At 72.3% G+C, this 55,196-nt stretch carries 52 protein-coding genes (2 of these 52 cut by a window edge); 26 read left to right on the top strand and 26 right to left on the bottom strand.

Going from position 1 to position 55,196, the window contains the following annotated elements:
• The 3 genes from ACIG3E_RS22320 to ACIG3E_RS22310 form a co-directional block, all read right to left on the bottom strand.
• Positions 1-368 carry the 5' portion of a hypothetical protein gene (locus ACIG3E_RS22320; RefSeq protein ID WP_399619119.1) on the bottom strand. The gene continues 508 nt to the left of window position 1, outside the view, so only the first 368 of its 876 coding nucleotides appear in the window; its start codon is at positions 366-368; its stop codon lies off the left edge, out of view.
• Positions 365-703 (bottom strand): PadR family transcriptional regulator, encoded by a 339-nt coding sequence (locus ACIG3E_RS22315; RefSeq protein ID WP_399619116.1) that lies wholly within the window; start codon positions 701-703, stop codon positions 365-367. The genes ACIG3E_RS22320 and ACIG3E_RS22315 overlap by 4 nt, the downstream gene beginning before the upstream one ends.
• Positions 704-820: 117 nt before the next feature.
• Entirely contained in the window at positions 821-1,126 is a 306-nt protein-coding gene (locus ACIG3E_RS22310; RefSeq protein WP_399619113.1) for a metalloregulator ArsR/SmtB family transcription factor, read from the bottom strand.
• A gap of 283 nt (positions 1,127-1,409) precedes the next feature.
• On the opposite strand from ACIG3E_RS22310, the gene ACIG3E_RS22305 reads away from it, so the two are divergent.
• From ACIG3E_RS22305 to ACIG3E_RS22295, 3 genes are all read left to right on the top strand, one after another.
• Entirely contained in the window at positions 1,410-2,180 is a 771-nt protein-coding gene (locus tag ACIG3E_RS22305) for an alpha/beta fold hydrolase (protein ID WP_399619110.1), read from the top strand.
• Positions 2,181-2,330: 150 nt separating this feature from the next.
• Entirely contained in the window at positions 2,331-3,497 is a 1,167-nt protein-coding gene (locus tag ACIG3E_RS22300; RefSeq protein WP_399619836.1) for a 4-hydroxybenzoate 3-monooxygenase, read from the top strand.
• Between the two features lie 124 nt (positions 3,498-3,621).
• Entirely contained in the window at positions 3,622-5,292 is a 1,671-nt protein-coding gene (locus tag ACIG3E_RS22295; RefSeq protein WP_399619108.1) for a methyltransferase, read from the top strand.
• Positions 5,293-5,295: 3 nt separating this feature from the next.
• Here ACIG3E_RS22295 and ACIG3E_RS22290 read toward each other — a convergent pair whose 3' ends face one another.
• Entirely contained in the window at positions 5,296-6,312 is a 1,017-nt protein-coding gene (locus ACIG3E_RS22290) for an ArsR/SmtB family transcription factor (protein ID WP_399619105.1), read from the bottom strand.
• Positions 6,313-6,634: 322 nt separating this feature from the next.
• Between ACIG3E_RS22290 and ACIG3E_RS22285 the strand changes: the two genes are divergently transcribed.
• Together ACIG3E_RS22285 and ACIG3E_RS22280 are read left to right on the top strand one after the other, a co-directional pair.
• A complete protein-coding gene (locus tag ACIG3E_RS22285) occupies positions 6,635-6,994 on the top strand; it encodes a hypothetical protein (RefSeq protein WP_399619103.1) in 360 nt (119 codons plus the stop codon).
• A gap of 50 nt (positions 6,995-7,044) precedes the next feature.
• Positions 7,045-7,335, top strand: a complete 291-nt coding sequence (locus ACIG3E_RS22280) for a hypothetical protein (RefSeq protein WP_399619100.1) — start codon at positions 7,045-7,047, stop codon at positions 7,333-7,335.
• Between the two features lie 215 nt (positions 7,336-7,550).
• Here ACIG3E_RS22280 and ACIG3E_RS22275 read toward each other — a convergent pair whose 3' ends face one another.
• Positions 7,551-8,858 (bottom strand): MFS transporter, encoded by a 1,308-nt coding sequence (locus ACIG3E_RS22275; protein WP_399619098.1) that lies wholly within the window; start codon positions 8,856-8,858, stop codon positions 7,551-7,553.
• Positions 8,859-8,980: 122 nt separating this feature from the next.
• Here ACIG3E_RS22275 and ACIG3E_RS22270 point away from each other — a divergent pair, with 122 nt between their 5' ends.
• Entirely contained in the window at positions 8,981-9,436 is a 456-nt protein-coding gene (locus tag ACIG3E_RS22270; protein WP_399619096.1) for a winged helix-turn-helix transcriptional regulator, read from the top strand.
• A gap of 112 nt (positions 9,437-9,548) precedes the next feature.
• A complete protein-coding gene (locus ACIG3E_RS22265) occupies positions 9,549-10,775 on the top strand; it encodes a cytochrome P450 (protein WP_399619094.1) in 1,227 nt (408 codons plus the stop codon).
• Between the two features lie 94 nt (positions 10,776-10,869).
• Here ACIG3E_RS22265 and ACIG3E_RS22260 read toward each other — a convergent pair whose 3' ends face one another.
• Positions 10,870-11,778, bottom strand: coding sequence for a LysR family transcriptional regulator (locus ACIG3E_RS22260; RefSeq protein ID WP_399619091.1), 909 nt, complete (start codon positions 11,776-11,778; stop codon positions 10,870-10,872).
• 70 nt (positions 11,779-11,848) lie between these two features.
• On the opposite strand from ACIG3E_RS22260, the gene ACIG3E_RS22255 reads away from it, so the two are divergent.
• Together ACIG3E_RS22255 and ACIG3E_RS22250 are read left to right on the top strand one after the other, a co-directional pair.
• Positions 11,849-12,787: an NAD-dependent epimerase/dehydratase family protein gene (locus ACIG3E_RS22255; protein WP_399619088.1), complete on the top strand. Its 939-nt coding sequence runs from the start codon at positions 11,849-11,851 to the stop codon at positions 12,785-12,787.
• 16 nt (positions 12,788-12,803) lie between these two features.
• Positions 12,804-13,688 (top strand): aldo/keto reductase, encoded by an 885-nt coding sequence (locus ACIG3E_RS22250; RefSeq protein ID WP_399619085.1) that lies wholly within the window; start codon positions 12,804-12,806, stop codon positions 13,686-13,688.
• A gap of 40 nt (positions 13,689-13,728) precedes the next feature.
• Here the strand turns inward: ACIG3E_RS22250 and ACIG3E_RS22245 are convergent, their stop codons facing one another.
• The 12 genes from ACIG3E_RS22245 to ACIG3E_RS22190 all read right to left on the bottom strand — a co-directional run bounded on the left by ACIG3E_RS22245 (position 13,729) and on the right by ACIG3E_RS22190 (position 26,997).
• Positions 13,729-14,994, bottom strand: a complete 1,266-nt coding sequence (locus ACIG3E_RS22245) for a cytochrome P450 (protein ID WP_399619082.1) — start codon at positions 14,992-14,994, stop codon at positions 13,729-13,731.
• On the bottom strand, positions 14,991-15,611 hold the full coding sequence (locus ACIG3E_RS22240) for a GTP-binding protein (RefSeq protein ID WP_399619080.1): 621 nt from the start codon (positions 15,609-15,611) through the stop codon (positions 14,991-14,993). Before ACIG3E_RS22240 ends, ACIG3E_RS22245 begins: the two co-directional genes overlap by 4 nt.
• Positions 15,592-15,948 (bottom strand): DUF742 domain-containing protein, encoded by a 357-nt coding sequence (locus tag ACIG3E_RS22235; protein ID WP_242714144.1) that lies wholly within the window; start codon positions 15,946-15,948, stop codon positions 15,592-15,594. Before ACIG3E_RS22235 ends, ACIG3E_RS22240 begins: the two co-directional genes overlap by 20 nt.
• Positions 15,945-16,364, bottom strand: coding sequence for a roadblock/LC7 domain-containing protein (locus ACIG3E_RS22230; RefSeq protein ID WP_138957469.1), 420 nt, complete (start codon positions 16,362-16,364; stop codon positions 15,945-15,947). The genes ACIG3E_RS22235 and ACIG3E_RS22230 overlap by 4 nt, the downstream gene beginning before the upstream one ends.
• Positions 16,365-16,488: 124 nt before the next feature.
• Positions 16,489-18,348 (bottom strand): ATP-binding protein, encoded by a 1,860-nt coding sequence (locus ACIG3E_RS22225; protein ID WP_399619076.1) that lies wholly within the window; start codon positions 18,346-18,348, stop codon positions 16,489-16,491.
• Positions 18,349-18,753: 405 nt separating this feature from the next.
• Positions 18,754-20,598, bottom strand: coding sequence for an asparagine synthase (glutamine-hydrolyzing) (gene asnB, locus ACIG3E_RS22220; protein WP_399619074.1), 1,845 nt, complete (start codon positions 20,596-20,598; stop codon positions 18,754-18,756).
• 67 nt (positions 20,599-20,665) lie between these two features.
• On the bottom strand, positions 20,666-21,088 hold the full coding sequence (gene panD, locus ACIG3E_RS22215) for an aspartate 1-decarboxylase (protein ID WP_399619072.1): 423 nt from the start codon (positions 21,086-21,088) through the stop codon (positions 20,666-20,668).
• Between the two features lie 61 nt (positions 21,089-21,149).
• Positions 21,150-22,568, bottom strand: coding sequence for an aldehyde dehydrogenase family protein (locus tag ACIG3E_RS22210; protein WP_399619070.1), 1,419 nt, complete (start codon positions 22,566-22,568; stop codon positions 21,150-21,152).
• 10 nt (positions 22,569-22,578) lie between these two features.
• Entirely contained in the window at positions 22,579-23,544 is a 966-nt protein-coding gene (locus tag ACIG3E_RS22205; RefSeq protein ID WP_399619068.1) for an alpha/beta hydrolase, read from the bottom strand.
• Between the two features lie 8 nt (positions 23,545-23,552).
• Complete coding sequence (locus ACIG3E_RS22200; protein WP_399619066.1) at positions 23,553-25,064, bottom strand: flavin-containing monooxygenase; 1,512 nt, start codon at positions 25,062-25,064, stop codon at positions 23,553-23,555.
• Positions 25,061-26,461: an FAD-binding oxidoreductase gene (locus ACIG3E_RS22195; protein WP_399619064.1), complete on the bottom strand. Its 1,401-nt coding sequence runs from the start codon at positions 26,459-26,461 to the stop codon at positions 25,061-25,063. The genes ACIG3E_RS22200 and ACIG3E_RS22195 overlap by 4 nt, the downstream gene beginning before the upstream one ends.
• Positions 26,458-26,997, bottom strand: coding sequence for an acyl-CoA thioesterase (locus tag ACIG3E_RS22190; protein WP_399619062.1), 540 nt, complete (start codon positions 26,995-26,997; stop codon positions 26,458-26,460). The genes ACIG3E_RS22195 and ACIG3E_RS22190 overlap by 4 nt, the downstream gene beginning before the upstream one ends.
• Positions 26,998-27,384: 387 nt before the next feature.
• Between ACIG3E_RS22190 and ACIG3E_RS22185 the strand changes: the two genes are divergently transcribed.
• The 12 genes from ACIG3E_RS22185 (at position 27,385) to ACIG3E_RS22130 (ending at position 37,806) form a co-directional block, all read left to right on the top strand.
• Positions 27,385-27,780 (top strand): 4'-phosphopantetheinyl transferase superfamily protein, encoded by a 396-nt coding sequence (locus tag ACIG3E_RS22185; RefSeq protein ID WP_399619060.1) that lies wholly within the window; start codon positions 27,385-27,387, stop codon positions 27,778-27,780.
• Positions 27,777-28,754, top strand: coding sequence for an ACP S-malonyltransferase (locus ACIG3E_RS22180; protein ID WP_399619058.1), 978 nt, complete (start codon positions 27,777-27,779; stop codon positions 28,752-28,754). The genes ACIG3E_RS22185 and ACIG3E_RS22180 overlap by 4 nt, the downstream gene beginning before the upstream one ends.
• A gap of 1 nt (position 28,755) precedes the next feature.
• Positions 28,756-29,502, top strand: coding sequence for an SDR family NAD(P)-dependent oxidoreductase (locus tag ACIG3E_RS22175; RefSeq protein ID WP_399619056.1), 747 nt, complete (start codon positions 28,756-28,758; stop codon positions 29,500-29,502).
• Positions 29,503-29,583: 81 nt separating this feature from the next.
• The gene (locus ACIG3E_RS22170) at positions 29,584-29,871 is read left to right on the top strand and encodes an acyl carrier protein (RefSeq protein ID WP_242714156.1); all 288 of its coding nucleotides are present in this window, start codon (positions 29,584-29,586) and stop codon (positions 29,869-29,871) included.
• Positions 29,868-30,362, top strand: coding sequence for a 3-hydroxyacyl-ACP dehydratase FabZ (fabZ, locus tag ACIG3E_RS22165; RefSeq protein WP_399619052.1), 495 nt, complete (start codon positions 29,868-29,870; stop codon positions 30,360-30,362). Before ACIG3E_RS22170 ends, fabZ begins: the two co-directional genes overlap by 4 nt.
• A gap of 111 nt (positions 30,363-30,473) precedes the next feature.
• Positions 30,474-31,496, top strand: coding sequence for a glycine cleavage T C-terminal barrel domain-containing protein (locus ACIG3E_RS22160; protein WP_399619050.1), 1,023 nt, complete (start codon positions 30,474-30,476; stop codon positions 31,494-31,496).
• A 61-nt stretch (positions 31,497-31,557) separates the two neighbouring features.
• Positions 31,558-34,023 (top strand): beta-ketoacyl-[acyl-carrier-protein] synthase family protein, encoded by a 2,466-nt coding sequence (locus tag ACIG3E_RS22155; RefSeq protein ID WP_399619047.1) that lies wholly within the window; start codon positions 31,558-31,560, stop codon positions 34,021-34,023.
• A complete protein-coding gene (locus ACIG3E_RS22150; RefSeq protein ID WP_399619045.1) occupies positions 34,023-34,406 on the top strand; it encodes a hypothetical protein in 384 nt (127 codons plus the stop codon). Before ACIG3E_RS22155 ends, ACIG3E_RS22150 begins: the two co-directional genes overlap by 1 nt.
• Positions 34,403-35,152, top strand: coding sequence for an SDR family NAD(P)-dependent oxidoreductase (locus ACIG3E_RS22145; RefSeq protein ID WP_399619043.1), 750 nt, complete (start codon positions 34,403-34,405; stop codon positions 35,150-35,152). Before ACIG3E_RS22150 ends, ACIG3E_RS22145 begins: the two co-directional genes overlap by 4 nt.
• A 47-nt stretch (positions 35,153-35,199) precedes the next feature.
• Positions 35,200-36,807: an MFS transporter gene (locus tag ACIG3E_RS22140; protein WP_399619040.1), complete on the top strand. Its 1,608-nt coding sequence runs from the start codon at positions 35,200-35,202 to the stop codon at positions 36,805-36,807.
• 82 nt (positions 36,808-36,889) lie between these two features.
• Positions 36,890-37,225 carry a hypothetical protein gene (locus tag ACIG3E_RS22135; protein WP_399619037.1) on the top strand — a complete coding sequence of 112 codons (336 nt, stop codon included), beginning with the start codon at positions 36,890-36,892 and terminating at the stop codon, positions 37,223-37,225.
• Between the two features lie 230 nt (positions 37,226-37,455).
• Positions 37,456-37,806 carry a hypothetical protein gene (locus ACIG3E_RS22130; RefSeq protein WP_399619035.1) on the top strand — a complete coding sequence of 117 codons (351 nt, stop codon included), beginning with the start codon at positions 37,456-37,458 and terminating at the stop codon, positions 37,804-37,806.
• A gap of 87 nt (positions 37,807-37,893) precedes the next feature.
• Here the strand turns inward: ACIG3E_RS22130 and ACIG3E_RS22125 are convergent, their stop codons facing one another.
• Entirely contained in the window at positions 37,894-40,803 is a 2,910-nt protein-coding gene (locus ACIG3E_RS22125; RefSeq protein WP_399619033.1) for an ATP-binding protein, read from the bottom strand.
• Positions 40,804-41,167: 364 nt separating this feature from the next.
• Here ACIG3E_RS22125 and ACIG3E_RS22120 point away from each other — a divergent pair, with 364 nt between their 5' ends.
• From ACIG3E_RS22120 to ACIG3E_RS22110, 3 genes are all read left to right on the top strand, one after another.
• Positions 41,168-41,776, top strand: coding sequence for an ATP-binding protein (locus ACIG3E_RS22120; protein WP_399619030.1), 609 nt, complete (start codon positions 41,168-41,170; stop codon positions 41,774-41,776).
• Between the two features lie 134 nt (positions 41,777-41,910).
• Positions 41,911-42,528 carry a winged helix-turn-helix domain-containing protein gene (locus ACIG3E_RS22115; protein ID WP_399619028.1) on the top strand — a complete coding sequence of 206 codons (618 nt, stop codon included), beginning with the start codon at positions 41,911-41,913 and terminating at the stop codon, positions 42,526-42,528.
• The gene (locus tag ACIG3E_RS22110) at positions 42,525-44,414 is read left to right on the top strand and encodes an AMP-dependent synthetase/ligase (RefSeq protein ID WP_399619026.1); all 1,890 of its coding nucleotides are present in this window, start codon (positions 42,525-42,527) and stop codon (positions 44,412-44,414) included. The genes ACIG3E_RS22115 and ACIG3E_RS22110 overlap by 4 nt, the downstream gene beginning before the upstream one ends.
• Before the next feature lie 11 nt (positions 44,415-44,425).
• On the opposite strand, the gene ACIG3E_RS22105 is transcribed toward ACIG3E_RS22110, so the two are convergent.
• From ACIG3E_RS22105 to ACIG3E_RS22085, 5 genes are all read right to left on the bottom strand, one after another.
• Complete coding sequence (locus tag ACIG3E_RS22105) at positions 44,426-46,105, bottom strand: ABC transporter family substrate-binding protein (protein ID WP_399619024.1); 1,680 nt, start codon at positions 46,103-46,105, stop codon at positions 44,426-44,428.
• 90 nt (positions 46,106-46,195) lie between these two features.
• Positions 46,196-49,285 carry a dipeptide ABC transporter ATP-binding protein gene (locus tag ACIG3E_RS22100; protein ID WP_399619021.1) on the bottom strand — a complete coding sequence of 1,030 codons (3,090 nt, stop codon included), beginning with the start codon at positions 49,283-49,285 and terminating at the stop codon, positions 46,196-46,198.
• A complete protein-coding gene (locus tag ACIG3E_RS22095; protein WP_399619018.1) occupies positions 49,282-50,289 on the bottom strand; it encodes an ABC transporter permease in 1,008 nt (335 codons plus the stop codon). Before ACIG3E_RS22095 ends, ACIG3E_RS22100 begins: the two co-directional genes overlap by 4 nt.
• A 189-nt stretch (positions 50,290-50,478) precedes the next feature.
• The gene (locus tag ACIG3E_RS22090) at positions 50,479-51,822 is read right to left on the bottom strand and encodes a hypothetical protein (protein WP_399619016.1); all 1,344 of its coding nucleotides are present in this window, start codon (positions 51,820-51,822) and stop codon (positions 50,479-50,481) included.
• 314 nt (positions 51,823-52,136) lie between these two features.
• Positions 52,137-52,655 carry a lytic polysaccharide monooxygenase auxiliary activity family 9 protein gene (locus tag ACIG3E_RS22085; RefSeq protein ID WP_399619013.1) on the bottom strand — a complete coding sequence of 173 codons (519 nt, stop codon included), beginning with the start codon at positions 52,653-52,655 and terminating at the stop codon, positions 52,137-52,139.
• Between the two features lie 162 nt (positions 52,656-52,817).
• Here ACIG3E_RS22085 and ACIG3E_RS22080 point away from each other — a divergent pair, with 162 nt between their 5' ends.
• Together ACIG3E_RS22080 and ACIG3E_RS22075 are read left to right on the top strand one after the other, a co-directional pair.
• A complete protein-coding gene (locus ACIG3E_RS22080; RefSeq protein WP_399619010.1) occupies positions 52,818-53,390 on the top strand; it encodes a GNAT family N-acetyltransferase in 573 nt (190 codons plus the stop codon).
• 9 nt (positions 53,391-53,399) lie between these two features.
• Positions 53,400-53,846 (top strand): PPOX class F420-dependent oxidoreductase, encoded by a 447-nt coding sequence (locus tag ACIG3E_RS22075; protein ID WP_242714175.1) that lies wholly within the window; start codon positions 53,400-53,402, stop codon positions 53,844-53,846.
• 53 nt (positions 53,847-53,899) lie between these two features.
• Here the strand turns inward: ACIG3E_RS22075 and ACIG3E_RS22070 are convergent, their stop codons facing one another.
• Both ACIG3E_RS22070 and ACIG3E_RS22065 read right to left on the bottom strand, forming a co-directional pair.
• Complete coding sequence (locus tag ACIG3E_RS22070) at positions 53,900-54,649, bottom strand: LuxR C-terminal-related transcriptional regulator (protein ID WP_399619006.1); 750 nt, start codon at positions 54,647-54,649, stop codon at positions 53,900-53,902.
• 31 nt (positions 54,650-54,680) lie between these two features.
• Positions 54,681-55,196: the final stretch of an amidohydrolase gene (locus ACIG3E_RS22065; protein WP_399619004.1), read on the bottom strand. The gene runs 1,188 nt beyond the window's last position; only the last 516 of its 1,704 coding nucleotides appear in the window; the start codon falls outside the window, past its right edge; it ends in the stop codon at positions 54,681-54,683.

Below are 55,196 nucleotides of genomic sequence, written 5' to 3'. Positions count from 1 at the left end.
GCGCCGGCACACACCATCAGGGCGAACAGATAGTGCAGCCCCCAGGTGGCTTCCGTGTGGGTGAGCTGGGACCACGCCGGGGCGGGAGAGGTGACGAGACCCTTGTACCAGCGCGTGAGGACCAGTCCGTTGCCCGCCGCGGCGACAGCCAGCGCGAGCGGGGCGGCCAGCGCGAAGAAGCGCCCGCCGCGCGACGCCGAATCGAGGCCGAGGCGTACCCGCAGGGCGTGTGCGGCCAGGTCGGCGTCCGCGCGCAGCCGTCCGGCGCGCGGCAAGTCCGCGGTCAGCTCCCGATGGACGTCGACGATCTCCTGCCCGTACGCGGACCGGTAGTCAGGCGGATAGAGGCGAAGGAGCCGGTCAATCACGCCGTCACCGCCGCACCGCCCGCTTCAAGCCGCCGCATGGCCTCGCGGGCCGTAGCGGCAAGCCGCTCCGCCTCGGCCGCCAGCCGCTCGCGGCCGGAGGCGGTCAAGGCGAAGGTACGACGTGCCCGGCCGCCCACCACCTCCTCGGACTGCACCTCGATCAGCCCCTCCTCAAGGAGCCGGTCCAGCGCCCCGTACAGGGCCCCGGTCCGCGGCACCACCCGGCCGTCGGTGATGACCTTGACCTCTTGGGCGATGGCATATCCGTGCCGAGGTGCGTTCGCAAGGGCGGTCAGCAGCAGCAACGCCAGTTCCTGCATCCCTCTTTCACTCATGGAAGCAGAGTATTCCGCTCAGCGGACCAAAGTCATACGCCACCGCCAGCCGCTCCACAGCGACAGAGAGCCTTCGGGGCTCCGCCCGCGCGCCTCTGACCTGCGGCTATCAGGTTTTCACCACACCCCCGACAGGCGCACCGCCGAGACTCGGCGCGCCACCGCGAGCAGCTCCGCCACGTCCCCGCCCACGGCCTCGTACACCGCTGCCGCTCCCCTGCGATTGACCGCAACGACCCCGCAGCCGAGCAACACCGTCAGATGCCGCGACAGCTCCGCAAGCTCGATCTCCAGCTCGAGAGCGGCCAACAGCTCCCGCACCGGTATGGGTCCGCCCTGCAGCACCTCCAGCACCCGGATGCGCACCGGGTGCCCCAGCACCTGGAACAAATCCGCCTGCGCCTCGTACAGCGAATCCGGCACCCGATTCACTCCTGGACCGTGCCCTTCTCATCGTCGGTCGCTTCGCCCCACACGCACCCGCTCCCGCCCCTCTTGAGCAAGCACGCCCACGCCAAAGCCACCCCCTCCGTCACTTAACATCCAAGGAAACTAACGAATTGCAGAATTATGCAAGTCTAAGCAATCGTACCCCCGCAGTTGCTGCGGCGATGACCTGCAACCTTCCAACCAGGCGACACTTGGCCGAGGTTGGACAGACGGTACTCGGCCTCCGCTCACAGGCGTCGGCGCTAGCATTCGAGGCATGCGGGGGTACTTCACAGCAGGGAAGCAGCAGTTGTCCTTTCTGGACTCCGGTGGTTCAGGCCGTCCACTGCTGGCCCTTCACGGGCACTACAACGAGGCGTCGGCGTTCGCCCCGCTGGCCGAGGCGCTGGCGCCGCAGTGGCGCGTCATCGCCCTGGACCAGCGCGGGCACGGCGAGTCGGACCGCGCCGAGAGCTATCGAAGAGCCGACTACGTGGCTGACGTCGCGGCGTTCCACCGCCATCTGGAGCTCGGCCCGGTGCCGGTCCTCGGCCACTCCATGGGCGGCGTGAACGCCTATCAGTACGCCGCCCGGCACGCGGACCAGGTCACCGCCCTGATCGTCGAGGACGTCGGCGCGGTGGTGGACGCCGACTGGTCGATGGCCACACAGCTGCCTCTGAACCAACCGTCACGCGAGGCCCTGGCCACGGCTCTCGGTCCGATGGCGCCCTATCTCGCCTGCGCCTTCCGCTCCTCCGACGCCAGATGGGGCTATTCGTTCGACATCGAGCACACGGTGCTGTCCCATCAAGCCCTCACCGGCTCCTACTGGAGCGACTGGGATGCCGTGACCTGCCCGACCCTGCTGATCAGGGGAGCGGACAGCGTCGTGCTGCCGCAGGGCCATGCCCGTGACATGGTCGCCCACCGGGCCGGTCGGGCCGAGCTGATCGAGCTTCCGGCCGGGCACCTCGTGCACTGCGACGCCCCCGCGGCGTTCGCCACCGCCGTGCGTACGTTCCTCTCCCAACTCCTGTCGGCGTGAAGGCGCTTCCGCGCGCGCCCTCCTGGCCATGTCTCACCAGGCCAGTGCCACGACCGGGTGATAGTTCGGCCAGAGACAGAGATTTCCCTGCATAAGATCTGCCTTGTGACAGAAGATCAGCACATGCCCACCGTCGACGGCTCGGCTGACGTGGTGGTGCTCGGCGCAGGCCCAGCGGGGCTCGTCCTCGCCAATCTGCTGCTCGCGCGCGGCGTCGACTGCGTCGTGCTGGAGCGGGCCGGACTCGACCACCTCCACGCGCGGGCCCGGGCGGGATTCCTCGCGGCCAACACCGTACGCGTCCTGGAGCGGCACGGCTTGGCCGACGGGTTGCTCCAGCGCGGGCACACCCACAGCACGTGCGAGTTCCGTACCGAGGACGGCCGCTTCCAGTTGGACTACAGCACGCTCGGCCGCGGGGAAGTGCACTCCGTCTACCCCCAACAGGACCTGGTCGAGGACCTGTTGGCGCACTACCTGGCGGGCGGCGGCCGGATCAGCTTCGGCACGGAGGCGGTGGCCGTACGGGACGCGGACGGCGAGGAGCCGTCGGTGAGCGTGCGCACGGCGGACGGGCGGCCCGGGCGGTGGCGGGCGCGGTACGTCGCCGGATGCGACGGCCGCCACGGGGCGGCGCGGCGCTCGATCCCGGACCACTCGGTCCGCCGCTTCCACCGCGATCACGGCGTGACCTGGCTCGGCCTGCTCGCCGAGGCGCCCCCCAGCCTCGACGCCGTCGGCTACGCGGTCCACGAGCGGGGTTTCGCCGGACACATGGCACGCACCTCCGCCGTCACGCGCTACTACCTCCAGTGCGAGCGCGGCACCCCGGCCGACTCCTGGTCGGACGAGCGGATCTGGGACGAACTGGACCTGCGCATGGGGGCCAAGGAGTACGGCCCGCTGCACCGCGGCAGGATCGTCCAGCGCAGCGTCATCGGCCTGGAGTCGGACGTCCTCGAACCCCTCCGGTACGGCGCGCTCTTCCTGGCAGGCGACGCCGCGAGCCTGATCAGCCCGTCCGCCGCCAAGGGGGCGAACCTCGCGGTCCTGGAGGCCGAGCTTCTCGCCCGCGCCCTCATCGACGACCTCACCCGCAAGGACCCCACCGGCGTCGAGAGCTACTCGGCCCGCTGCCTCGCCCGCATCTGGAGCGCGCAGGAGTTCTCGCACTGGATGATCGAGCTGCTGCACGGCGCCCCCGGCAGGGACGACGCGTCCCGCTTCCTCAACCGCACGCGCCGCTCCCGCCTGGCCGCACTGCGCACCTCGCGCAGCCAGCAGGACTGGTTCGCCGAGCGTTACGTCGGCGTGTGAGGAACCCTCGCCTTCGACCACTCCCGCCTCACCCCACCTTCGCCTGAGACCGCTCTCCCCTCAGGCCGCTCACTCCCCCTCGGATCTCCCCCGCCTCAGCTCTCCCCGGAATGAGGACGCCCCGTTGATCACGGCGTTGTCGGACGACACCTCGCGCCTGCGCGCGACGGTCGACTTTGTCACCCAGCAGGACAGCGAGTCCCTCCTGCCGCTCCTGCTGCCCGGGCTCGACGGCCCGGAACTGCGCGCGCTCGTGGAGCGGTGCCGCTTCGCGCACGCCGCGCTGCTCGTCTTCCCCGTCCACGCGCTGGCCCTGGAGGCCACGCTGGCCGAGTGCGGCCTCATCGCCCCAGCACCGCCCCAGCCGAGCGTGGTCGTACGCGAACGCCTGGCGCTGCGGCACCGCCGCATGGCCGACGACCTGGACGTGCGCATCCTGCGCCCAGTGGTGGTCGGCCGCGACGGGCAGCGCCGGACGGTGGAGGTGTTCGCCCTGACCGTGCCGCCGGGCTCGGACCTGGAGGAGGTCGCGGCGCTCGAACTCGCCCGGCACGACGAGGCGCACGTCGCCTTCGAAGTGCGGGCCCCGGACCCGCTGGTGCTGCGTGGGCTGCGCGCGTCCTTCGCCTTCCACGGGGCGCTCCCGGACGGCGGCGGATACAACCCGCACGAGAACGGCACGGTCTTCTACTTCGCCGCGCCCACCGCGTCCCGGGCCGGATACCGCCGCATCGAGCTGTACGCCCCAGGGGACCACCGCCGCCAACTCGCCGCGCACCTGGCCGAGTTCCAGCGCCGGCAGCCGCCCGAGGAGCTGCTGCGGCTGCTCACCGGGGCCTGGACCACGCAGGCCCTGACCACCGCCGCCCAGCTGCGGGTGCCCGACGCGATGGAGACCGACCGCCCCGTCGACGCCGGGGCCCTGGCGAGCAAGGTGGCCGCGGACCCGGACAGCCTGACGGCGCTCCTGCGCTACCTCGCCACGCTCGGCGTCGTGGCCGAGGAGGCTCCCGGCAGCTTCCGGCTCACCGCCCTCGGCGCGCTGCTGCGCACGGAGGGCACCGGCTCCATGCGGCCCCTGGCCCTCTTGTACGGCGGGCCGTTCTACCAGTCCTTCGCCGCCCTCGCACACACCGTGCGCACCGGGCAGGTGGCCTTCGAGCACCTCTTCGGCGCCCACCACTTCGACCACTTCGCCGCCGACCCCCACCTCGCCGAGCTCTTCGACCAGTCCATGGCCGCGAACTGGCGCATGTTCGAGCCGCTTCCCACCCACCCGGTGCTCACCGCGGCGGCCCGCAAGCCGCGGGGAGCCACCGTGGTCGACATCGCGGGCGGCAACGGGGAGCTGCTCAGCCGCGTCCTCGCCGCCCATCCGGAGCTCGACGCCGTGCTGCTCGAACGCCCGCACGTCGTCGCGGCCGCCCGCCGTCGCCTCGGCGCCACCCGGTGCGCGTACGTGGCGGGGGACTTCGCGGACGTACCGGCGGGCGCGGACGTCTACCTCCTCTGTCGCGTGCTGCACGACTGGGACGACGAGCGGTGCCGCGACATCCTGCGGCACTGCGCCCGTGCCATGCCCGCCGACGCCGACCTGCTCATCGTCGAGCGCCTACTGCCCACCGACAACTCGCCCTCCCTCGCCACCGCCTGGGACCTCCACATGCGGTGCAACGTGGGGGGCCGCGAGCGCACCGCCGACCACTACGGCCGACTGCTGGCCGACGCGGGCCTCACCCTGGCCGGGCACCGGCCGCTGCCGCTGGACGGCCACGTGCTGCACGCCCGCAAGTGAGGGCTAGCCGGTCGGCGGCGGCCCCGCGTCCAGCAGGGCGCGGCCGAGCGGGGTCAGGGCGTGCCTGACCCCCGGGCCCTCCCGGCGGGTGGTGAGCAGCCCGGCGGCCCGCAGCACCGAGGCGTGGTGGCTGGCCGTCGCGGCGGAGGTGCCGATGCGCCGGGCCAGCTCGACGGTGCCGACCGGGCTCCGCACCTCCTGGAGAGTCCGGGCCCGGGTGGCACCGAGGAGGGCACTCAGGCCGCCCTCGGCCGCCTCGGTCTCACACGTCACCACGGAGGCGCAGTCGAGGAGGGAACGCGCGAGCGGGTAGCGCAGGACGAAGGGGCGCTCGGGCTCGGCGTTGTCGACGAGGACGAGCGGCCTCGGGCAGAAGAACGTCGGGACGAGCAGCAGCCCGCGGCCGCCCAGTTCGAGGTCGGTGTCCATGTCGCAGGGCACGGTCAGGACGCCCCGGACCCAGGAGATCTCGGGGTGCAGGGTGCCGAGCAGTCCCTCGACGCCCGTGTCGACGGCGGTCAGGGCGCGCTGGGCACGGTCGCTGTGGGCGCACGCGAGGAGTTGCGACCAGTAGGGCGCCACCGCCAGGGCGTGGTAGGAGCGCAGCTCACGGCGGACGAGCGCCGCCCAGGTGCGGTCCCCGTGGTGCAGTTCGTGGATCCAGCGCGGCGCGCGGGGCCGCAGCATCCGCGTGGCGCGCCAGTCGGCGGCCCACTGGCTGCCCGGCAGGGACCAGGTGTGGTCGAGGCTGTCCGTGAGGCTGCCGGTGACGGCGTGCGTGAACACCTCGGGGACGTACTCGCCGACGCCCGCGGGTGCCAGGTCGAACAGGAGCCCCATCTCGGGCCGCAGGGCGCGGCGGGTGCGCTCGCGCCAGCCGGACAGGGCCGCGGTCGCCGCCCGGTCGGGCCGCTCGACCTGGAGCAGCGGCAGGCTCAGGACGGTCTCGGCGAGGGGGTCGGGGCGGTCCGCGACGCGTATCCGGGACAGGTCGTCGGCGGTGAGGTGGAGGCGTAGCACCGTCGTGTCTCCAGGCGCTCGGCGGGTCGGGGCGCGCGCCCGGCGGCGGTCGGTCCGGCCGTCGTCGGCCGAGCCGCGCGATCACGCTAACCGGCGCGGCGCCGACCGGGACGGCCGCGTGCCCCATCTGGCCAAAGTGCTCTCCCCAGGTCTATGGAATGTCCGATTTCGATGTGCCTCGAAGGGCTTTGAGCGGCTGATGGGGCGGTGGCGAGACTGGCTCACGTACAGGGGGGAGGACCCGGTCGGCGCCGCCGCACGGTGTAGGCCGGGCCCCTGCCGACCGTCACGGACAAACCGACGCACCAGGGAGCGGCCCACCATGAAGCCCCACCGTCGAAACGGCCGCCGAGGAGTCGCCGAGGCCCGCCCGTCCGCGTGGCGTACGCGCTGCGCCGCCGTGGCCCTCGTCGCCTCGGCGTGCCTCATCGGAGGCATCGCCTCCGCCCAGGCGGCCCCGGACCTCGGCCAGCGGCTCACCGCGCCCGAGGTGAGGACGTTCACCGGCAACGGCACCGGCACCTCGCCGTCCCAGGCCGTGGACGGCGCGGTTCGGGTGGCGTACACCGTCGCCCAGTCCGCTGGCTGGCAGGCGAACCAGTGCCATGTCCGCGGCACCGACGTCAGGTCGGTCGGCGGCGGTGTGTACGCCGCCGTCGCCAGCCTGTACTGCCAGCGCTGAACCACACCGCTGCCCACCGACCAGTACCACTGACCGAAGGAGATACCGACATGACCTCGATGCTCGTCCGGGGCGGGGCCGCCATGCTTCTCGCGGGGCTCGCCGCGCTCACGCCGACCGTCGCGCACGCCGACGTCAGCGCGCAGGAGACGCAGTCGTTCACGGGCACCGCGTACGAGAACAGCCCCAAGGAAGCGAAGCGTGAGGCCGAGAAGCAGGCCCGCCACCAGGCGCTCATCACCGGCTACCTCAATGAGCAGTGCGTGCTGCTCTACGCCGACTCCTACCGGCTCGCCCCCGGGTACTACGGCGCCAACGCCGCGATCAGATGCACCCGCTGAGCGGCTGAACACCCCGCTGGGGCGCACCGGCACCGCGCCCCAGCGCGCGCTCGCGGGAGGAAGGCGTGGTCACCCGGGGATTCTCCCCTACGGGCCCCGCCCGGTGACAGCCGCTCGCGGTGCCGCCGTGCGCTACCAGGTCGTCGCTTCCCAGTCCCGCTCGACGGCGAAGAACCAGCCCACGCGGTCCCGCCCTTCGGGGCTGCGGAAGAACATCACGTGCGCGAGCCGCACCGCCCCGCGGTCGAGCTGGACGCCGATCCCGGCGTACCGTCCCGGGTGAAGGCCCACGCCACGAGGCCGAGGCCGCTGAACGTGGCGCCCAGGACGCAGACGGCGCCCCAGCCCGCCGCCTCGTAGAGGGACGTCGCGGCGATGGCGCCGGTGGCGCTGCCTATCGAGTAGAAGACCATGTATCCGCCGATGAGGCGGCTGCCCGCGTCCGGGTGCAGGGCGTAGATCAGGGTCTGGTTGGTGACGTGGACCGCCTGGACGGCGAGGTCGAGGAGGATCACTCCGGCGGCCAGGGCCCACAGGGAGCTGCGGGTGAAGGCCAGGGGCAGCCAGGAGGCGGCGAGCAGGGCCAGGGCGATGCCGGTGGTGTGCCGGGAGCGGCCGCGGTCGTTGAGGCGGCCCGCCACGGTCGCGGCCAGGGCGCCGACGACACCGATGAGGCCGAACGCCCCGATCTCGCTGTGCGACAGGGAGTACGGGGCCTCGCTGAGCGGGAGCGCGACGCTGCTCCACAGGGTGCTGAAGGAGGCGAAGATCAGCAGGCAGAACAGGGCGCGCAGGCGCAGCAGCGGTTCCCGTACGAACAGGGTGACCGTGGAGCGCAGGAGCTGTCCGTAGCGCAGGGCGCTCGGCGCGGCGGCGCCGTGGCGCGGCAGGACGCGGTACAGGACGAGGGCGAGCAGGGCGGTGAGCGTCGCCGACGCGAGGTAGACGGCGCGCCAGCCCGCCAGGTCGGCGATGAGGCCGGACGCGGTGCGGGCGAGCAGGATGCCGGTGACCACGCCGCTGGTGACCAGGCCGACGACCCGGCCGCGCCCGGCGGCGGGTGCCAGGGAGGCCGCGAAGGCCACGAGCGTCTGCGTGACGACGGCGAGGAGCCCGGTCGCGGCCATGCCCGCGAGCAGCAGCGCCGCCGTGGGGGCGACGGCGACCACGGTCAGCGCCGCCACGAGGAGCAGCAGTTGGGCCACGATGAGCTTTCTGCGGTCCACCATGTCGCCCAGCGGTACGAGGAAGAAGAGGCCCAGGCCGTATCCGACGTGCGTGAGGGTGACCACGCTGCCGACGAGGGCCGGGCTCATCGCGAGGTCCTCGCCGATGGTCACCAGGAGCGGCTGGGAGAAGTAGACGTTGGCCACCGCGGCCCCGCAGGCGATGGCGAAGAGGATGACGACGCCCCGGGTCAGGGCGAACACGGGCCCCTCCCCCGCGGGTCCGCCCCTCACGCGCCCTTCTTCGATGGCCTCCGCTCCGGTTCCGCGCGTCACGGCCTCACCGTTTCCGGGCATGGCTACCCCTCCGCAATCTGGTTTCATCTTGCTACCAATGACGACGGTGACGGTAGGCCTTTTTGGTAGCATGTTGCAACCAGCCTGCGAGGGCACGAGACCGGGTGAGAGCGAGGGACACCATGGTGACCAGGACGCGTTTCGACGACAGCGAATGTCCCGTCGCCCGGTCCGTGGACGCGATCGGCGACTGGTGGTCCCTGCTGATCGTGCGGGACGCCTTCGACGGGAGCAGGCGCTTCGGGGAGTTCCAGCGCAGCCTCGGCGTGGCGAAGAACATCCTCACCGCGCGGCTGCGCGCCCTGGTCGCCGGGGGCGTCCTCGCCTCCGTCCCCGCGTCGGACGGCAGCGCCTACCGCGAGTACGTCCTGACTCCGAAGGGCAAGGCCCTCTTCCCCGTCATCGTGGCGCTGCGGCAGTGGGGCGAGCAGAACTTCTTCGCCCCGGACGAGCCGCACTCACGGCTCGTCGACCGTCGGCAGGAGCGCCCTCTGCGCCCGCTCGAAGTGCTGGCCGCGGACGGGCGGCGCCTTGACCCCGACGACACCACGGTTCACAAGGTCTCCCCCACGCGGTGAGGCGCGGCTCGCGCGGGCGTCTCCCGGGAAATCCCGCCCCGCGCACCCTGTCGGTTCCTTTTCTTGATCAATAGGGTGGCCCCGCCACGCAGTTGTTCCCCTAAGGAGCCCCGTGTCCACTGCTCAGTCCATACCGGACATCCTCTCGGCCGAGTTCGCCGCCGACCCCTACCCCGTCTACCGCGCGCTGCGCGAGCACGCCCCGCTCCTGTGGCACGAGCCCACCAAGAGCTATGTGGTCTCGCGCTATGAGGACGTGGCACGCGTCTTCAAGGACAAGGAGTCGGTGTTCACCACCGACAACTACGACTGGCAGCTGGAGCCCGTGCACGGCCGGACGATCCTCCAGCTCAGCGGGCGCGAGCACGCGGTGCGCCGGGCCCTGGTCGCCCCGGCCTTCCGGGGCAGCGAGCTCCAGGACACCTTCCTGCCGGTCATCCGCCGCAACTCCCGCGAACTCGTGGACGCCTTCAGGGACCGCGGCTCGGCGGACCTCGTGGCGGAGTACGCGACCCGCTTCCCGGTCAACGTGATCGCGGACATGCTCGGCCTGGACAAGGCGGACCACGCGCGGTTCCACGGCTGGTACACGAACGTGATCGCCTTCCTCGGCAACCTCGCGGGCGACCCCGAGGTGCGGGCCGCAGGCGAGCGCACCCGCGTGGAGTTCGCCGCGTACATGCTGCCCGTCATCCAGCGGCGCCGCGAGGAGCCCGGGGACGATCTGCTGTCCCGGCTGTGCGCCGCGGAGGTCGACGGGGTGCGCATGAGCGACGAGGACATCAAGGCGTTCTGCAGTCTGCTGCTCGCGGCGGGCGGCGAGACCACGGACAAGGCGATCGCGAGCATCTTCGCCAACCTCCTCACGCACCCCGAGCAGCTCGCCGCGGTGCGCGCCGACCGGTCCCTGATCGACCGGGCGTTCGCCGAGACGCTCCGCCACACCCCGCCGGTCCACATGATCATGCGGCAGACCGCGGCGGAGGTGGAGCTCGCCGGGGGCACCGTCCCGGCCGGGGCGACGATCACCTGCCTGATCGGCTCGGCCAACCGCGACGAGGAGCGCTACGGCGACCCGGACCGCTTCGACCTCTTCCGGGACGACCTCACCACCACGACCGCCTTCTCCGCGGCGGCCGACCACCTCGCCTTCGCCCTCGGCCGGCACTTCTGCGTGGGCGCGCTGCTGGCCCGCGCGGAGGTCGAGACCGGCGTCAACGACCTGCTCGACGCCCTGCCCGACCTGCGCCTCCCGGACGGCTTCGCCCCCGAGGAGCACGGCGTCTTCACCCGGGGGCCGCGGACGCTGCCGGTGCTCTTCACCCCGGCGCCGCGCTGAGCGGCCCCGGGCCGCCGGGCGAGGCGTTTCACAGGCGAACACCTACGGAATGTGAAACGCCACCCCGTCGGCGTTCGGCGGGCCCCATGGCGGATCAACGCCCGCTGTGCTGCGTCGCCTGCTCGCGAAGGGCGTGCATGAGCGTCGTGACGTGGGGCCGGTCACGGCCGTTGATCGCGGCGACGCCGATGTGCCGGATCGGGGCCGGCGACTTGAGCGAGACGGTGCTCAGCCCTGGGATCTCGGGGGTGAGCGCGATCGAGGGAATCAGGGAGATTCCCATGCCTGCGGCGACGAGGGAGCGGGCGAAGAAGTAGTCGGTGGTGGTCCCGCGGATGTCCGGATCGAAGCCGGCCCGCTCTGCGTAGCGGCGCAGGTATGACTCGGTCTTCAGACAGCCGAGCACCCAGGGTTCCGCGGCCAGTTCGGCGAGGTCGAGCGAGTCGTGGCCGACGAGTCGGTGCCCCTGGGGCAGGACGACGTGCAGGGGGTCTTCCAGCAGGGGCGTCCAGTCCAGGCTGGTGCCGGGACGCGGACCGACGGGGAGTGGGCCGTCGAAGTGGTAGGCGAGGGCGAGGTCCACGGCGCCCTGCCGGACAAGGGGAAGGGTGTCTTCGGGTTCGCCCTCCCTGACGTGGAGGGCGGTGCGGGGATGGGCTGCCATGAGCTGGGCGAGCGCGGATGGCAGCAGGAGCCTGCCACCGCTGGTGAAGGTGGCGACGGTGAGCTGGGTGCGGCCGGTGCTGAGCTCGGCGATCTGCTGTTGTGCGTGTTCGAGCTCGGCGGCGACGGATTCGGCCGCGCCGACCATGATGTGGCCTGCCGGTGTGAGGGTGACGCCTCGGGTGCTGCGCGCGACGACCTGGGCACCGAGACCGCGTTCGAGCGCAGCCACCTGCTGGGAGACGGCCGAGGGGGTGAGGCGGAGCACCGCGGCCGCTTGGTTGAAGCTGCCGTGCTCCGCTACCGCCCGCAGGACGCGGAGCCGCTGCACATCGATCAACAGTTTTCCTTAATGCGTATCAAGTAAGTCGGGACTTCTACTGATGACGATAGGTATCCAGGATGGGGGCATGCAAAGGATCTGCGTCATCGGCGGAAGCCGGTACTTCGGAAAGCTCCTGGTGGAGCGCCTACAGGCCGCGGGCCACCAGGTCACCGTGGTCAACCGCGGCTCCACCCCGCCGCCCGTCGGCGTCGACCACCTCGTCGTCGACCGCAACGACGAGGCCGCCCTGACGGCCGCGCTCGACGGCCGCGTCTTCGACGCCGTGGTGGACCAGGTTTGCTACACCCCGGTACAGGCCGCCATCGCCACTCGTGCCCTTGCCGGCCGCACCCGGCGCTACGTCATGACCTCCACGATCGAGGTCTACGACCCCGACACCGCCGCCCTGCCGCCCGTGCCCTCGGGGACGCCCGTGCCCGAGGAGAGCGTGGACCCGACCACTTGGCAGGTGGCCATGGACCTGCCCTGGCACGACGACGCCTACCTGCAGGCTCACTACGCCGAGGGCAAGCGGCAGGCCGAGGCCGTCTTCGCCCATGCCGACGGCTTCGCCTTCGCCGCTGTGCGCAGCGCCCATGTGCTCGGCGGCGGCGCAAGGGAGTTCACCGGCCGACTGACGCACTATGCCGGGCGCATCGCCCGGGGCGAAGAGGTCACTGTGCACGCGCAGGCACTGCCCACGGTCTTCATCCACTACGAGGAGCTGGCGGACCTGCTGTTGTGGGCGGCCGCGGCCGACTTCACCGGCCCGGTCAACGCCTGCTCCGACGGCCCGCTCGACGTGCGCGATCTCGCCGAGATCGTCGCCACGCAGGCCGGCCGGGAGGCCGGCTACCGGACCGTCCCGGCGGGCGAGAAGGCTTCGCCGTTCTCCTTCGACCGCTACTACGCCATGAGCAACGCCCGCGCGAAGGCGCTGGGCTTCTCCTTCTCCCGCACCAGCGACTGGCTGCCCGGCGCCGCCGCCGAAGCCCTCGCCGCATCCGCCGCTCCCACCGCGTAAAAGGAACAAGGCCACCATGCAGTACCGCACCCTCGCCCACACCGCCGTCAGCGCCATCGGCCTGGGCGCCATGCCGCTGTCCATCGAGCACCGCCCGGACGAGACGCGGGCGATCGCCACCGTCCACGCCGCCCTCGACGCCGGTGTCACCTTGGTCGACACCGCCGACAGCTACCACTGGCACGCCGACGAGGCGGGCCACAACGAGCTGCTGATCGCCCGCGCCCTGGCCCGCTACGGCGGCGACACCTCCCGTGTCCTGGTGGCCACCAAGGGCGGGCGCGGCCGCCCCGGCGACGGCAGCTGGACCGTCACCGCCACCCCCGCCCACCTCAAGCGAGCCGCTGAAGCCTCCGCCAAGCGTCTGGGCGTCGACGCGATCGGCCTGTACCAGCTGCACAAGCCGGACCCGAACGTGCCCTGGGCGGAGTCCGTCGGCGCGCTGCGCGAGCTCCTCGACGTCGGCACCATCCGCGCCGCCGGCATCTCCAACGTCACCACCGCCCAGATCCGGCAGGCACATCAGATCCTCGGCGACGGACTCGTCTCCGTACAGAACCAGTACTCGCCCGCCGTCCGCGACAGCGAGCCCGAGCTGCGGCTCAGTGAACAGCTGGGGCTGGCCTTCCTGCCCTGGAGCCCCCTCGGCGGCATCTCCCGCAGCTCCCTCGACGGCCCCTCCGGCCACACCTCCGTTGGCACAGCCTTCCACCGCGTCGCCGCCGACCACGGCGTCAGCCCTCAACAGATCGCCCTCGCCTGGCTGCTCGCCCGCTCCCCGGCGATGATCCCGGTGCCCGGAGCGAGCCGCCCGGCCACCATCACCGACTCCGCCGGGGCCGTGGAACTCACGCTGGACACGCAGGAACTGGCGGAACTTGAGGACGTTCTGCCGAGCTGAGCCGCGTGGGCGTTCCGCCCCGGCGGGCGGAACGCCGACGCTACTGGGCCACCGGCGTGAACTGGACGGGCAGGGCCGTCAGTCCGCGCATCCACACCGAAGGCCGCCAGGTCAGCTCCGCCGGGTCGACGCCGAGGACCAGGTCGGGCAGCCGCTCCAGGAGCGTCTCCACGGCCGTACGGGCGATGACGTCGGCGAGCAGCGGAGCCGGATAGGGGCAGCGGTGCTCGCCGTTGCTGAAGGACAGGTGCGCGGAGTTCTCCGAGCCGACGTGGGCGCCGGGCCACAGCTGCGGGTCGGAGTTGGCCGCGGCGAGGCCGAGGACCAGGCAGTCGCCCGCGCGGATCTGGCGGCCGCCCAGCTGGGTGTCGCGCACCGCCCAGCGCCCGATGAAATTCTGCGTGGGGGTGTCGAGCCAGAGCACCTCGTTCAGGGCCTGGCCGACGCTGAGGCGCCCGCCGGAGACGTTCAGGGCGAACCGCTCGTCGGTCAGGAGCAGCCGCAGCGTGTTGCAGATCCAGTTGGCGGTGGGCTGCTGCGCGGCGGCGATCACCGAGATCAGGTCCTGGACGACCTCCTCGTCGGTGAGCCCGGCCGGGTGCTCCAGCATCCGCGAGGTGACGTCGGCCGCGGGCCGCTCACGCCGCTCCTTGACCAGCCGGTGCACGCGCTCGCCCACCCGCCCGTACGCGGCGACCGGGTCGTCGCCCTCGGCGGTGTCGAGGGACATGCGCAAGTCCTCGACGAGGCCCTCGGTGTCGGCGGTGCCCGGCGGCATGCCGACCATGTGCACGGCGGCCCGCATGGCCAGCGGGTGGGTGTAGGCGCTCATCAGCTCGGCGGCGCCGCGCCCGGAGAAGGAGGCGATCAGCTGGTCGGCGATGTGGACGCACTCCCGGCCGAGTTCGAACTGGTCGACGCCCTCAAGGGCCTCGGTGATCACACCGGCGCGCTGCCGGTGCTCGGCGCCCTCGGTGAACAGGACGGACGGCTGGTAGCCCACGAAGGGCAGCAGCGGCCAGTCGGCGGGGATCCGGTCCCACTGGTTCCAGCGCCGCGAGTCGCGGGCGAACAGCTCGTCGTGCGCGGTGACGTAGCTGACCTCGGAGTAGCCGAGGACCAGCCAGGCGGGCACGTCACCGTCGAGGAGGACCGGGGCCACGGAGCCGTACCGGCCGCGCAGCTCGCGGTAGAGCTCGAAGGGCGTCTGCTGGTACTCCAGGCCGCTGAGGGGCACCGCGTCACTGTGTGCGGGGCAGCCGGGCGGCGGGGTGCCGGGCGCCGCCGGTCCGGTGGCTTCGGTCATGCTGTCAGTTCCCGTTCCCGTGCCAGGTGGTGGAGGTGGTCGACGAGGGTGATGAGCACGTTCTTGCCGGACGAGCGGACCCGGGCGTCGCAGTCGACGAGGGGGACGTGCGCGGGCAGCGCCAGGGCGGTGCGGATCTCGTCCAGGGAGTGGTAGGCGTGCTCGCCGTCGAAGCGGTTCACGGCGACGACGAAGGGCGTGCCGTGGTGTTCGAGCCGGTCGATGGCGTACCAGGAGTCGTCCATCCTGCGGGTGTCGACGAGCACCACCGCTCCGAGCGTGCCGGAGAAGAGGCGGTCCCACAGGAACCAGAAGCGCTTCTGGCCGGGCGCGCCGAACAGATAGAGCACCAGGCGGTCGTTGAGGCTGATGCGGCCGAAGTCGAAGGCCACGGTGGTGGTGGTCTTGGCCGACTGGGTCGGCACCTGGTCGACGTCCTCGCCCGCCCGCGTCATCACCTCCTCGGTGTTGAGGGGGCGGATCTCGCTGACCGAGCGGACCAGGGTCGTCTTGCCGACCCCGAAGCCGCCCACCACGACGATCTTCAGACCGGACTCGGCCGTGTCGCGCAGCGGTGTCCGGGCCTCGGGCGGCAGCTCAGAGGTTGCGGAGCCCATGGAGCACCTCCGTGAGAAGAGCGGAATCGGGCAGCGCGGCGGACGCCGCCACGCGCGGGTGTCGGGCCGTGATGCGGCCGGTGTCCTGGAGGTCCTCCAGGAGGATGCGGACGACCGTGACGGGCAGCGACAGCTCGGCGGCGATCTCGACGACGGCCGTCGGGTGGCGGCACAGGTCCAGGATGCGCGCGTGCTCCGACTGCTGGCCGGGCGACGGCTCGCACTCGGCCACGATCAGCGTCACCAGGTCGAACGCGCCGCCGTCGGACCGGCTGCGCCCACCGGTGATGGTGTACAGCCGGTCCGGGTCGCCCACGTCGACGGGCCGCCGGGTCATGACGCGGGGTTGGTGAGGCCCTGGCCGCGCGGCTCGGCGCTCAGGTGGTCCCCGATCTGCGCCACGAGCTGGGACATCTGGTTGCCCACCACGCCGGGGTCGGCGTCCTCGTCGGCTATCACGGCGAGGTGCGCGCCCTGGCCCGCCTCCACGACGAACAGCAGGCCGCCGTGGAACTCCGTCATGGAGTGCCGTACGCCGCCCGTGCCGTCCCCGAACTCCATCGACGCGCCCTGGGCGAGCGCCTGCATGCCGGAGCAGATCGCGGAGAGCTGGTCCGCCTGGTCCAGCGTCAGGCCGGGACTCCAGCACAGCTTCAGGCCGTCCCGGGAGAGGACGAGGGCGTGCCGGGTGCCGGGGGTGCCGTCGAGCAGGCTCTCCAGGAGCCAGTTCAGGCTGTTGTCGGTGGTCGTCATCGTGTGTCGGGGCCGTCACCGGGGGGTGCGAACGCCCGTGCCTCCCTTTCGGTGTGCGGGGCGGGGGTAGAGAAGCGGTCCTTGCGGTCCCATGGGGCGGGCCGGTCAGCGCGGGGTCGGGCGGCTACTCGGCCCGCGGCGGCTGGGGGTTCTCAGCCGTGTCGTCGGCGGCGGCCCGGCGGGCGCGGTGGAACGCGCCGAACCGGTCCCCGATGCTCTGTCCGGAGCGATGCCGTTCGTCCTGCGAGGCGCTGCTCGCGCCGGTCCGCTCGGCGTCGGGGCCGGTCCGCCGGTCCTCGTGCGGATCGCCGGAGTGCCGATCGCCCATCTTGCGTTCGGCGGTGCGCCGTTCGGTCGCGGCGTGCGCGGCGGCCATCGTGCGGCCGGGGCGCCGCACGGGCAGGCCGCCGGGGGTGGCCTCCGTAGCAACGGGTGCTTCGGGGCCGTCCGCGGGGTCGTCCTCCGGAGGCGTCGGCCACACCGGGGCCGACGAGGAGGGCGTCGACGGCGGCGACGCGGGACGGCTCGCCTCGGTGGCCTGCGGCTCGGCGGTCTGCCCGGCTGCCGGAAGAGCCGGGGTCTCGGTGACGGGGGCCTCGGTCGAAGGGGCCGCCGCCGTGCGGGCGCTGTCCGGCTGGGGCTGCTGTGCCAGGAGCTGCGGGGGCAGCAGGATGACGACGCCGGTGCCGCCGCGCGAGGAGGGGCGGAAGTTCACGCTGACCCCGTACTTGACGGCCAGCCGGCCGACGACGGCGAGCCCGAGCCGGGTGCCCTGGAGCAGCGCGAGGTCGGCGGCCTGCCCGGACACGGACTCCTTGGCGCGGCGCAGTGCCGCCTCGGACATGCGCAGGCCGCTGTCCTCGATCGTGATGACGACGCCGGTGCGCGACTCCTCGACGTAGACGTGGACCTCGTCGATGGGCGGCGAGAAGTTCGCGGCGTTGTCCATCAGTTCGGCCAGCAGGTGCATGACGCCTTCGGCGGCGAAGCCGACCACGGCGGCCTTGGTGGAGCTGTGCAGCCGTACGCGCTGATAGGCGGCGATGCGGCCGACGGCGCCGCGCAGGATGCTCTCCATGACGATGGGCTTGTTCCAGGCGCGGCTGGAGCGGCCGCCCATCAGGAGCGCGAGCCGGTCGGTCATCAGGCCGAGCTGGGACGTGCTGTGGTCGAGCCTGAGCAGGTCGCCGAAGACGTCCTCGCCGTGGCGGTCCTGCATCTCGCGCAGGTCGGCGAGCATGCTCACGGACTTGGCCTGTACGCGGCTCAGCGCCTTCGCGCTCGCGGCCTGGGCCGCGGCCGCGCGCCGCTCGCTCAGGGCGAGTTCCCGCACGGCGGCCTCGGTCAGGTCGCGCAGCGCGGGGTCGGCGGGCCAGGTCACGCTCGCGAGGACGCGGTCCACCGAGGCGCCGCCGCGCAGCGCGCCGACGACCGCGGGGAGGGTCTCGGTGCCGAGCAGCCGTACGTCGTCGGTCACCCGGGCCAGGTCACCGGCCGTGTGGTGCTGGGCGGCGGCCGCGCCCGCGGCGCGCCCCTCGGCGTCGGCGAGGAGGGTGACGCAGACGTTCAGGAGCTCGCGGTACGCCGGTTCGGCCGGGGGCCGGGTCTGGTGCAGGGCGTCCTGCGGGCCCGCGCCGTCGCGCAGGGACCGCGCCACGGTCGGCAGGGTCACCTGGGACATGTGGATCACTTCGGCGCCCCGGGCGCCCAACTGCGTCTGGGCGCCGGTCAGCTGGCTCTCCAGCTGTGCGGCGTGCGCCCGCAGCCGGGCCGCGCCCGCGCGCCCCGTCCAGACGACGACGGCGAGGAGCAGCCAGCCGGCCACGGCAACGGCGGCCACCCAGCCGCGGGCTGCCGACGGCGCGAGCCCCGCCGCGACGGCTCCCGCCACGGCGGCCGCCCCGAGCAGGAGCAGCGGTAGCGAGGACGCCGTTCGCGGAGTGCCGGCTATGCCGGACGGACGCCCATCAGCGGACAAAGTCATTCCGTGACCCCTCGGTCTCGGCACGGGGATGCAGGCTGTCGGCCCGCCCTCACATCGGTGCCGTCGCGAAGGAGGCCCGCTTCGGGCCGCGGCCCTCCGACGGCTGCGCAGGGTCATGCTAATCGCAAGATCGTGTGGCTGTGGCAAGCACCCTGAACTGGAGCCTCCGCCTAGCGGCGTTCGTCGCGAAAGGAGCCTCGGGTGCCGGGCCTGTGTTATAGGACCCGCCGCTGGGTTTCGACATCTGGGCCGTCCCGCACCGTCGAGTCGAACGTTTCTGCACTCCGTCAGATGCCCCTCCCCCGTGCCACGTAGGAGAACGTCCCGCTCAAGTCCGGACAGCGAGCGATCATTTTCAGCCACGCAGGCTCGGCACCCTACGCGCCCACCCGCTGCCTCGCTCGGTCAGAGCAGCAGCCGCGGGCCGTAGAGGTCGATCCACGTGTGCAGGTCGAGGAACTTCTCTAGCGCGGCTCGGAGCGCCTGCGGGCGCGGATGGCCCGTGGGGCCGACATGCGCGGCACGGGTGGCCGCCGCCCTGTCGAACAGGGCGAAGACCTGGTGGTCCCGGTCCGCCAGGACCTCGCGCACCTGCCTCTGGAGCGCGGGGACGTAGTGCCGGTCCTGCGTCATCGGGTAGGGGCTCTTCCGCCGCATGAGGACGCCGTCGGGCACCACGTGGCGGGCCGCGGCGCGCAGCACGCTCTTCTCCCTGTTCTGCGCGGTGTGCAGGGACCAGGGGACGTTGAAGGCGTACTCCGCGACGCGGTGGTCGCAGAACGGCACCCGCACTTCCAGGCCCACGGCCATGCTGAGCCGGTCCTTGCGCTCCAGCATGCCGGTGAGGCTGCGGGTGAGGTGCAGATGGAGCAGTTCGCGTGACCGACGTTGAGCGGGGCTCTCGCCGTCGAGCACCGGGGTCGCGGAGAGGGCTTCGCGGTAGCGGTGGTCCGCGTACCCGGGCAGGTCGAGGACCGGCGCCAAGTCCTTGGGCAGGAAGGCGCGCTCCTGCCGCGTCTGGCCGAGCGCGGCCGTCAGCCAGGGAAACCCCGCGGCTTGCCGGAGGCCGGTGTCGTGGAACCACCAGTAGCCGCCGAACATCTCGTCGGCGCCTTCCCCGGACAGCGCGACCGTGGACTGCTCGCGTACCGCGGTGAAGAGCTGGATCAGGGAGTGGTCCATGTCGCCGCGCCCGATGGGCAGGTCCCTGGCGCGGACGGCGGCGCGGCGTACGTCGGGTCCGGCGAGGTCGCTGGCGTCCAGCACGATGTCGGTGTGGTCGGTGTCGAGGTGCTTGACGACCTCGCGGACGTGGGGTGCGTCGGGGCTGACGTTGTGGTGGTCGGGCGTGAAGTGGTCGGTGTGGCCCTGGAAGTCCACGGAGAAGGTGCGCAGCCGCTCTCCGTGCCCGCTCAGGGCGTCGGCCGCGAACCCGGCGATCGCGCTCGAATCGAGCCCTCCGGACAGGAGCAGGCAGCGCGGCACGTCCGCGACGAGCTGCTCGCGCACCGAGCCGCTGAGGAGTTCTTCGACGTGCGCGGTGGTCGCGTCCGCGTCCTCGGTATGAGGCCTGGCGGTCAGGCTCCAGTACGTGCGCTCGCGCGCGCCGCGGCGGTCGAGCGTCAGGAGGGAGGCGGGGCGCAGTTCCCGCATCCCGCGCCAGATCGCCGCGCCCGGCGTCTTCACGCCGAGGAAGATCTCGCGCAGCCCGTCGTGGTCGACGGCGGCCTCGACCGACGGGTGCGCGAGGAGGGCCTTGGGTTCGGAGCCGAACAGCAGGCCGTGGGGCGTGCGGTAGTAGTAGAGGGGCTTGATGCCCAGGCGGTCGCGGACCAGGAGGAGGCGGTCGGTGCGGCCGTCCCAGATCCCGAAGGCGTACATGCCCCTCAGGTGCTCGACGAGGCCGTCCCCCCACTCCAGGTAGGCCCGCAGGACCACCTCGGTGTCGCCGGTGGTACGGAAGTGGTGACCGCGGCCGCGCAGCTCCTGGCGTAGCGCGACGAAGTTGTAGACCTCTCCGCTGTAGGTCATGACCACGGGTCCGTCCGGCGTCGCCGCGGTCATCGGCTGTGCGCCGCCGTCGAGGTCGATGACCGCCAGGCGCTGGTGTCCGAGCGCGGCGTGCCGGTCGGTCCAGGTCCCCGAGGCGTCGGGGCCCCTGGCGCGCAGCGACCGGATCATGCCGATGACGGTCTCTTCCTGGCGGGTGAGGTCGGCGTCGAACGCGATCCATCCTGCGATGCCGCACATCAGGTCTCCCCGTTTCGTCGTTCGGTGCTGGATCCGGGACGCGTGCCGGGTGGTGGGGGCCCGGCCATCAGTCGACGAAGACGTGGTCGCCCCGCGTGGTGTCGCTGCCGGGGAGCGGCTCGGCCGGATCGGACCCCAGTGCGCGGATGTTGTTGTCCTGGTCGACGTGGACGACCTTGGGCGCGAAGCGGGCCGCTTGCTCGTCGGGGACATGGGCGTAGGCGATGATGATGACGAGGTCGCCGGGGCTGATCAGCCGGGCCGCCGCGCCGTTGATGCCGACGACTCCGGTGCCGCGCGGGCCTTCGATGAGGTAGGTGGACAGGCGGCTGCCGTTGTTGATGTCGACGATGTCGACCTTCTCCCCGGGCAGGAGGTCGGCCGCGTCCATCAGATCGCGGTCCAGGGTCAGCGAGCCGACGTAGTGCAGGTCGGCCTGGGTGACGGTCGCGCGATGGACCTTGGACTTGAACAGGGTGCGGTAGTACATGGCGTCTGCCTTTCTCGTACGTGTTCCGGCGCGGGGAGGTCGCCCGGGGGTGTGGGGTGGATCAGGTCTGTACGGCCTTGGTCTCCAGGAACTCCTCGAGGCCCGCGGTGCCGCCCTCGCGGCCGTTTCCCGACTGCTTGTAGCCGCCGAAGGGCGCGTTGGGGTCGAAGGGCGCTCCGTTGACCTGCACCTGTCCGGCGCGCAGCCTGCGGGCCATGGCGAAGGCGCGGTCCCCGTCGGCCGACCACACGGCTGCGGCCAGGCCGTACACCGTGTCGTCGGCGATCCGGAGGGCCTCTTCCTCAGTGTCGAACGCCTCGATGGCGAGGACGGGACCGAATACCTCCTCGTGGTGCACAGCCATGTCCGGGGAGACCCGCGACAGCACGGTGGGGCGCACGAAGAACCCCCGGGGCAGGTCGGCGGGCGGGTCCTCTCCCCCGGTGACGAGGACGGCTCCGGCGGCCCGGGCGTCGGTGATGTGGCGCCGTACCCGCTGGAGTTGCCCGGCGGACGCCAGTGGCCCCAGCCGCGTCCGCTCGTCCTTGGGGTCTCCCGGTGCCCAGCCGGAGGCCGTGTGGCGGGCCAGTTCCTCCACCTCGGCCAAGGCGGGGCGGGGCACGATCAGGCGGGTGAGGGCGGAGCAGGTCTGGCCGTTGTTGAGGAACGCCGACGCCATGACGGCGGGCACGACACGGGCCGGGTCGGCGTCGGCGAGCATGAGCGCGGGGCTCTTGCCGCCGAGTTCGAGCGTGACCTTCTTGAGGGTCTGCGCGGCCAGGGCGCTGACCCTGCGGCCGGTGCGCGTGGAGCCGGTCAGGGACACCACGTCGACTCCAGGGTGGACCGCCAGGGCTTCGCCCGCCTGCGGTCCGGTGCCGCTGACGAGGTTGAACACCCCGGGAGGCAGCCCGGCGGAGGCGATGACGTCGGTCAGCTCCCAGACGCTCAGGGGCGCGACCTCGCTGGGCTTGAGCACCACGGTGTTGCCCGCGGCCAGTGCGTAGGCGACCTTCGCCGCCGCCTGGTGCACCGGATAGTTCCACGGGGTGATGGCCGCGACCACTCCGTACGGCTCGCGGAGGAGCCGTGAGGGCCCCTGTCGCTGTTCGAAGGGGTACTCCAGGGCCGTACGGGCGGCGTGGTGGAAGCTGTTGACGGGCAACGTGACCTGTACGGCCCGGGAGAAGGACAGCGGGGTTCCGACGTCCTGGGTGATCAGCCGGGCCAGGGTCTCCGCGCGGCGGCCGAGCTCCGCGGCGATGGCGCGCAGCCACCCGGCCCGCTCCCGCACTGGTGTGGCCGCCCACCCGTCAGCGGCGGCGCGTGCCGCGCGCACTGCGGCGTCGACGTCCCGCGCGGTGGCGTCGGGCACGGCGGCGAGCGGTTCCTCCGTCGTGGGGTCGACGACGGTGAGCGAGCCGGTGTGAGGGCACGGCACCCAGGCCCCGTCGATGTACAGGCGGTCGTAGGCGGGCATGTGTATCTCCTCAGCTGGCACGGCTCGGGGCCACGCCCTCGGCGGGGAAGCGGTCGTGCAGCCACGCGGTGATGTCGGCCCGCGCCTGAGCCGCAGCGGACGACTCGCACATCAGGAAGAAGACGTGCAGCGCACCGTCGTAGCGTCGGACGGTGCCGGGTACGCCGCTGGTGCGCAGGTAGTGGCCGTAGGCCGTCGCCTCGTCGCGCAGCGGGTCGTACTCCGCGGCCAGGATGAGAGCGGGGGGAAGCCCCGTGTGCCGCTCGGCGAGCAGCGGTGCGGCGTACGGATGGGCCGCGTCCTGCGGGGAGGCGAGGTAGAGGTCCCAGAAGTGGGCCATGGCGGCACGGGTGTTGAGGTACCCCGTCGCGTATTGGCGGTAGGAGACGAAGGGAGAGTCCGCCGCCGGAGCGAGGCTCGGGCAGATCAGCAGCTGCGCGGCGATCGCTGGCCCGCCGCGGTCCCTGGACATCAGGCACGCCGCCGCTGCCAGGTTGCCTCCCGCGCTCTCCCCCGCGACCACGAGGCGCGCGGGATCGGCGCCGAGGTCCTCCGCCCGCTCGGCCAGGGCGGCGATCGCGGCGTACGCGTCCTCGGCGGGGCCGGGGAACTGGGTCTCCGGGGCGCGCCGGTACTCCACGCTGGCCACGACCGCGCCGCACGCGTTGGCCAGCTTCCGCAGGGGCTTGTCCACCAGCTCCACGTCTCCGGCGATCCAGCCGCCGCCGTGGAAGAACACCATCAGCGGGCGGGGGCCGGGGCGCGCGGAAGGGTGGTAGACACGCACCGGCAGCTCTCCGGCCGGACCCGGCACACGGGTCTCGGTGATCGCCCCGACCGGCTCGGCCTCGCCCTGGACCCGGCGCAGGCCGCCCATCAGCTCGCGGACCGCGGGCACGCCGACCGATTCCAGAGGGGGCACGCGCTGCTGGGAGAGGTGGTCCAGGAACGCCGCGGCTTGCGGGTGCAAGGGCATGGGGACTCCTACGGTGACGTGAGAGGGTGCGCGGGTGGCTTCAGGTCCGCGGGACCCGCGGGCCGGTAGTGGGCCAGGTTCACGCGGCGGGTGCGACGGCGGTACTCGGCCGTCTGGCCGGGCCAGTTGGTGGTGACGAAGGCGTTGTCGCCCCGGTACCAGTTGCGGCAGGTCGACCAGACGGTGGACCGCAGGCGGCGGCGCATCTCCGCCGTGAAGGTGTCCTCGGCGTCGGCGCGCACGTCGAGCAGCGGTCGGGTGCCTCGGCCGATGACGCGCAGCGCGTCGAGGACGTAGCGGATCTGGCTCTCGACCATGTGGACGACGCTCCCGGCGCCGACGTTGGTGTGCGGTCCGTACAGGACGAACATGTTGGGGAAGCCGGGCACCGTCATCCCCAAGTACGCCCTGGCGCCGTCGCGCCAGTGGTCGGCCAGTGCGCGCCCCTCGCGGCCGGTGACGTGCAGCGAGGCGAGGAAGTCCGTGGCCGAGAAGCCGGTGGCCTGGATGATGACGTCGACCGGATGCTCGCTGCCGGTCTCGGTGCGGATCGCGCCCTCGGTGAGGTCCGCGACAGGGTCGGTGACGAGCTCGACGTGGGGTTCGTTGAAGACGGGGTAGTAGTCGCTGGAGATCCCGATCCGTTTGCAGCCCACCTCGTCACGCGGGGTGAGGCGCTCGCGGATCGCGGGGTCGTGGACCTGCCTGCGCAGTTGGGCCGCGCAGCCGTAGGCGGTGAATCCCCGGGTCCGCCACCGCCGGGTCAGGCCGGGCACGGTCAGCTCGTTGAACAGCCACCACCCCAGCCGTGCCGTCTTGGCGCCGAGTCGGCCCAGAGGCCCGCCGACGGGGCGGTAGGTGCGCTGCCAGCGGGGCACCACGTAGGGGGCGGAGCGCTGGAACACCGTGAGGTGTGCCGCCTGCTTGGCCACCTGGGGCACGATCTGCAGGGCGCTGGCGCCGGTCCCGATCACCGCGACCCTGCGGTCGGTCAGGTCCAGGCCGTGCTCCCAGCGGGCCGAGTGGAAGATCTGTCCCGCGAAGCGCTCCGTGCCGGGCAGTCGCGGCGAGAAGGGGGTGCTCAGCTGGCCGCAGGCCGCTACCAGGACGTCCGCCTCGTAGGTGTCGCCGTCGTGCGTGCGCAGGTGCCAGCGTCGCGTGTGCTCGTCGAAGCGGGCCTCGCGGACCTTGGTGCCGAGGCGCAGATGGTCGTAGAGGTCGTGGTCGTCGACGCAGCCGTGCAGGTACCGCAGGATCTCCTGCTGCCCGGCGTACCGCTGTGACCAGGCGTGCGGCGCGAACGAGTAGGAGTACAGCGGGGCCGGTACGTCGCAGGCGGCGCCGGGGTAGGTGTTGTCGCGCCACACGCCGCCGATGTCGGCGGCCCGCTCCAGGATCGTGAAGTCGTGGTGGCCCGCCCGCTTGAGGGCCATGCCCAGGCCGAGGCCGCTGATGCCCGCTCCGATGATGACCACCTGGACCGGACGGCCGCGGCGCCGAGCGCGGCGAGCGCGGTTCACGGCGTGGTCCGTCGGGGGGCGGGCGCGATGTTGTGGTTGAACCGCAGCACGTTCTCCGGGTCGTACGCCGCCTTGACCCGGGCCAGGCGCGCGAGGCGGGGCTCGTCCCAGAAGGCACGGACGCGGTCCGTCTCGTCGTCCTCGGACGTGGTGTTGAGGTAGGTGTTGCCGTGGCCGAAGGTCTTGAGCAGCGAGCTCACCTTCTTGACCCAGGCGCGGCAGCGGTCCGAGTCAGCGGGGTCCTGCCACTGGCAGATCACATGGATCAGCCAGCTGTCCTCGCGGTGCGCGAACGCGGTGGCGTCCGCGGGGACATCGGTGGCGGCCGTGTCGAAGGGGTGGACGTTGAGGGTGGTCAGTGTCGAGGGCAGATCGTCGCCGATGGCCGCGATGGCCGCGATCTGCTCCGCCCCCAGGGCGGGCAGGAACTCGCTGGTCCAGTAGTGCAGATTGCCTGCGGGGGTGAAGGCGTCCAGCATCGACTGCACGGCCACCAACGGCATCGGGCCGATGCTGTCGTACAGCGGGCTGCCGAAGTCCCGCAGGGGCTGCACGGTCCGCCAGGCGTCCTCCATCGGGCCGAAGTAGCGCACGAACAGGGTCACCATCGGCAGGCCCTGGAACTCCTCGGGCACGAAGTCCGCCTCGGGGGCGTGGAGGAACAGCGCGTCCGCGCTCAGGTGCGCGGGGCTGGTCGCGCTGAAGTCCCGCAGGAACGTGAGGACTTCCTCGGCCCGTTCGACGGGGTGGGCGAGGAAGCCCGCCAGCATCATGGGCCCGACCGGGTGTGCCTGGAACTCGAAGGAGGTGACCACGCCGAAGTTGCCACCGCCGCCGCGCAACGCCCAGAAGAGCTCCTCGTGGCTGTCGGCGCGAGCGGTCACCAGCTCGCCGTCGACGGTGACCACGTCGGCGGACAGGAGGTTGTCGCAGGTCAGGCCGTACTTGTGGAGCATCATGCCCACGCCGCCGTTGAGGGTGAGCCCGGCGATGCCGGTCTCCGACATCTGCCCCGTCGGAATCGCCAGGCCGTACAGCTGTGTCTCCCGGTCCACGTCGCCCAGCAGCGCTCCGCCCTGGACGCGCGCGGTGCGGCGCTCGGGGTCGACGTGCACCCCGCGCATGAGGGACAGGTCGATGACGAGCCCGTCGTCGCACATCGCGTGCCCCGCGACGCTGTGTCCGCCGCCCCGCACGGCGATCAGCAGGCCCTCTTCCCGGGCGAAGCGCACCGCCGCGACGACGTCCGCAGTGCCCAGGCACCGGGCGATGGCCGCGGGGCGCTTGTCGATCATGGCGTTGTAGAGCCGACGTGCCGTGTCGTACCCGGCGTCCCCCGGCCCCACCACCTCGCCCAGCAGCTTGCCGCGCAGGCGGTCGAGCGCACCGTCCTTCATGACGACTCTCCAGACTTTCGAGGCGAAACCGCGGACATGTCCTGCGCACCTACGGAGCGCGCGTCCGCTCCTTCACCCGGATTCGGGTTCTTGCGCCGCTTCCGGTAGTTCTCCAGGAATTTCACGAAGGCGTGGTGCATGTCGTCGGGAATTTTGGTCAGGACTCCGCGCTCCGCATCGACGAACGCATGGACGGTGCGCGCCTCGGCGATGAACTGCCCGCCGTTCTTCCGGTAGATCTCGTAGTAATAGGTGAGGGTGCCGGGCGCGGCCGCCCACGTCCTGATCACCAACTCGTCGAGGTACTTGGCGGGCTGGTGGTAACGGACGTACAGATCGGTGGTGGCGATCTGGTACTTGCGGTAGTCGGCGCCCACGTCCAGGGCGAACTTCTCGCGCCCGAGGTCGAACCAGGGAATGTAGCTGGCGTAGTAGGCGTGCCCCTGAAGGTCGCACTCCCCCCAGCGGACGCGCGCCGCGGCCGCCACGCTGACGTCACGCATGATGTGGGTGGCCGACTGCACGAGACGTGGCATGGTCTCCTCGCTCCTCTCCTCAGGCGCTTTCGCACCTCGGGGCCGCAACGCAGCGGTCAGCGCTGCGCCGTCCGCCGCCAGACAAACGCAGGAAGAGGCCGCGGGCACCGAATCTTTCCGCTTCGTTTCTTCAATTGCGCGAATCTTTCGGCGGCCGCACGCGGCTCTCCGGAGCCTGACGGGAATATTGCACGTCCGTTGACAGGAGATCGGCGTCGACCTTAGCTTCAGGGCGTCTTGAGAAGCCGCCCCGAAGAATCCGGAGCCCTTTCCGCACGGGGCCCTCTTCCTTCTCCGAAATCGCCTCCCTTCCGAACGGGCGGACACCAAGCCATGAACATTCCTCACGCAGCCGGGCGGATCCCGGCGGCCCTTCATTCAGCGGGTGTGGATCTGGTGGACCTGCGCCGCTGGGAGCTCGCCCTCGCACGGTGCGGGGAGGGGCTGACGCGGCGGTACTTCGCACCTCAGGAACGGCGCGCCGCACGAGAACTCGCCACCGCCGAGCGGGGCTTCGTAGAGATCCTCGGCCACCTCTTCGGTGTGAAGGAAAGCGTCGTCAAAGCGGTGGGCGGCCTGCCGCCCACCGCGCGCCTCGCGGACATCCACGTCGAGATCGCCGCCGACGGCGACGACGAGGAACCCTGGACCGTGCGGCTCAGCGGCCCCCTGGGCGAGTGGGCCCGGGCCGAGCGGCTCGACGTGGTCGGGGCGTCGACGCCCCTGGGGTCCGGCATGGCTCTCGCCTGGGCGGCGACTCAGGACGCGGGGCCCCGCGCATGAGCCCGACCGTGGCCTTCGTCTTCCCCGGACAGGGAAGCCAGTTCCCCGGCATGGGCTACGAGATGGAGCGGTGGGGGCGCCGGGCCGACGCCCTGGGCAGCCAGGCGGAGGATGTCACCGGGCTGCCGGTGCGTGCCCTGATGAAGCGCGCCGACGCCGCGGCGCTCGCCGACCCCGAGGTGGCCCAAGTGCTGGTCCTCACCTGGTCCCTGGCCGCGCTGGAGCAGCTGCGCGAGCACGGCTGGAGGCCCGCCGTGGTCGCCGGCCACAGCCTGGGCGAGTACACGGCGCTGGTGGCGTGCGGCTGCGTCGACCAGGAGACCGCGCTGTCCCTGGTCGCCCGCCGCGGCAGGGCGATGGCGGCCGCGGCCGCCGCCCGCAGGGGCGCCATGGCCGCGATCGTCGGCCTCGCGCCGCAGCGGGTGCAAGGGCTGTGCCGTGCCGCCTCGGTCGACGGCGAGGTCGCGGTCGTGGCCAACTGGAACTCGCCGCGCCAGCTGGTGGTGGCCGGGAGCCGGGCCGCGATCGAGCACGTCGTCGCCGCCGCGCGGGCCGCCGGTGCCCTGCGGGCCCGGCCGCTGCCCGTCGGCGGCGCGTACCACTCGCCGCTGATGGACAGCGCCCATCAGCGGCTCACCGAGCACCTCGCCGATGTCCCGCTCGCCCCGCCCGCCATCCCGTTCGTCTCCAGCATCACCGGCCTGCGCGTCACCGACGTCGAGGCCTACCGCCAGGACCTCCAGGCGCAGATCGTCTCCCCGGTGCGCTGGCTGGGCGTCATGCGCACCCTGGCCGCGTGCGGCGCGGACACCTACGTCGAAGCGGGGCCGGGACGCGTCCTGCACGGCCTCGCCCGCGAGATGGCCCGCACGGCCCAGCACCTGACGACCGGGGACGCGCTGCGTCGCACGCCCGCGCCGCCCGAACCGGTGGCCCCCCGCCGCACCGCATCCCCCTCCAGCAAGGAACAGTGACGTGAGCGATCTCCAAGGGCGCGTCGCCCTGGTCACCGGAGCCACCCGGGGCATCGGACTTGCCGTGGCCGTCGAGCTGGCCCGCGTCGGCGCCACGGTCCTCATGAACCACCGCGGGAAGCCCGAGCAGGCCCGCGAGGCCCTCGCCCGGGTGCAGGCGATCCAGCCCCGGGCCCGGCTGCTCCAGGCCGACGTCGCCGACGGCGCCGCCATCGAGGACATGTTCCGTTCCATCAGGCACGATCACGGTCGCCTCGACGCCTTCGTCAACAACGCGGGCATCACCCAGGACGGCTACGCGCTCATGATGGGCGAGGCCAAGTGGCGCAAGGTCATCGACACCAACCTCACGGGCGCGTTCCTGTGCACGCGTGCCGCCGCCCGCCTCATGGCGCGGCGCCGCACCGGTTCCATCGTGACCGTGAGCTCGACGAGCGCCGTACGCCCCCCGGTGGGCCAGGCCAACTACGCGGCGGCCAAAGCCGGGAGCGTCGCCCTGACGCAGGCGCTCGCCAAGGAACTCGGCCCCTACGGCGTCCGGGTGAACTGCGTGGTGCCCGGCTTCATCGACACGTCGATGACGCGGCAGATCCCCTCGGACCGCCTCGCGGAGCACCTGCGGCACGTGCCGCTCGGCCGCATCGGCCAGCCCCAGGAGGTCGCGTCCGCCGTGCGGTTCCTGCTCAGTGACGCGGCCGCGTACATCACCGGGTCCTCCGTCGTCGTCGACGGCGGCCTCATCTGCTAGCGCCGCGCGAGGGCCGTGCCCCGCCGTCCATGCCCCGCGACCGACCCCACCCCTCACCCCAGCCACCCAAGGGAGAACACCATGGTGATGACACTCGCCGAGGCGACCCGCCGAGCGGCCGCCCGGCAGGACCTGTGCGCACAGGTCAAGACGCTGCTGGTCGAACGGCTCGCCCTGAACGTCGACCCGCGCTCCATCGGCGACGACCAGCCGCTGTTCGGCCGCGGCCTGGAACTCGACTCCATCGACACCCTCGAACTGGCCATGGCCGTGGAGGACACCTTCGGCGTGACCGTCACCGACGACGACACCCACAGCCTGCTGTCGCTCAACCGGCTGGTCGACCACATCGAAGGCGCCCGCGCATGACCGGCCCGCTCCCCCTGCCGCCCGGCGGCGCGGTGCTCGGCGCCGACGACATCGCCCGGCTGCTGCCGCACCGCTACCCCTTCTTCCTGCTGGACCGCGTCACGGCCCTCGAACCCGGCACGAGCGCGGAGGCGGTCAAGAACGTCACCGCCTCCGACGCCGTCCTTGCCGGTCACTTCCCGGGCCGCATGCTCTACCCGGGAGTCCTCCTGGTCGAGTGCGTGGCACAGCTCGCCGCGGTCATCTACGGCAGCGCCGCCGCCCGGTCGGCGACGGGAGACCTCGTGGCGGACGTGGCCGACCGGGTGGGCTATCTCGCCGAGATCCGTCAGGCCAAGTTCCTCAAACCCGTTCTTCCCGGCGACCAGGTGACCGTACGCGCACGCAGCGGTCCTCGCCTCGGTGGTCTGATCTCGGTCACCGGCCAGGCGGCGGTGGGCCGGGAGCTGGTGATGACCGCGCGTCTGGCCGTCACCGAACTCGCCCCGTGACACCGCCGTGGCGCCCTCCCGCCCCGCCGCACCTCATCCCTCCCTCGGTACCGGTTCCCGTACTGACTCCCGTACCGACCGCATCTGTCGACCCCCCTTGGAGACGCCACCATGACCACTGACCTCCCCACCACCACCGATGAGGAGTACACGGCCCTGCGTGAGGGGGTCGGTCTCGTCGACTACGAAGGCGCGGGCCTGCTGACCGTCACCGGGCCCGACGCCACGGCCTACCTGGGACGGGTCGGGACGCGCGGCGTCGACTTCCTCCTGGAGGGCCAGAGCACCTCCTCGCTGCTCCTGCGCGAGGACGGCACCATCGTCGCCGAGGCGCTCATCCACTGCCGCGGCACCGACTACCTCGTGGAGATCTGGCCGGACCAGGCCCCCGCCGCCACCGCGCGGCTGCTGGCGGCCGCCGCGGAGCACCCCGATGTCACCGTCGAGGACATCAGCACGCGCTGCACGGTCCTCGGCATCGAAGGGCCCTCCTCCTTCACGATCGCGCAGGCGTACCTCGACTTCCCCATCGCCTCGCTGTCGTACCGCAGTTGCGTCGGCGTCGAGTGGGCGGGGAACGCGGTGACGCTCTCGCGCACCGGTGTCACCGGGGAGTACGGCTACAAGTTCTTCGTCCCCTCCCCGCACGCGGCGACGCTGCGGGCGGAGCTCAGCGCGCGGGGCGCGGTGGAGTGCGGCAGGCAGGCGCTCGACATCTGCCGCATGGAGGTCCGCTTCGCCAGCCACGAGCACGAGCACACCGGCGGCCCGGTGACCCCCTTCGACGTGGGCCTGCAGTGGATGCTCGACCCCGACCAGGACCACGTGGGACGTGAGGCCCTCGACGAGCGGCGCCCGCACGAACACCGCTCCCCCGTGTGCTGGGCCGCGGAGCCCGAGCTGGACGCGGCGCCCGGCCGGGGCACCCCGGTCGCGGTCGAGGACGCCGAGGTGGGTGCCGTGACGCACTGCGTGTGGTCCCCGCGGCTCGGCCGCTTCATCGGCACCGCCGCCGTCGACCCCGAGGTGGCCGCCTCGGGCCAGGAGTTCCGCCTGGCGGGGACCGGTGCGGTGGTGCGGACCGTCTCCGCGCCCTTCCTGACGGCCACCAGCCTCGGCGTCGCGCTCGACTGAGCCCCTTTCCGTACGCGGCTCACCCCGGCCACGACCGTGGCCGCAGCGAACAGGAGAAACCATGAGCTCCAGCACACGGCGCGCGCAGAGCGTCGCCGTCACCGGGATCGGCATCAGCTGCGCGCTCGGCACCGGCGCGGAGCAGGTCTGGCGGGCCGTCCAGAGCGGCGCCCACGGCATCGGCAAGACCGAGCGCCTCGATGTCTCCGCCCTCAGCTGCCGCTACGCGGGCGAGGTGCGGTCGGTGCCCGCCGGGGTGCGGCGCGTCGGCATGCGCCCCGACCGCGCGACGCGCCTTGCCCTGGCCGCCGTGCAGGAGGCCGTCGAGGGCGCGCACCTGAGCCTGGCCGACCACGACTCCTACCGGGTGGGCGTGGCGGTCGGCACGTCCGTCGGCGGCCTGGAACACGGCGAGCGGTTCCACTGGGACATCCTCAAGGGCGGCCCCGGCGCGGCCGGGCGGCACCGGCTCACCAGCTATCCGCTGTACACCTCGGCGGACGCGATCAGCGTGGCGTTCCAGCTCAGGGGCCCCAAGGTGGTGCTCTCCAACGCCTGCGCGGCCGGGTCCAACGCGATCGGCTATGCGGTGGACGCCATCCGTGAAGGGCGCGCGGACATCATGATCGCCGGTGGTGTGGACGTGCTCGACCTCCTCTCCCTCGCCGGGTTCGACAGCCTCCACGCCCTCGACACCGAGCCCTGCGCCCCCTACTCGCGCAGCACGGGCACCAGCCTCGGCGAGGGATCCGCCTTCCTCGTCCTGGAGGCGGAGTCCCTCGCCCAAGGCCGCGGCGCCGCCGTCCTCGGTCACGTCCTCGGCTACGCGACCACCAGCGACGCCTACCACGCCACGGCTCCCGACCCGGCGGGCAACGGCGCCTACCGCGCCATGCGCCGCAGCCTCGCCCAGGCCTCGCTCACCCCCGAGGACGTCGACTACGTCAACGGCCACGGCACGGGCACTCCGACCAACGACAAGGCCGAGACCAAGGCGGTGGCCGACCTCTTCTCGCCCGCGCCCCCGGTGCCCATGAGCAGCACCAAGTCCCAGGTGGGCCACATGCTCGGGGCCGCCGGTGCCATGGAGGCGGCCACCTGTGTCCTGGCCCTGCGCGACGGGGTCCTGCCGCCCACCGTCAACGTCGCGGAGCCCAGCGGCCTCTCCCGCGACGTCGTCGCCAACCACGCCCGCCCGCAGGCCCTGGACGTCGTCGTCTCCAACTCCTTCGCCTTCGGCGGCAACAACTGCTCCCTCGTCCTCGGCCGCCGCCCGGCACCCCCCGCGGAGGTGCCCGACCACCGCGTGGTCATCACCGGCGCCGGTCCCGTCACCGCGCTGGGCAGCGGCCGTGAGGCCTTCCTCGACGCGCTGCGCGCGGGGACCAGCGCCATCGGGGCCGCCCGGCTGACCGATCTGTCCCTGTCCCGCACCCGCCGGGCCGCGGAGCTCGACAGCGCCGAGTGCCGACGCCATGTGGACCCGGCCTACGCGCGGCGCCTCGACCAGATCGGCCTGCTCACCCTCGCCGCGAGCCGTCTCGCCGTACGCGACGCCGGTCTGCGGATCACGAAGGCCGACGCGGAGCGCACCGGCATGGTCTTCGGCACCTTCAGCGGGCCCATGCAGACCGTCGCCCAGCTCAGCGAGACCATCGGCACCGCGGGCCCGCACCGGGTCAACCCCCGGCTCTTCCCCAACTCGGTCATGAACGCGGCGGCCGGTCACGCCTGTCTCGCCCTGCAGATCCGCGGCCCGCTGTCCACCCTGGCCACCGGCTGCGTCTCCGGCCTCAGCGGCCTGGCCTACGCCGCCGACCTGGTGCGGCGCGGCGAGGCCGACGTCATGCTCGCGGTCGGCGCGGACGAGCTGACGCCCCTGCTCCACTGCGGCTTCGACCGCCTGGGCCTGCTCTCCGACGACGCCCTTCGCCCCTACGCCGCCTCGGCCGGTGGCACCGTGCTGGGCGCGGGCGGCGCCGCGCTGGTCGTTGAGTCGCTTGAGCACGCCCTGCGGCGCGGGGCGACGATCCTCGCCGAGGTCAAGGGCCACGCGGTGACCTCGGACGCCTACCGCGTCGCCGGGAACGACCCCTCCGGCGCGGCCTGGGCCGAAAGCTTCACCCGCGCCCTCGACCACGCCGACATGGCTCCGGACGACATCGGCACGGTGTACGGCGACGCGCGCGGCACGGCCGCCATCGACACCGCCGAGGTCGCCGCCGTGAGCCGGGTGTGGCAGCCCGGGCGGGTGCGGCTGAGCAATCTCAGCCCGTACGTGGGGCACGTGCACAGCACCACCTCGCTGATGTCCGCGGTCTGCGCCACCGAGACCGTACGCACCGGCTGGAGTCCCGACGTCCCCCTTCCGTCCGCGCCCGGGAACGTGACCCCGTACCTCCGGGCCGGTGCCGAGGCGGGCCGGGCCTGCCTGGTCACGGCCGCCAACTGGGGCGGTACGTACGCCTCCCTCGTCCTCGCGCCGTACACCGGCCCGGCGGCGACGGCCCGGACGGCGGTGGGGTGATGGCCGCACCCGCACCCGCCCTCACCCTGCTCTCACCCGCGCAGATCCCCGATCCGGACGACGCCCGCTGGCACAACTGGCTCACCGCCGAAGAGATCTCCTTCAGCCACGGCTTCCACCGTGCGCACGAGCACCTGGCGGCACGCAGGGCCGCGAAGGCCGCCGTCGCGTCGCTCCTGGGCCTGCCGCCCGACCCCCGGCTCTGCCGGGCGCTCGAAGTGCTCCGGGCGCCCGGTGCCGGACCCGTCCTCCGGCTCGGCGCCGCCGCCACACACCAGCTGCGCAGTAAGGGCCTGCCCCACCCCCGCGTCTCCCTGACGCACGCCAGGGGCCACGCCGCGGCGCTCGCCTGGCTGCCGGTCCCGCAGGCGGCCGCGCGATGACCGCGGGAAGCCAGGTCGCCCTCGTCACGGGCGCGCTGGGCGGCATCGGCCGGGCCGTCACCGAGCACTTCCTCGCGCGCGGCATGGGCGTGCTGGTGACCGACCTGGACGGCGAGGCCTGCCGCCGGGCCGCACTCGACCTCAACGGCGCGGGCGGCCCCGGCCGCGCGCTGGGCTGTGGCCTCGACGTCACCGAGCCCGAGGCGTGGGACCGGGCGACCCGGCTGGCCCGGCGCCGCTTCGGCCGCCTCACCGTCCTGGTCAACAACGCCGGAGCCCTGGGGCACCAGCCGCTGGAGGGCACGAGCGAGCAGGAGTGGGCCCGCGTGGTCCGCGTCTGCCAGCGCGGCACGTTCCTCGGCATGAAGGCCGTGGCCCCGTGCCTGCGTTCCGCGGGTGGCGGCGCGATCGTCAACGTGGCCTCGGTGTACGCCCTCGTGGGCTCGGGCGCCTCGTTCGCGTACCACGCGGCCAAGGGCGCCGTCCGGTCCATGACGACCGCTGCGGCCGTCGAGCTCGCTCCCGGCGGGATCCGGGTGAACGCCGTCTATCCCGGCATGGTCGCCACCTCCATGACGAGCTCCGCCCCGGCACGGTTCGTGCAGCGGGCCGTCGACGCGACACCGCTGTGCCGTGCCGCCCGCCCGGAGGAGGTAGCGGCCGCGGTCGGCTTCCTGGCGTCGCCCGCGGCCTCCTACGTCACGGGCGCCGAACTCGTCGTCGACGGCGGCTACACCGCCCGCTAGGGCCTGTCCGACCGGCAGTACCGCACTCATGAAGGGCCGTAGCGCTCATGTCCCTTGCGTCTTGTCGCCGACCGTGGTCGGTCCTCGCGGTGCTGTGCACCGGCTTCTTCGCGATCGTCATGGATACGACGATGGTCAACGCCGCGATCCCCGTCATGATCGGCGAGTTCGAGGCTGGCCTCGGTGAGGCGCTGTGGGTGGTGAACGCCTACGTCCTGACCTACGCGGCGCTGCTGATCACCGGTGGACGGCTGGGCGACCGCTTCGGCCCCAAGCGGCTGTACCTGGCGGGCCTCGCGGTCTTCACGGCCGCGGCGGGCTGGTGCGCGACGGCCGACAGCATCCGCGAGTTGATCGCCCTGCGCGTGGTGCAGGGCCTGGGCGCGGCTCTTTTGACGCCGCAGACCAGCGCGTTCATCACCGTCCTCTTCCCGCCCCGGCTCCGGGGCACGGCGTTCGGCGTCTGGGGCGGTGTGATCGGCCTCTCGGCCGTGGCGGGGCCCCTCGCGGGCGGGGGCCTGATCGCGTGGGCGGGCTGGGAGTGGATCTTCCTGGCCCATGTGCCGCTCGGCTGCGTCGCCTTCGTCCTGGCGGCCGTGGTCGTGCCGGACCACCGCTCGCGCGTCCCGCACGGCTGGGACGTCACCGGCACGCTCCTGGTGACGGCCGGTCTCGCGGTGTTCTGTTGCGGGCTGTTGGAGTACGGCCGCCCCGGCGGCACGGCGTCGGTGCGCTCCGGAACCTGGGTGGGCGTCGGCGCGGCCCTGCTGGTCGGCCTCGTCGTGCAGCAACGGCGCACGCGGGGCGAGCCCTTGGTGCCGCGGGCCCTCTATCAGCGCCGCGTCTTCGTGAGGGTGGCGGTCGTCGGTGCCGGTGTCCACTTCGCCGTGGTCGGCACCGCGCTGCCGCTGCTGCTCTACCTCCAGAACATCCTGGGCAACGATCCGCTGGCCGCCGCGACGATCACCGCTCCCTCCGCCCTCGCCGTCGGTGTCGTCGCCGTCGTGGTGGGCAGGTGGAGCCAGGGCGCGCGCACGGCTCGACTGCTCGGCGTGGGCGTGCTGGTCTACGCGGCGGGACTGGCGCTCACCGTCCTGTGCGCCCCGCCCGGCATGAACGCGTGGCAGTTGCTCCCGCCGATGCTGCTCGCCGACGCGGGCATCGGCTGCACCCTCGCCCCGGTGACGGCCATCGCCTTTCAGAGCGTGCCTCCTTCCCTGGCATCCGGCGCGTCGGGGGTGCTCAACACCGCGCGGCAGATCGGTGGCGTCCTGGGCGGGGTCGCCGTCGGCTCCCTGCTGCGCCTGCGGCTCTCCGCCGACCTGCCGGGGCACGCCCGCGCCGCGGCGGAGGACCTGCCGTCCCGGCTGCGCGCGCCCTTCACCGACTCCCTGCTCCGCCTCTCGGGCGACAGCCTCACGCGGCCCGCGGCTCCGGCCGACCTGTCCCCGCGCGAGGCAGGCCTCTTCGGGGACTTCACCGACGCCGTCTTCCAACAGACGTTCATCAGTGCCTGGCGCACCACGATGGCACTTCCCGTCGGTGTCCTGCTGCTCTGCTACGTACTCAGCCGACGCCTGCCCCTTGAATCCCCTCTCCCCATACCACCGCAAGGAAAAGGAAAGAAAATCCCTCACCCTTCGAAGAGTCTCTAATCTGATCGGGGGCAGAAAGGAAAAAAGCCCCGCCGTGCAATTCCCGGAACATTTCACAGCACATCGAGAAGGAAGGGCTTCCATGTCGAACACCCCCAGCAAGATCGCCCGGATCCTCTGCTCCGCCGCCCTTGTGGGCGCGGCGGGCGTCGCCGTCGCGGGTCCCGCGCAGGCGGCCTCGCAGGCCCCCTCCTCGCAGACCAGTGCCGCCCCCCAGGGGCAGTACGTGCACTTCCAGGGCAAGCTCACGGCCGTGGCGGACGACCACGTCAAGGTTGCCACGGGCGGGACGGTCGTGACCGTGCTGCTCACCGGTGACGCCTACTGGATCGGCGACCTGAAGGTCGGCGCCCAGGCCGACGTCACGGCCGCCCTCGACGAGGGGGTCTACACCGCCAAGGTGATCGTCACCTGGTAACCCCCGCCGCTCCGCCCGCCCGGGGCCCGCGCCAGCGGACCCCGGGCGGTTCTTCTTGCCCGGGAGCGGGGCCCGCCCCGGAGAAGGAAATCCAAAACGCCGAAAGATCAACGAAATTAAACCAATCGCTGAAGCACAGGAAGAATATCGTTCGGAATGCCAGATCGCCTTTCCGGATACCTGCTCAATTTCCCGCAAGGGAATCCGGAACCAACATCGTGGAGTGCAGTATGAACAGATACCGGAACCTTTCGGTCAAGCTGGCGTCAGTCGTCGTCGGGCTGGTCGGCATCATGGGTGCGTTCGCTTCGACAGCTCAGGCGGCTTCGGCGGACCCGTCGCCCGTGAGGGCCGTCAGCACCCGGGCCGCCAACCCGGCCGAGGTCACGCAGTTCTTCGGCCGGATCACCGCCTTCAAGGACGACTACCTCGAACTCGCCACGCAGAAGGGGCAGATGCGCTTCAGCCTCCGGCACGGCGCCGACTACTGCGGCCCCATGCGCGTCGGCGTCTACGCGCTGGTGGAGGCCACCTTCGTGAACGGCGAGTGGTACGCGAAGCGGATCCAGGCCCGGGGATAGCGGATACCAGCTCGGATGCGGCCTCTGCCGGGGAAACCTCCGGCAGGGGCTCACGTGTGCCCGCGCCTCCCGTGGCGACCGGCCGCCTCACCGAAGTGGACCGTCGCCGAGGTGGGCGTCGAGGGCCCGGGACACGTCGGCGCGGTTGACGACCCGCAGTTTCTTCAGGGTCCTGGCGACGTGGTGCTCGACCGTGCGCACCGAGAGGCAGAGCGCCTGGGCGATGTCGCGGTTGCTGGCGCCTTCGGCGAGGAGCCGGGCCACCTCGACCTCCCGTGGCGAAAGGCCCTCCCCATAGCCACGCCTCCCGGGTGTGGCGGGGCGTTTGGCACCCGCCCGCCGCAGGGCGTGCCGACACCGGGCGAGGTCGGCGGTGGCCCCCAGCCTGCTGTAAGTGTCGAGCGGTTCGTCGAGCGAAGCGGGCTCCGCCTGCTCCTCCGGACCGCCGTGGCACAGCGCGAGCAGTTCGGCGGCCCGGGCGGCGAAGTAGGGCCTGCCGATGGTCCGCCACCTGTCGCGGGCCTGCTGGAACCACCGGGCCGCGCTCGCGGGGTCGGTGCTCTGCTCCAGTACGCCACGGGCGACGCAGAGTTCGGCGTCCGCGGCAGGCGCGACATAGCTTCCCCGCGCCGCCAGGGCTTCGGCCACCAGGTCCTGCGCCTTGGCACGGTGACCGGTCGCCAGGCCCGCGCGGACCGCCGCCTGGACCGTGCCCAGCGGCTTGTACCAGATCTCGGCGGACCGGAGCAGCCGCAGCGCGGGCCCGAGCGCCTCCCACGCCTTGTCCGGCTCGTCGCGGGCGAGATGGAGCTCGGCGGTCGCGGCGGCGGCGTGCAGGAAGCACACGGTCCCGCCGATGCGTTCGGCCGCGCGGCGGGCGAACTCCAAGTGTTCCATCGCCGTGCCCCACTGCCCCTTGCAGACCGCCAGGCTACCGCCGATGAGGGCCTGTTCCCGCTGGGCGATCGCCATGTCGGGGCAGGTCGTGTTCAGCTCGTCGAGGCGCTCTTCGAGGCCGGACCAGGCTCCGGCGAACCAGTCGCACCGCAACAGCTGGGTCCGGGCGTAGCACTCCAGGGAGGGGTTGACGCCGTCGGCCGTCAGCCGCGCGACCTCGTGGAGCACCGCGGCCGCGCGTGCGTCCTCTCCCCGGTTCAACGCGTTCGACCCGACGTTGTACAGGGTGATGAGTCGCTGTCTTCGCGCCTCGGGGTGCGGAGAGGACCGCGGCAGGGCGTCGACCAGTTCCCACAGGCGGGCGTCGCCCTTGCGGGACATCAAGAAGAGCTTCGCGCCTTCGAGTTCGGCCAGCCGGGCCTCGTCCTGGCAGCCCCGCAGGGCGTGCTCGGCCCGGACCACCCATTGATCGAGCTCGGCGGCCGTCTGCGTGCGCTCGTAGAAGATCGCGCCGAGCATTCCGGACGCAGCGTGCGAGGGCCACGGTCCGAGCTCCTCCACCGCCTTCATCAGCTCGCGGTACGAGGCCTTGTCGCCCGCGTGGTTCACGAGTACCGCGGCGAGCGTGAGCCGCACGCGGCCGCGGGTCTGGACGGGCAGGGTGGCGTCGTCCACGAGCCGCCGCATGATGGCCAGGTGGTGTGCGAAGCGCGTGAACTTGTGCGCGATGTCGCTCAGGGCGAGCGCGGCGCGTGAGCGCACCTCGGGCCGCACTCCGTCCTCGCCGAGGATGCCGTGCAGGAGTTGGGAGGCGATGCCGTCGTCCCCCATGCTGATGGCTTCGCGGGCCGCGGCCTCCGCCTCGCGCAGCCACGCCTGCTTGTCCCCCAGCGCTTTGGTGTGGTGGGCGATCTGGACGAGGGCGGGCCGCCGCTGTCCGCGCAGGACGCCGTGGGCCCGCTGGTGCAGGTGGATCCGCTGGGGGCCGGGAAGGTCTCCGTAGACGGCTTGCTGCGCGAGCACGTGCCGGAAGGCGTACTTGGCGGGTTCCGACTCGTGCAGGAGGGAGCGGTGCAGGGCTTGGGTGAGGGCGGCGGTGGCCTGCTCGGCCTCAAGGCCCGCCACCTCCGCAAGGACGTCCTGCGGCGCGGGGACCGCGAGGACGGCCGCGGCCTCCACGAGGCGGGCGGCGGACTCAGGCAGCTCGGCAAGGCGCTCGTGGACGGCTTCGCGCAGGGAGCGCGGCGCCGGTGACCGGCCCAGGAACTCCACTTCCTGTTCGAGCCCTTGGGCGGCGTCCTGCGCGGTGCTCCTCTTGCGCCGGTCCAGGAGGGTGAGCAGGTCCTCCTCCACCACCAGGGGGAGTCCGGCGCTGCGCCGGTGCAGGACCCGGCCCAGGGTGTGGCCCGCCACGCGTCCCACGACGCCCGAGGCCAGGGCCGTGACCTCGCGCGCGCTGAGCGGCTGGAGCCGGATCTCGCCGCCCGACACGCCGATCGGCCGCCGGTACGCGTTGCCGAGGACCGGCTCGGTGGGCGGCAGGTCCTCCGCGCGGTAGGTGAGGACGAGGCCGAGGCCTCCGGGGGGTTCCCGGGCGATGAGGAACAGCAGTTCACGCGTGGCCTCGTCCGCCCAGTGCATGTCCTCGATGACCAGCACGACCGGCTCGACCGCGCGCAGTACGGCGCGGATGCCCAGGACGAGCCGGAGGCGCTCGGGCATCGCCGACGTCGCCTGTCGGGAGTCGTCGAGGTGGGGGGCCAGGTCCGGCAGATAGGCGGCCAGCGTGCCGGTTTCGGGAGGCAGCAGGCAGTTCCGGGGCAAGTGCTCCGCCGCCTTGCCGACGGCTTGGAGGACGGGGCCGTACGGGAACGGCTCGCGCAGCGGGTAGCAGAGCCCCGTCGCGATCTGCGTACCGGAGGCCGTCAGGAGCAGTTCCGCCTCGCGGACGAGGCGTGACTTGCCGGAGCCCGCCTCGCCTTCGATCATCACCACCGAGGGCAGGCTGCGCAGGGAGGTGACGAGGTCTTCGAGCTCGCGCTCACGGCCGACCAGGGTGAAGCCGTCTCTCCGCATCCCCGAGATGTCCGCGGAAGTCACCGCCTGAGCCACCGGTTCTCGTCCTCTGCAGGGTGTGAACGGCCTACCCGAAACACCAGGCCAGACAGCCAGTTTAGCCAGCGCTGCCCCCTTCGTACGCCCGGCCGCCGGGGGCGCGCGAAGCGTGGAACGGGCGGGCCACAGCGCCCCTGGCGCCCAGCGAAACGGCACACGAGCGCACGAGCCCCCATCCATCCACGAGCACACGAGCACACCCCCCATCCAGCTCCACACCACGCAGTCCGTGCTCCCCGCCACGCAATAGGTGGTGCCCCGCATTGAACGCGCATCTATCCGCACGGTCCTCTGGGTGTCGACAGGCGCGATCCCGCCCAGCTCCGCTCAGCGGACCGAGGAGACAGAGATGACTCCGTTCGTCGACAACCGCAGCAACGTGGCACTGGAGACCAGGCCCGTGCTCAGCGCCCGCACCGACACCGGGCAGCCCCGGCGCCCGCACGGCGCGGAGCCTCCGGTGGCCGCCCCGCCGGATCCGGCGCCGCAGACCAAGGACGCCCGTACCGACCGGCGAGATCGCCGAACGCGACAGCCGGGGGGCTTCCGCGCCCTGCGGCTCCGGCTTCCGGCTGTCGCCGACGCGGTGCCCGGCGCCCGTCACCGGGTGCGCCGCTCCGTGATCGAGTGGGGCTGGGGCGACCAGGCAGACACCGTGGAACTCCTGTTCTGCGAGCTGCTGTCCAACGCCGTCAAGCACGCGGCGACGGGTTCCCGGACCGAGGAGACGGTCGAGGTCAGCGTCCGGCAAGGAGACGCCTCCCTGATCGTCACGGTCGACGACTCAGGGTCCAAGGGCACTCCCACGGTCGCCGACTCCCGCGTGGACGAGCTCGCGGAGAGCGGCCGGGGGCTGTTGCTGGTGGAGGCCATGGCCTCCGCGTGGGGCTGTAGCCGGACCCGGAAGGGGACCAGGACGTGGTTCCTGCTGGACCCGGCCGGTTCCGGGCTCCGCTGAGGCGGGCCCGGCCGCCGAGGGCGGCGACGCCCAGGCCTCCGCGATGCCCGGCTCCCCTCCCCCGGGGACGCTCGGCCGGGCGATGAGGCCTCACGAAGAGCACACGTCCCCCAGCGCCACAGGAAGACGCATACATGAGCCGCTTTCCCGCACCGCTTCCCCCGCACCCCGGCCGCTCGACGGGGTCGCCGAGGCACACGCCGCAGGCCGTGTCCCCCGCCGCGACAGGACGCCGGAGCATCCACCGCGCGACCGGGGGCATTCCGGCGCTGCGCTGGCCGGAGCAGGCCGCCGTGGTCCACGAGCTGCGCCTGCGCAAGGTGCCACGGCTCCTCCTGGTGCTCCCCGGAGAGCAGCCGCCGACGACCGTGGACCCGTTGGAGGACTGGGCGCGGCTTCCGGTCGACGAGCGGGAACTCCAGGTGCGCTGCGAGACCTTGCGGGCCAGGGCCTCGCTGCGCAAACCGGTGATCGACGCGCAGGACGTGCTGCGCTTCGCCGGGCGGCACCTGCCGCTGGCGGCGGGCGAGGCGGAGATCGTGCGCCACCTCGCCGAGTCCTACGGCTCCGTGGTCAGCCGTGAAGAGCTGGCCGCCCGGCTGTGGCCCGACGACGACAGCGGCCGTCGCAACGCGCTGGACGTCAGGATCCTGCGCACGCGCCGCCGGGTCGCCCCACTCGGCTTGATCATCAGCACGGTGCGGCAGCGGGGCTATCTGCTCCACGCCGAGCTCGACGAAGGAGCGGTATGAACGCCGAAGGCACCACCCCGATCGCGCGCTTCGGCCCGCTGGACCGGGGTGACGGCTGGGACAGCCCGACCGACCCCGGCGAGACGCTGGCGCACCTGGCCCGCCGGAACGCGGCACTGTGGCCCGAGGCGGCGGCGCTGCGCTGGCGCGACACCGTCGGCGACCGGCGTCACCTGACCTACGCCGAGGCCTGGAGCGACAGCGAGGGCACGGCGCGCGGTCTGCTGTCCCTGGGCCTCGTACCGGGCGATCGCGTGGCGGTGCTCAGCGGGCTGCGGCCCGAGTGGACGACGACGCTCATGGCCGCCGCGACGTCGGGCCTCGTCGTGGTGTCCCTGCTGCCCTCGACCGTCCCCGAGGAGATCGTCCACGTACTCGGTGACTGCGGCGCCCGCGTGGTGGTGTGCGAGAACGCGGCGCAGCTGGCGAAGGTCGAGGCCGCCTGGCACCGGCTGCCGCACCTGCGCCACGCCGTCCTGATGGACGCCCCGGCCGAGGTCTCGGACACCGGTCCCGTGGAGCACCCGGCGCGCACGGTGAGCCTCGGCGAACTCCGGGCCCGGGGGCGGGCCCACGTCAGCACGGCGGAGCTGCGACGGCTCTCGGACGCGGTCCGGGCCGAGGACCTGCTGGCCATCATCTACACCTCGGGCACCACGGGCCCCAAGAAGGGCTGTGCCCTCACCCACGGCAACTACGTCAGCGTCCTGCGGGCGCACCCCCGGCCACCGCACTGCCCCGGGGCCGGACGGGACCACAGCAACGGGACGATCTTCGTCGTCACGGGGCCGCACACGATCGCGATGCTCATGCAGGTCCTGGCCTGGTGGTCGCGGTACACGCTCGCCTTCCGCCGGGGCGGACCCGACGACAGCCTGGTGGACGAGATCCGTGCCGCACGCCCGCAGATCCTGCCGCTGGTCCCGCTGGCGCTGGAGCAGATCTACAGCGCGGTCCTCGCCACCTGGTCCGAGGCGGACGCGTCCCTGGCCCTGCAGGCGGCGCGGGCCGGTCTGGACGCACGTGAGCGCGTCCAGCGCGGGGAAGCCCTGCCGCCCCGCCTCCAGGAGTGGTTCGACGCGATGGAGGAGTCCCTGTTCGCCGAGGTGCGCGGGCACTTCGGGGGCGCGCTGCGACGGGCGACGGTATCGGGCGCGCCGGTGTCCCAGGAGATCCTCTCGTTCTTCCTGGGCTGCGGAGTTCCCCTCGTGGAGTGCTACGGGATGACGGAGACGGCGGCGGTGGCCACCACCAACACCCCCGACGCCTACCGCCTCGGGACCGTGGGCAGGCCCCTGCCCGGCGTCGAGGTCGCCACGGCGCCCGACGGGGAGGTCCTGATTCGGGGCGCCAACGTCTTCAGCGGCTACTGGGGCTCTCGCGAGGACGCGTTCGGCAGCGTGCGCGACGGCTGGCTGCACACCGGCGACCTCGGCAGCATCGACGCGCACGGATATCTGACGCTCACCGGACGCAAGAAGGAGCTGATCCAGCTCTCCCACGGTGTGGCCGTGACACCGCACCCCCTAGAGAGCGCGTTGCGTAGGCACCCGCTGATCTCCCATGCGGTCGCCTATGGGGAAGGCAAGCCGCATCTCGTGGTCCTCCTGACGCTCGACGAGCGGTACGCCCGGAAGTGGGCGGCCGAGCGGAGCCTGCCCACCGACATCCCGCGACTGACGCGGGAGCCGGTCCTGCGGGAGGAACTGGAGCGGACGCTCGCGGAGGCGAACGCCACCTTGCAGGAGTACTACCGAGCCCGGGCGATCACGGTTCTTGAGCGTGATCTGTCGTTGGAGGAGGGGGAGTTGACCATCTCGATGAAGGTCGCGCGGCACGTGGTGCACGCGCGGTTCCGTGCCATGCTCGAAGCGCTCTACGAGTGACGTCCCCTCTCTCACCTGGTGAAGCCGATGTCCTGGTAGACGATGGAGGCGAAGCCCTGGGCTCCCAGGTTGGCGAGCGAACGCTTCGACGCGACGATTCCCGGATCCTGGTAGAGAGGGATGTCCGCCGCTTCCTGCCAGATCAGGCGATCGGCCCGGTTGATGACGTCGACGGCCTTCCGCTTGTCCGTCTCGGTCGCCGCCTCGTCGAGCAGCGCGTCGATCCGCGACGTCCCGGTCCGCGAGAAGTTCAACTGCGTATCCTTCCCCTTGGGCTTCACGTAGAGGCTGCGGTTGACCGACACCGGGAAGGGCCTCGCGGTCCAACTCACCGTCGTCAGGTCGAAGTTGCCGGGGATGATGTAGCGCTCGAAGAGCACGTTGCCCGGCACGAGCGTGAGTTTCAGCCGGACACCAGCTGTGCGGAGCATGGCCTGGATGACCCGCCCCTCGTTCTGCGCCTCGGCGTCTCCGCTCATGGCCAGGTAGTCCAGTTCGAGCTTGTGGCCGTCCTTCTCGCGGACGGCGCCGTCGAGCCGCCACCCGGCGGAGGCGAGGGCCGCCCGGGCGGCCGCGGGGTCGTAGCTGCCGATCCGGCCGCCGTTGTCCTGGTAACCGGCCTGCTGGGGCAGGAGGAGGTGGTTGCCGAGCGGTTGTGCCTTCCAGTCGACCCCCTGGAGGGCGACCTCGGCGATCCGCCGACGGTCGATGGCCCGCGCCAGAGCCCGTCGCACGCGGGCGTCCCGCAGGATGGGGCTCTGCCCGTTCATCGTCAGCTGGTGGTGGCTCGCCGACCCGGCCCTCAGGAGCCGCGCGTGCGGTGTGTCCTGGGCGGAGCGGTACGCGGCGGCTCTCACCCCTACGTCGAAGAAGTCGACCTCACCATTGGCGAAGGCCCCCGCGTGAGCGGCCGGATCGAGCGCGCGGAACACGATCCTGTCGAGCATCGGAGTGTCGCCCCACCACTTCTCGTCGCGCACCACGGTCAGTGTCTTGGCGGTCTCGTCTCGCTGGGCGAACTTGAACGGCCCAGCCGTGACGGGTGCTGTGCCCTTGAATCCGTCGTTGAAGCCGCGGGCCGTACGGATGACGGACGCCGGGTACAGGGGCGTGAACAGCGAGCGCCACTCCCCGAAGGGCCTGGCGAAGTCGACGGTGACCTCCCGGTCTCCCCCGGGCCCCCTCGACACCTTCGCGATCAGGTCGTAGCCGGTGTGGGACACCGCGTGGAAGTCCGGATCCCTGCCGTTCTGCGCGCGCCAGCTCGCCTGGAAGTCCCGGTAGGTGATCGGGGTCCCGTCGGACCATCGCGCGTCGTCGTTGACGCGGTAGGTGACGCGCTGCCGCCCCGCCTTCGTGCGGGACACGGCGGAGACGAGGTAGTCGGGGTCCGGCGCCACCCGGCCGCGGTCGTCGCTCTTCATGAGGACGGGCATCATCGACTCCATGATGCGGCGTGTGTCGATGTTCCCGCCGTCGAGATGGCGGACGTTGAGGTTGTCCTGGATGACGCTCAGCGGCCAGTCGAGTACGCCTCCCTTCCTCAGGTCGGCGCGGTCGACGCGGTTGACCTGGCTCGCGGCCGGTCCCGCCGACGGGGGCTTGTCGTGGCGGGTCGCGCACGCGTTGACGAGCGAGGCGCAGACAGCGGCTGCGACCGCCGATGTGACTGCCGTGCGGGTAGGGCGCATGGGGCCGCCTTCCTGTGAACGTGACTACCGACTTCCGCCCCCGCGCGCCGGTCGGGCTCTTCGGCCGTGGGCGGCTGCTGCTGGTGGCCCTCAGCCCCAGTCCTCGCGAGGGCCGGGGAAGTGACAGGCCGCGGTGTGGTCCTCCCCCTGTGCCGAGGGCGTCGGGTCCTCGGCCTCGCAGCGTTTTCGCCGCTCGGGCGGTAGGTCGGCGTAGCGGGGGCAGCGACGGCGGAAGCGGCACCCGGCGTCGGCCTCGTCCGGCCCCTGGGCCTCGCCCGCCAGCGGGAGGCGCGCCCGGGCCCGCTCCCGTCTCGGCTCGGGCCGGGGCACGGCGGACAGCAGGACCTGGGTGTAGGGGTGGCTGGGCCGGGTGAGGACCGCGTGGGCGGCACCGGCCTCGACGACGCGTCCCCGGTGCATGACCGCGACGCGGTCGGCGAGGTAGGCGGCCACGGCGAGGTCGTGGGTGACCAGGAGGCAGCTGATGCCCAGCTCCGCCCGCAGCCGGTGCAGCAGGTTGAGCACGGTCGCCTGCGCGGAGACGTCCAGCGCCGCTACGGGTTCGTCGAGCAGCAGCAGCTTCGGCCGCAGGGCCAACGCCCTCGCGATGCCGACGCGTTGGGCCTGGCCTCCGGAGAGCTGTGCGGGGTAGCGGTCCTGGTGCTCCGCGCCGAGGCCCACCAGGTCGAGCAGGCCGCCGGCCCGGCGGGTGCTCGCCTCGCGGGTCCAGCCGTGCGCGAGCAGCGGCTCGCTGACGATGTCCTCGACGGTCATGCGCGGGTCCAGCGATGTCACGGGGTCCTGGAACACCATCTGCACCTCACGGCTCAGCCGCCGCCGCAGGCCGGGCGTCGCACGGCGGCTGTCCTGACCGGCCACCAGGACGGTGCCGGTCGCGTGCCGCTGCCGCTGCGGCGGCTCCACGACCTGTCTGAGGAGCGTGGTCTTGCCGCTGCCCGATTCACCGACGAGGGCGAGCGTCTCGCCCTCCCTGATGTCCAGGCTGACGCCGTCCACGGCCCGTACCGGGTCCGTCCTGGACCACCCCGACGTCGAGCGGCGGCCCGGGTAGTGCCGCACCACCCCGTCCATCCGCAGCACGACGGGCCGTTCCGCGCGGGGCGTGCGTTCCCCAGGCGCTCCCGGACCGGGCGTGACGGATTCCCGGGCGACCGCCGTGCGGGCCGGGCCCTGGTGCTGTGCGCTCGCGTGCCGGCGCCCGAGCTCTTCGCCGCGCAGGCACGCGGTGGGGTGGCCGACGCCGTCGCGGACCTTCAGGGCGGGTTCCTCCTCGTGGCAGACGTCGTCGGCCAGGGGGCAGCGCGGTGCGAAGGGGCACCCCTGAGGCAGGCGGAGGGCGCTCGGCGGACTGCCCTCGATCGGTGTCAGTGCGCGCCGAGGGGCCTCCAGACGGGGCACCGCGCCGAGCAGACCGGCCGTGTACGGCATCCGAGGCCGTTCGTAGACGTCGTCCACGGGGCCTTCCTCGACGAAGCGGCCCGCGTACATGACGTGGATCCGGTCGGCGAGGCCCGCGACCACCGCCAGGTCGTGCGTGATGATCACGACGGCTGCTCCCGTGGCCGTACGGGCCTTGCCGATCAGGTCCAGGATCTGGGCCTGGGTCGTCACGTCCAGGGCGGTCGTGGGTTCGTCGGCCACGAGCACCGACGGGTCGTTGGCGATGGCCATCGCGAGGGCGACGCGCTGCCGCGTCCCGCCGGAGAGTTCGTGCGGGTAGGCGTCGATCCGCCGCTCCGGGTCGGGCACGCCCACGGTGTCCAGGAGCTCGATCGCCCGCCGTCGCGCCGCCGTCCGGGACAGCCGCTGGTGGACGCGCAGGGCCTCCACGATCTGGTTCCCGACGGAGTACACGGGAGTCAGCGAGGAGAGCGAGTCCTGGAAGACGATGGACAGGTCCTTGCCGCGGACGCGGCACAAGCCCGCCTGGTCCAGGGCCAGGAGTTCCCGTCCGTGCAGCCTCACGGAGCCGCGGACTTCGGCGTGCTCGGGGAGCAGGCCGAGGACCGCTGCCGCCGTGACCGACTTCCCGGCCCCGGATTCGCCGACGATGGCCAGTACCTCGCCCGGGCGCACCGCGAAGGACACGCCCCGCACCGCGTGCACGGTCCCGCCGGAGCTCGGCAGGCAGACCTGCAGATCCCGCACTTCCAGGACCGGTGGCACGCGCGTGTGCGTCTGCTCGCTCGCGGGCGGGGCGTCGGCGACGGGCGTGACGCGCCTCGCGGTGCCGCGCGGGCCTCGTGGCGCCACCGATCCCGGGTCGAGTGCGTCGCGCAGGCCGTCACCGATCAGGAACAGCGACAAGCACAGCAGCAGCAGACAGCCTGCGGGAAAGTAGAAGAGCCAGGGGTACGCCAGCGCGTTCGGCGTTCCCGTGGCGATGAGGGTCCCGAGCGACACCTCCGGCGGGTGCACCCCGAAGCCCAGGTAGGCGAGTCCCGCTTCGGCGATCACGGCGGAGCCGAACTGCAGCGTCGCGTCGATGATGAGGAAGGACGCCAGGGACGGAACGACGTGCCGACGGATCACCGTCCGGCCGGGCACCCCGAGGTAGCGGGACGCCCGCACGAAGTCGCGCTGCTTGAGCGACCTCGTGGCCGTGCGTACCGCCCGTCCAGTGATCATCCAACCGAACGCCGCCAGGAACACCACAAGGAGCAGCCACGTCGTGTCCTCGACGACCGGCGACAGGGCCGTGACCAACAGGAATCCGGGCAGGACGAGGAACAGATGGACGCAGCCGAGTGCCGCGCGGTCCGTCCGGCCACCGGCGTAGCCCGCGACGGTCCCGATGGTGACCGCGATCGTCGTGGCGAGGAGCGCGGTGAGCAGGCCGACGACGAGGGACCTCTGGGTGCCCCGCAGGACCAGGGCGAAGACGTCCGCTCCCGCGCCGTCGGTGCCGAACGGATGGCTGCCGCCCGGGGGTCGGCGCAGGGCCAGCGGATCGAGATCGCTGTGGTCCCAGGGCTGGAACAAGGGTCCGCAGCAGGCCAGTGCGGCGAGCCCGACGAGCAGCACCGCGCCGAAGAGCGCCGCCGGGTGACGTCCCCACCCGCGCACCACCTGGGCGACTCGACGGCTTGCGCTCCTGCCGCCGAGGAGGCCGCCCTGAGCGGCTGTCAGCAGGCCGCCGGGGTCCGGGAAGACGCTCATGGCGTCCTGCTCCTCGGATCGAGAATGAGGTGCAGGACATCGGCGACGAGGCCCGCGCAGAGCACCAGGACCGCGGTGAAGAGCCCGACCGCCGCTACGACGTTGACGTCCTGGGCGAGGACGGAGTCGACGAGCCACTCGCCCATGCCGTGCCAGCCGAAGATCTTCTCGATGAAAACGGCTCCGGTGAACGTCAACACCGCGTTGTAGGTCAGCAGCGGCAGCAGCGGCAGTACCGCCACCGGCAGCGCGTGTCTGCGCAGCGCCGTGCGCCGGGAGAGGCCTTTGGCCCGGGCGGTGCGCACGAAGTCCTCGTGCACCACGTCGAGCATCGTCTGGCGCTGGTACAGGCTGAAGAGGGCGGCTTGGAACACGATCAGCGTGGTGGCCGGGAAGACCGCGTGCTGGGCTCTGCTGACCAGCCTGTCCCAGGTCCCCGTCGCCCCGGGCGCGTACTCGCCGGTGTACTCGAAGACGGTGCTCCCCACCAGGTCGTTGATGTTCCGCGCCCAGAGCTGGAGGGCCAGGGCGAGGACGAAGACCGGGGTGGCGAGGACGGTGAAGGCCGCCACGGTCAGGGCACGGCCGCTCCGGCGCCTCCGCAGCGAGGCGCTCCAGGACCCCAGCAGGATCCCTCCGGCCGAACCGATGGCGGTGGCGACCAGCACGAGCCGGGCGCTGGTCGCCGCCCGCCGCAGGAACTCCGGGCTCACCGGTGTGCCCGACACCGTGCGGCCCAGGTCTCCGTGGGCGGCCCCCTGTGCCCAGCGGGCGAACCGTTCGACGACCGGGGTGTCGGGGTTGAGGTTGTAGGCGTCGAGGACGGCTTCGACCTCCGCCGGGGACGGCGGCGGGTTGCGGTCGACGTAGGTGGAGCGCGGGTCCAGACTCAGTGCGGCGAGGAGGTAGGTGCAGCCGACCGCCACCAGGACCAGGAAGAGGGTGGCGGTCAGTCGCCGGGCGCAGCAGCGGAACACGGACGAGGCCCCTCGATTCGATGCCATCTGGAACGACCGAATGGCGCTTGCCTCGGACCGGCTCGCGGGCCGAGGCACCGAAAAGAGTAGCTATCTGACCGTCACATACGGCCCTGGCCTGAGGATTCGTACCCATAAGGGGGATGCCCGGGAAACAGGCGCCCCTCGGGACCCACGAGTACGACGAACCCGTACTCCGGCCAGGGGAACGCGCGTTCAGCGCAGACGGCGCAGGAACACGTCGGGCGCGCTGTTGGTGTCGTCGGGGACGAGGTTTCCGGCCGGGGAGTCGAACACCGCCGCGCTGCCGTCCTCGGTGACCCCGGTGCGCGGGCCCGGCTCGGTGTCCTCGGAGGCGAGGTCGGTCTCGACGCTGACGAGGGTCACCTCGCCGGTCCGCATGTCCTTCAGGAAGACGTCCCTGCTGCTGTCGCCGTCGTTGCCGGGGTCGAGGTTGGTTGCGGCGGAGGTGAACACCGCGTAGCGGCCGGTGCGGCTCAGGGAGACGTCATCGCTGTCGCCGTCGGCCGGTGTGCCGTCCGCGGCGGCGCTGACCAGGCGCATGCGCTGGGCCTCGCGGTCGTAGAGGAAGACGTTGTGCCGACTCTTCGGGGCCGGTCCCTCGGGGCGGAGCACGCTGGAGGTCGAGGTGAACGCCACCGAGCGGGCGTCGCCGCTGAGGGCGGCACCCCAGGACGGGGTCTTGCGGTTGTAGCCGTGCGGTACGGAGATCAGTTCCGTGGTGTGCTTCTGGCGATCGCGCAGGAAGACGTCCGTCGCGGAGAGGTGGTCCTCTGCGTCGGTCAGGCCGGAGGCGTTCGAGGTGAAGGCGACGTAGCGGCCGCCCAGGTCACCCGCGAACGCGGGCCCGAACGCGTCGCCCTCGCCGTGCTTGCCGTCGTTGCCGAGCTGCGCCAGTTCGGTGGTCTTCTTCTTGCGGTCGTAGAGGAAGACGTCATCCCGCTTGTTGGCGTCCCCCGCGACGAGATCCTCGGCGCCCGAGGCGTACGCGACGTACCGGCCGTCGCCGCTGACCGCCGGGTCGTACGTCAGAGGTGCGCGCAGCCCGTCGTAGGAGGCGCCGGTGGGGCTGATCCGTTCGGTTCTGCCGGTGCGACGGTCGTGCAGGAAGACGTCGTCGAGGTCGTTGGGGTCGCCGCGGACGAGGTCGTCGGCGGTGGAGGTGAAGACCACGTACCGTCCGTCGGGGCTGAGGGAGGCTTCCCGTACGACGCCGTGGCTGGCCTTTCCGTTGCTCTGGACGCTGACGCGTTCCGTCGTCCCGGTGCGCAGGTCGCGGACGAAGGCGTCGGGGGTGCCGTTGGTGTCGTGCGCGACCAGGTTGCGGGACGCCGACACGAAGGCGACGTAGCGGCCGTCGGCACTGATGGTGGGCCCGCTGGACGCCGCGTTGCCCTGCCCGCCCGTCGGACCGACGCTGAGGCGCTCGGTGTGCGGCACGGCGGCGGGGGCGGCGGAGGCACCCGGCGAAAGGACGGCCATGGCGCAGAGGGCGGCGAGCGCGGCGCCGACAGCCGTCACGCGCTGATGGACGGGCATCCGGTTCCTCCTGTGTGGACGGCGGTCTCCGTGTACTGTCCGGGCACGCGTCGACTGACGAGGGCCGCGCCGGATACCCCGGACACCCGGATATCCGTCGCTGCGGAGTTCGTCCCTGGCCCCGCGCACCGTAGGCGAGCGAACACGGTGCAGCCCAGGAGGTCAATGTGTCGCGTGCCCTCCACGGTACGGATGCGCCGGTTGCATCAGGGGGCAGAAGCGTTGCGGCGGGCTTTTGTGCCGTACTCCCGTGGAATGGGCAACCATGGGCACGGATGCGACAGCCGACGCCCGCCGCGGTCCGGGGAAGCCGCCTAGCCGCGGATGTTCACGTCGATGCAGGCGTAGAACGCATTCTCCGTGTCGGCGATGTTCCAGACCGCCAGGACCTTCTGCGGGCCGCGGATGCCGCCGAAATTAACGGTATGGCGGACAAACTGGGGCGGTTGCGCGCCGCCCTGGTCGAACTCGGCGACTTTCCGGGCGCCCACGAAGTACTGCCACGTAGTGGTGGAGTGTTGCGCGGTCAACTGCCAGGTGAACGTGGTCGAGTTGGTGATGCCGTGGACGGCCCAGCCCTTTCTGTCGTCGTCCAGGTCGGCGAACTGGGCATTGCCGCCGCTGCAACTCTTGAGGCCTTTGGGCCCTTCGACCGCGTCGGGCTCCCATTTGATGGGGCCGCACTCCACGCTCCCGCTGAAGCACTGGTCCTGCCGGCTGGCGGGCGAGGTCACCCAGCCGTGCGCCTGGGCAGGAGCGGCCGGGAGGCTCACGGCGATCAGCGGTGCGAGGCCCAGGACGAGGGCGGCGGCCAGGCTCTTTTTCGCGAACATGACAACTCCTTCCACTGTTGGTCCGGACCATAGCGCGCGGCGATGGGCGGTCAAGAACTACGGGACGGAAGTGGCCATGAACGCGTTCCGGGACGCGGCGGGCACATGAGGCCTGCCGACCCGCCATTGCACGGAGCCGCGCCACGAACGATCATGGCCGCCATGGAGCGACCGAGGCAGCTCATCGAGTGCGGAGACTTCGTCCTGCGACGCTGGCGGGGGCAGCGCGACTTCGAGCGGGCGTTCACGTTGATCGAGGAGTCCGTGGAGCATCTGCGGCCCTGGGAACCATGGGTCGAGGCGCACAGCGCGGAGCACACCCGGAACTTCCTCGCGAGGGCCGAGTCGAAGTGGGCGAGCGGAGACGTGTACAACTACGCCATCGCCGAAGGCGACACGCTCGTCGGCATGTGCCAGTCCTACCGGGGCCCCGAGCCCCGGGGTCGGCTCATGGGGTACTGGCTGCACCCGGCCGCCACCGGCCGTGGCCTCGCCACGCGGGCGGCGGCGGCCGTGGTCACCGAGATGTTCGCCCTGCCGGACGTGGCGTATCTGGAGATCATTCACGATTCCGCCAACACCTCAAGTGCCGCGATACCGCGCCGGTTGGGCTTCACCGAGGTCCGCCGCGAGCAGGCGCCGTTGCCCACGGCCCCCTCCGGCAGCGGGATCAACGTGGTCTGGCACCTGGAGCGGCCCGCACCGCCGCGGTCACCCGATGATCATGGTTGGTAGCCTCCCCTGATGACTGCAACGTTCAATGACTCCGTACGCGCGCGGCTCCGAGCCGCTCACATCTGGTACGTCGGCACGGTGTTCGCCGACGGAGCACCGCAGGTCAGCCCGATGTGGGTGGACCTGGAGGGAGACAACGAGCTGATGTTCAACACGTCGGTGGGCAGGGTGAAGGAGGAGAACCTGCGCCGCGACCCGCGCGTCTACCTCTCCCACGCGGACGCCGCCGACCCCTTCGACCGCGTACAGATCAGCGGCGTGGTGGACCGCTTCGTCGAAGGCGAGGAGGCGCACGCGATGATGGACCGGCTGGCCCGCAAGTACCTGGGCAGCGAACGCTTCGAGTGGCTCATGCCCGGTGAGGAACGGGTCGCGGTGATCGTGCGGCCCACCAAGGTCCGGCACATCGTCGGGGTCGAGCGCTTCCGGCCCGGCGGTCCCGTCCCGGCTCCCTGACCGGGGGCGCGTGGGCCTGGGGGACGCTCCACAGCCGAGGCCGGGCCCTCGCGTCAGTCGGAGGCTTCGATGCCCCAGGCCACCGCGCGCGCCGCGGCCGCCGCGCGGTTGGGCAGGTCCAGCTTGGCAAGGATGTGCTCGATGTGGGTGCCCACGGTGCGCGGCGTGACGTAAAGGCGCTCGGCGATCTCGCGGTTGGTGCGGCCCGTGGTCAGCTCGGCGAGGACCTGGAGCTCGCGGGGCGAGAGTCCGCCCGGCCGCCCGGCGGCCGCGGCGGCCTGCGGCTCCACTTGCGGAGCGACGGCCGCGGCGAGGGACTCGGTGAGCAGCGTGACCACGGCGCGCGCCGGGTCGGGCGCGCGCCGCGGTCGGCGGGTGCTGACGTTCAGCATGCCGACGTACCGGCCGTCGGCGGCGAACAGGCACTGGGCCACGCCGTCCTCGATGCCGAGGGGGGACAGCACGTCCTGGAAGCCGGGGGATGCCGCCAGGAGCTGCCCGGGGACGTCCCTGAGCCAGAGGCCGCCCCGCTCCGGGCTGCGGAGCACGGGGAACACCGGGTCGCGGTGGAGGCGGTTCTCGATGTAGGCCGTGGCGTCGTCCGGGTAGCTCCCGGCGAGGGTGGTGTGGCGCCGGTGGAGCGGATCCCACCGGGTCAGCGAGGCGTGGTCGTACTCCATCACCTCGGACAGCGCGGTCAGGACCGGATCGAGACCGCTCGCGCCGGTCGAGGCGCTCCTGGCGGCCTCGCGGACGTGGACGGCCGCGTCCAGGATGTCCGCCGTGCTCCGCCGCGCTGCCATCCCCCAAGGATGATCATGTGTCTGGAATACGTCAAACGCGCAGGGTGTCGTGCACGACCTGCCCGTCCACGACGGTGAGGACGACCGGCATCGTGGGGATGTCATGCGGATCCGCGGCGAGCAGGTCCCCGTCGAGCACGCACAGGTCGGCGGCCTTGCCGGGCTCCAGGGAGCCCTTCCAGTCGTCGGCGAAGTCCTGCCAGGCCGCGTTGATCGTGTACGTACGAATGGCCTCGGCCAGGCCGATGCGCTGCTCGGGGCCGCTGACCCGGCCCGCGGCCTTCGACTCGCGCAGCACCATCGTGGCGACGCCCTGGCGCCAGTCCGGGTGCGTGACGGGGGCGTCGGACCCGCTCGCGACGCGCACGCCCGCGTCGATGGCGTCGCGGTAGGGCCACGCGTACGCGGCGCGCTCGGCGCCGACGAAGTCCTCCTCCATGTCGGCGACGGTCCACTTGATGGTGGGGTTCATGTTGACGCCGAAGTCGTGCGCGGCGAGGACCTTCATGCTGTGCGCGGTGAGGAAGTCGCCGTGGATGATGTAGTG

It is taken from the genome of Streptomyces sp. NPDC053474, from assembly GCF_044544845.1.
Taxonomy (GTDB): domain Bacteria; phylum Actinomycetota; class Actinomycetes; order Streptomycetales; family Streptomycetaceae; genus Streptomyces.
Note: the sequence above shows the minus strand (reverse complement) of the source record. Positions and strands in the feature narration are given on the sequence as shown.

What these genes read in the sequence shown, in the direction of transcription:
- ACIG3E_RS22315 (WP_399619116.1), bottom strand. Translation starts at nt 703, where the DNA reads ATGAGTGAAAGAGGGATGCAGGAACTGGCGTTGCTGCTGCTGACCGCC.
- ACIG3E_RS22305 (WP_399619110.1), top strand. Translation starts at nt 1,410, where the DNA reads ATGCGGGGGTACTTCACAGCAGGGAAGCAGCAGTTGTCCTTTCTGGAC.
- ACIG3E_RS22285 (WP_399619103.1), top strand. Translation starts at nt 6,635, where the DNA reads ATGAAGCCCCACCGTCGAAACGGCCGCCGAGGAGTCGCCGAGGCCCGC.
- ACIG3E_RS22280 (WP_399619100.1), top strand. Translation starts at nt 7,045, where the DNA reads ATGACCTCGATGCTCGTCCGGGGCGGGGCCGCCATGCTTCTCGCGGGG.
- ACIG3E_RS22275 (WP_399619098.1), bottom strand. Translation starts at nt 8,858, where the DNA reads ATGCCCGGAAACGGTGAGGCCGTGACGCGCGGAACCGGAGCGGAGGCC.
- ACIG3E_RS22270 (WP_399619096.1), top strand. Translation starts at nt 8,981, where the DNA reads ATGGTGACCAGGACGCGTTTCGACGACAGCGAATGTCCCGTCGCCCGG.
- ACIG3E_RS22255 (WP_399619088.1), top strand. Translation starts at nt 11,849, where the DNA reads ATGCAAAGGATCTGCGTCATCGGCGGAAGCCGGTACTTCGGAAAGCTC.
- ACIG3E_RS22250 (WP_399619085.1), top strand. Translation starts at nt 12,804, where the DNA reads ATGCAGTACCGCACCCTCGCCCACACCGCCGTCAGCGCCATCGGCCTG.
- ACIG3E_RS22245 (WP_399619082.1), bottom strand. Translation starts at nt 14,994, where the DNA reads ATGACCGAAGCCACCGGACCGGCGGCGCCCGGCACCCCGCCGCCCGGC.
- ACIG3E_RS22240 (WP_399619080.1), bottom strand. Translation starts at nt 15,611, where the DNA reads ATGGGCTCCGCAACCTCTGAGCTGCCGCCCGAGGCCCGGACACCGCTG.
- ACIG3E_RS22235 (WP_242714144.1), bottom strand. Translation starts at nt 15,948, where the DNA reads ATGACCCGGCGGCCCGTCGACGTGGGCGACCCGGACCGGCTGTACACC.
- ACIG3E_RS22230 (WP_138957469.1), bottom strand. Translation starts at nt 16,364, where the DNA reads ATGACGACCACCGACAACAGCCTGAACTGGCTCCTGGAGAGCCTGCTC.
- ACIG3E_RS22225 (WP_399619076.1), bottom strand. Translation starts at nt 18,348, where the DNA reads ATGACTTTGTCCGCTGATGGGCGTCCGTCCGGCATAGCCGGCACTCCG.
- asnB (WP_399619074.1), bottom strand. Translation starts at nt 20,598, where the DNA reads ATGTGCGGCATCGCAGGATGGATCGCGTTCGACGCCGACCTCACCCGC.
- panD (WP_399619072.1), bottom strand. Translation starts at nt 21,088, where the DNA reads ATGTACTACCGCACCCTGTTCAAGTCCAAGGTCCATCGCGCGACCGTC.
- ACIG3E_RS22210 (WP_399619070.1), bottom strand. Translation starts at nt 22,568, where the DNA reads ATGCCCGCCTACGACCGCCTGTACATCGACGGGGCCTGGGTGCCGTGC.
- ACIG3E_RS22205 (WP_399619068.1), bottom strand. Translation starts at nt 23,544, where the DNA reads ATGCCCTTGCACCCGCAAGCCGCGGCGTTCCTGGACCACCTCTCCCAG.
- ACIG3E_RS22195 (WP_399619064.1), bottom strand. Translation starts at nt 26,461, where the DNA reads ATGAAGGACGGTGCGCTCGACCGCCTGCGCGGCAAGCTGCTGGGCGAG.
- ACIG3E_RS22190 (WP_399619062.1), bottom strand. Translation starts at nt 26,997, where the DNA reads ATGCCACGTCTCGTGCAGTCGGCCACCCACATCATGCGTGACGTCAGC.
- ACIG3E_RS22180 (WP_399619058.1), top strand. Translation starts at nt 27,777, where the DNA reads ATGAGCCCGACCGTGGCCTTCGTCTTCCCCGGACAGGGAAGCCAGTTC.
- ACIG3E_RS22170 (WP_242714156.1), top strand. Translation starts at nt 29,584, where the DNA reads ATGGTGATGACACTCGCCGAGGCGACCCGCCGAGCGGCCGCCCGGCAG.
- fabZ (WP_399619052.1), top strand. Translation starts at nt 29,868, where the DNA reads ATGACCGGCCCGCTCCCCCTGCCGCCCGGCGGCGCGGTGCTCGGCGCC.
- ACIG3E_RS22160 (WP_399619050.1), top strand. Translation starts at nt 30,474, where the DNA reads ATGACCACTGACCTCCCCACCACCACCGATGAGGAGTACACGGCCCTG.
- ACIG3E_RS22155 (WP_399619047.1), top strand. Translation starts at nt 31,558, where the DNA reads ATGAGCTCCAGCACACGGCGCGCGCAGAGCGTCGCCGTCACCGGGATC.
- ACIG3E_RS22150 (WP_399619045.1), top strand. Translation starts at nt 34,023, where the DNA reads ATGGCCGCACCCGCACCCGCCCTCACCCTGCTCTCACCCGCGCAGATC.
- ACIG3E_RS22145 (WP_399619043.1), top strand. Translation starts at nt 34,403, where the DNA reads ATGACCGCGGGAAGCCAGGTCGCCCTCGTCACGGGCGCGCTGGGCGGC.
- ACIG3E_RS22140 (WP_399619040.1), top strand. Translation starts at nt 35,200, where the DNA reads ATGTCCCTTGCGTCTTGTCGCCGACCGTGGTCGGTCCTCGCGGTGCTG.
- ACIG3E_RS22135 (WP_399619037.1), top strand. Translation starts at nt 36,890, where the DNA reads ATGTCGAACACCCCCAGCAAGATCGCCCGGATCCTCTGCTCCGCCGCC.
- ACIG3E_RS22130 (WP_399619035.1), top strand. Translation starts at nt 37,456, where the DNA reads ATGAACAGATACCGGAACCTTTCGGTCAAGCTGGCGTCAGTCGTCGTC.
- ACIG3E_RS22120 (WP_399619030.1), top strand. Translation starts at nt 41,168, where the DNA reads ATGACTCCGTTCGTCGACAACCGCAGCAACGTGGCACTGGAGACCAGG.
- ACIG3E_RS22115 (WP_399619028.1), top strand. Translation starts at nt 41,911, where the DNA reads ATGAGCCGCTTTCCCGCACCGCTTCCCCCGCACCCCGGCCGCTCGACG.
- ACIG3E_RS22110 (WP_399619026.1), top strand. Translation starts at nt 42,525, where the DNA reads ATGAACGCCGAAGGCACCACCCCGATCGCGCGCTTCGGCCCGCTGGAC.
- ACIG3E_RS22105 (WP_399619024.1), bottom strand. Translation starts at nt 46,105, where the DNA reads ATGCGCCCTACCCGCACGGCAGTCACATCGGCGGTCGCAGCCGCTGTC.
- ACIG3E_RS22100 (WP_399619021.1), bottom strand. Translation starts at nt 49,285, where the DNA reads ATGAGCGTCTTCCCGGACCCCGGCGGCCTGCTGACAGCCGCTCAGGGC.
- ACIG3E_RS22095 (WP_399619018.1), bottom strand. Translation starts at nt 50,289, where the DNA reads ATGGCATCGAATCGAGGGGCCTCGTCCGTGTTCCGCTGCTGCGCCCGG.
- ACIG3E_RS22090 (WP_399619016.1), bottom strand. Translation starts at nt 51,822, where the DNA reads ATGCCCGTCCATCAGCGCGTGACGGCTGTCGGCGCCGCGCTCGCCGCC.
- ACIG3E_RS22085 (WP_399619013.1), bottom strand. Translation starts at nt 52,655, where the DNA reads ATGTTCGCGAAAAAGAGCCTGGCCGCCGCCCTCGTCCTGGGCCTCGCA.
- ACIG3E_RS22080 (WP_399619010.1), top strand. Translation starts at nt 52,818, where the DNA reads ATGGAGCGACCGAGGCAGCTCATCGAGTGCGGAGACTTCGTCCTGCGA.
- ACIG3E_RS22075 (WP_242714175.1), top strand. Translation starts at nt 53,400, where the DNA reads ATGACTGCAACGTTCAATGACTCCGTACGCGCGCGGCTCCGAGCCGCT.
- ACIG3E_RS22070 (WP_399619006.1), bottom strand. Translation starts at nt 54,649, where the DNA reads ATGGCAGCGCGGCGGAGCACGGCGGACATCCTGGACGCGGCCGTCCAC.